Consider the following 41,857-nt stretch of genomic DNA (forward strand, 5'->3'; position numbering starts at 1 on the left):
AATTTACGTTTTGCCCTTACCACTTGTACCCCTCTTTATTTCTTTAATTTTTTCAGTTGTTCACCAATAATATCACTTAATTGGAAAGTAGCAGAATCTGCATTTGGCTCATACTGACTGTAATCTTCAATTACATTATTTTCCTCAAGCGCTTCTTTTATACTTAAAGAAATACGTTTCTCTGCCACATGGACTTCAAGCACTTTCACTTTTACTTCTTGTCCCATTTCCAATACTTCATTTGGATTTTTCACGTGACGATTTGCAATTTGAGATACGTGCACAAGACCTTCAACGCCAGGTAAAACTTCAACGAATGCGCCGAATGTAACAAGACGTTTTACGACTCCATCACGAATATCTCCAGCTTTTAGTTCGCCAGCAACATTTTCCCAAGGTCCTGGTTGAGCTGCTTTAATTGATAAAGAAATACGTTGTGTATCAGCATCAACAGATAATACCTTCACCTTTACCTTTTGACCTTGCTCTAATACTTCAGAAGGTTGCTCTACACGTTCGTGTGAAATTTGTGAAATATGAACTAAACCGTCCACACCACCAACATTAACGAAAGCACCAAAATCAGTTAATCGTTGTACTGTTCCTTCAACAACGTCTCCTTCTTTTAATGAAGAGATTGCTTCTTTTTTCTTAGAGTCTAGTTCTAATTCTACTACTGCTTTATGTGAAAGAATCACACGATTTTTTTCGCGGTCTAATTCAACAATTTTCACAGCTAATGTTTTGCCTTTATAGTCAGTAAAATCTTCTACATAATGTACTTCTACAAGTGAAGCTGGGATAAAACCACGAACACCAAGGTCCACAACTAATCCACCATTCACAATATCTTTTACAGTAACATCAAACACATGACCAGAAGTGAATTTTTCTTGTAATTCTACCCATGCTTTTTCTGCATCAACAGCACGTTTAGATAAGACAAGATCTTCTTCTTCTAATTTAATAATCTTTAATTCTAGTGTTTGATTTAATTCTACAACATCGCTTGCTTTTTCAATATGAACGTTAGCTAATTCACTAATTGGAATTACGCCATCTGTTTTGTATCCAACATTTACAAGCACTTGTTTCTCTTCAACTTTCGTTACAGAACCTGTAACAACGTCACCAACTTGTAATTCTTTTGAATCCATAACTTCTTCATTCATTTTCTCTACCATGGAAATACCTCCCTACAGAATTGACAAAGCATTTTTTATGTATATACGAAATGAAAACAATTGTTTTCATTTGCATGTTTAAGAATTTATCATCACATACTCAAGTTCCATACATTTCACTAGAAAATATATTAAACCTATATAAATAGTATACAGCAAAATCATCTTGAAGAAAGTATGTTTTGAAATATAATAGCGAATATATTCTGAAAGTTTTATCTCTCTTTTACTAACTTCTTACAAATCCAATCATTTGTCAAGGAAAGAGACTCACAATTCACGTATCCTTTACATTTCTATACAAACAAACAAATAAAGAAAGAGGATATCCCCTTTCTTTATTTCGCAAACACTCCTGAAACAATACTCATAATTTTTTGGACAACTTCTTCAATTGATAAAGAAGTTGTATCTAATTCCAATGCATCATCAGCCTTTTTGAGAGGAGAAACTTCGCGTTCTGAATCTAATTTATCACGCTGAGCAATCTCTTCTTTTAACTGCTCTAAATTAGAATCAAAACCTTTATTCATATTTTCTAAATGTCTTCTTTCTGCTCTTTCTTCTACAGAAGCAAGCATAAAGATCTTCACTTCAGCATCTGGTAACACATGTGTACCGATATCACGACCATCCATTACAACGCCGCCTTTTTCCGCTAACTCTTGTTGACGACGTACCATTTCTTCACGAACAAGACGATGTTTGGCCACAATCGATACTCGATTCGTCACCTCAGGTGTACGAATTACTTCCGAAACATCTTGTCCATTTAAAAATACAAGTTGTGTATTTTCTCCTTGCTGAAACTCAATTTTTACATTTTTTACAACTTCCATTAACTGCTCTTCATTTTCAATATCCACTTTTTGCTCAAGGGCTGCATATGTAATCGCACGATACATTGCGCCTGTATCAATATAAACGTAAGAAAGCTTCTTCGCTACAACTTTCGCAACTGTACTTTTTCCAGCAGCTGCTGGACCATCTATAGCAATTGAAATTTGTTTATCCATTGTAACACCTCATTTTTTCACTTATAAAACAAAACGAAAAGCAGGTATTCTCCTGCTTCTTCTCATTTGCTTCACGTCATTAAATCCTCAATTATTGTAGCATAATCCTTCATAGAAGAAAATGAAAACTACCTATTCACCTGTAAGATTTCTGCTTTGTTTTTTACCATGACACCTTCATAATAAACAATTTTAGATAAATATTTAACTGACGACTTATGTATAAATAACAGTTGCACAACAGAAAGACAAATGAATTGTATTACTAATATACGAACAATAATTCGCTCCACTTTTTTCAACGTAATTGCTCCCTCCTATCCTATATTTACACATCGTACATATAGCAGTTAATTTTATTGTCATTTTCGAGGCATACTTTTATACATTTCCATTGTCGAATTTACTCAAAACATGTTATGTTCTAAATGTATTTTTTTACTTGAAAGGGGTATAAGCATTGAAAAGAATCCTAGTTTTACACACAGGTGGAACAATTGCAATGGAGGAAGACAAAGAAACTGGGGTCGTACAACCAGGTGAAAAAAATCCTCTTTTAAAATTTATTCCTGATTTAGAAGGCGATGTTGATTTAATCGTTGAAGATGTGTTCCATCTACCATCTCCTCATATGACACCGAGCGAAATGTTACAGTTACAAGTCATCATTGATGAAAGAGTAAAACAAGACAACATTCATGGCGTAGTCATTACGCATGGTACGGATACATTAGAAGAAACTGCCTATTTCTTAGATTTAACAGTACAAGCAACTATTCCGATCGTTGTGACAGGCGCAATGCGCTCTAGCAATGAATTAGGTGCTGACGGTCTATATAACTTCTTATCAGCTGTAAAAGTCGCAAGCAGTAATGAAGCCGCAGAAAAAGGCGTTTTAGTCGTATTAAACGACGAAATTCATTGCGCTACAAATGTAACGAAAACACATACAAGTAATGTAGCAACATTCCAAAGTCCACAATATGGACCAATTGGTATGGTAACAAAACGTGGTGTTGTATTCCACCATGCTTTAGTACATCACGAAACATATTCAGTAAAACAGGTTTCTAAAAATGTAGTCGTTCTAAAAGCGTACGCTGGTATGGACGATACATTGTTAGCAGCAATTGAAAATCTTCCAGTAGACGGGATTGTTATTGAAGCACTTGGACAAGGTAATTTACCCCCAAGAACACTTCCTAGTCTAGAACGATTAATAAATAAAGGAATTCCTGTCGTATTAGTTTCTCGCTGTTTTAACGGCATCGTTCAAGATGTATATTCCTATGAAGGTGGCGGCAAACAATTAAAAGATATGGGGATTGTATTCACATACGGTTTAAATGCTCAAAAAGCACGTATTAAATTATTAGTTGCACTAGAGAATACGACTTCACATGAAACAATCCAAAATATGTTTATGCACGATTAAAAAAGAAGCTGTCGAAGTTTATTTCGACAGCTTCTTTTTACATTTCTCTTGTTGAAATGGTTTGCGCAATCGCATCCCCATGAAATCGACCATTCTCAATAAATATTTCATTTGCATTATTTCCAGCAGCAATTACACCTGCAATGAAAATATTTTCAGCGTTTGTTTCCATCGTATCCTCTGCAAAAATCGGACGTCCTGTCTCTTCATCAATTCGAACACCCATCTTCGTTAAGAAGCTATGGTCAGGATGGTAACCAGTCATCGCAAATACAAAATCATTTTTGATTGTATTTGCCTCACCGTCCACTGTATACGTTAACGTATGTTCAGTAATTTCTTTCACATGAGCCCCAAAATGCATGTGAATTGTACCATTTCGTACTAATGCCTCAAACTCTGGCAAAATCCACGGCTTTATACTTGGTGAATACTCACTTCCGCGATATAGTACCGTTACACGCGCACCTGCTTTAACAAGCTCTAACGCGGCATCTACACTCGAGTTTTTTCCACCTATAACCACTACATCTCGATCAAAATAAGGATGTCCCTCTTTAAAATAGTGAGCTACTTTCTTCAATTCCTCACCTGGAACATTCATATAATTTGGATTGTCATAATATCCAGTTGCTACAACAACATACTTTGCTATATATATTTCTTTACTTCCGTCACGCTTTGTTGTCTCAACATGAAAAACTTCTCCATCTTTTTGAACTTTCTCCACTCGCTCAAAAGCATTTACACGTACAGATTTACGCTTTACTACTTCACGATAATACGCAAGCGCTTGATTTCGAACTGGCTTACGGTTTTCCGTAATAAAAGCTACATCACCAATTTCCAATTTTTCACTAGAAGAGAAAAATGTTTGATGAGTTGGATAATTGTAAATCGCATTTACAATGTTTCCTTTTTCAATTACTAACGGATTTATCCCTACCTTTTGCAACGAAATTGCTGCTGCTAATCCGCACGGACCGCCTCCAATTATGATAGCTGTTTCTTTCTGCATACCCGGCTCACTCCTAGTCTTCTACCAATACACTATTTATAAAAACAAGAAAAAACCTACTTACAGCAGTAGGCACCTATCTTTATTGTATTCATTTTTCATATATTTGTCATCTAAACGAAACGTACATCCGATAGACATCTGCTAAAAACTGCTGAAATTTAATACCTTGTTTCCCTAATACATTTTCAGGATCAATCTTTCTAGCTGGGTCAAGTGTTTTATGTGATACGATAGCTTTTTTCGGATTCAAGCCGAAATTTTGACATAAATACGCATGATACCACGTAAAACGGGTATACGCTTCCCAAAAGTTAACATCACCGCCATAACAAAGTTCCACTCCAATGGCCGCCTTATTCGCATCATAACCATATAAGTCATTATCGGTCGACACACCATACCGAACATGGTAGGCCACTTCATTTATAGGAATAATTTCTAATATTGTTTTGTCATCTATAAATGTATGTGCCGAAGCTTTCGGTTGTATTTCATTAAAATAATCTCGATTCCCTATCGCATTGCTACCAGGATTCCCCGTATCATGACTTACAATAAACCTGACTTTAGAAAGAGGGATTCCCGGTCGTGAACTTCCATATCCAATATAATTACGTTCTATAGGAAACATCGCCATTACTACCAACTCCCGCTTCAGAAGATTACCTTACTTCTTTATATATGTATTCGGTAGCAATGCCCTTATAGCATATTTCTTACGCGAAGAGAAAATCGAAAATATTTGATGTGAACACCATAAATAATAAAATACTTACAGCAACGCCATAAAAACCGTAAAACCAAACACAATCTTCTTTCGTATCTAAACCGAAAAATTTATTTACTGATTGTAATAATGTGCCGCGCTTACTTTGTTTGTTTCTTAATACTTCCACTCGCTCTACAACATCTGCTGGCATCATAAATCTTTGGTCTACTGTCATTTTCATCATTTATCTCTCCTTAAAATCATTTCCGTTTTGTTTATCTAAGGAAAGTATAGCACGTTTGTTCGTATAGAACAAGCGTTCTTTTGTTTTTCTTTTTATTTTTATTTTTCAGCAAACGATGTAAGAATCGTGATTACAAAGGCGATAATCGGCCCTACTACAACCGCACCAAATATTAAAAACAGCAGTCCTTCCCCGAACACCCGAACGATACTTGTTTTTTCGGGTTTCGTCGTTCTTGCGAGTTCTCCCTCTAACCTCTTAACCTTTTCTTCTAGTTGTTCTACTCGTTCCATCATTTCATTTTCCATATACAACACCTCACTCTAATACTTCAACAAAAAAAACGTGATTCCCTCGAAAGGAATCACGTTTTTTCACATTATAATATTATACCCAACCTCTGAAGCGACTTGCTTCAGCCATTTTACGAACACCGACCATGTACGCAGCTAAGCGCATGTTCACTTTACGAACTTGTGCTGTTTCATAAATAGAATCAAATGATCTTACCATTACTTTTTCTAAACGTTGTTCTACTTCTTCTTCAGTCCAGTAGTAACCTTGGTTATTTTGTACCCACTCAAAGTAAGATACCGTTACACCACCAGCACTTGCTAATACATCTGGAACAAGTAAAATGCCGCGATCAGTTAAAATTTTAGTTGCTTCTAATGTTGTTGGACCATTTGCAGCTTCAACAACGATTTTCGCTTTAATATTATTAGCATTTTCTTCTGTGATTTGGTTCTCAATTGCAGCTGGAACTAAAATATCACAATCAAGTTCTAACAATTCTTTATTTGAAATTGTATTATTAAATAATTTGGTTACTGTACCGAAGCTATCACGACGGTCTAATAAATAATCAATATCTAATCCGTTTGGATCATGCAATGCACCGTAAGCATCTGAGATTGCAATAACTTTCGCACCTGCATCATGCATAAATTTAGCTAAGAAGCTACCAGCATTACCGAATCCTTGAACAACAACGCGTGCACCTTTAATATCAATGTCGCGTTTTTTTGCAGCTTCGCGAATACAAATTGTTACACCTTTCGCTGTTGCTGTTTCACGTCCATGTGATCCACCTAATACAAGTGGTTTACCTGTAATAAATCCTGGTGAGTTAAATTCATCAATACGGCTATACTCATCCATCATCCACGCCATAATTTGAGAGTTTGTGAATACATCTGGAGCTGGAATATCTTTCGTCGGTCCTACGATTTGGCTAATTGCTCGTACATAACCGCGGCTTAATCTTTCTAACTCACGAAATGACATTTCACGTGGATCACAGATAATTCCACCTTTACCTCCACCATATGGTAAATCAACGATACCACATTTTAAACTCATCCAGATTGAAAGTGCTTTCACTTCATTTTCTGTTACATTCGGATGGAAGCGAATTCCACCTTTCGTTGGACCAACAGCATCATTATGTTGTGCACGATATCCTGTAAATATTTTAACAGTCCCGTCATCCATACGAACTGGTATTTTCACTGTCATCATACGAACTGGTTCTTTTAATAATTCATATACTTCGTTTGGATAACCCAATTTTTCTAACGCTTCACTGATAACAATTTGTGTTGAATTCAATAGTTCAAAATGTTGTTCCCTTTGTTGTTGTGTTTTTGTTTGAGTTCCCTTTTCGGCTACCATAGTAAGTAAACCCCCTGTAATTTCACTTGTTTAGTAAACCTTCATTGCCTAGTATACACCGTTAAATTTGGAATGCAATAGAAAACGCTAACAAATATATACAAACTATTTTCTTTTGCAAGCGTTTTCACTATCATTATAGTCCTTTTATCGCTTTTAGAAAAGTAAAATACTTAAATATTTAAATATTTTTTATTTTACTTACATACAGCAATTTGAAAAGATTCATTTAAGTAAATGAAAAAAGAAAACCTTAGCTATATTTTATTAGCTAAGGTTTTCTTTTTTCACAAAGTAATTGTGTATTTGTTCAATTGCTTGAGAATCCATTAATTCTTTGCCATATTCCATTAGGCGATAAATAGTTGCCGTCGACGGATTACCATATTCCGCTAAAATAGCTATAAAATCAGCCTTCAGTAATTGAATTTGCTCCTCTTCTTCCATCCAAAGATAGAAGCGTCCATCCCACGTATATAATTTTCCGCCAGTTACATCAAGGTTATATAAACGATTCGACAGGTTAATTACGTCATCTAGTGTAGCAAACTCATAAAGTATATGCTCGCTTTCATCTAGAGTCACTTGCATTTCAATAAACTCGTCACGGAACTCATCATCTGTATCAACTTCTTGATGTTCTTTCGTTACAATTACGACCATTCCTTGCGCTTGTAGAGAAAATACTTCAACTGCAATCGGACCATCCGCTTCAAATCCTAATTCCTTATTTGCTTCTTGCATCATATCACGAAATAATTGCTGTACTTTCGGTGCATTTCTCCACAAATCTTCTTTCGTTAATCCTCGTTCAGATAAATCATCAAATGTTAAGAAAATTTTTATTTTATTGTAATTTAATCGTTCCAGCCTCATCTCATACCCTCCCTACGTAACCAATGAATATAATTTTTATTATATGAAATAGAAAATAGATGGTTCTTTTCGAACAACTATTCTAACATTTTTAACCAATCATCCCATTCTTCTTTCGTATCACCAATTAGGTTTGTTTGAATGTTCAACTGATTTCGAGCACTTATTTCTCCTATAACCCCAACAGAAAAGGTCTCATTTTTTTCTTGTAATACATTTACGTTCTTAAGTTCTCGTTCATCATCAAAAGAGACTACTACATATGTAGGTTGTATTTGCTCAACAGCTAATAAAATACGATCTTCTGCTAAGCTTGACCTAATATATATCACCTCATATCCTTTTAATCGTAAATACGTTGAGAAAACAAACCCTTTCAACATATTATTTTCTAACACAACAACTTTGTGTATAGAAGAAAACGATGATGCATTATGGTACACCATCCCTAGACGAGTTTGTAAAAATGATACGATATATTGGAACTGCACCATTGTAACTTCATTATTATTTTTTAACGTTAACAATTTATTTGACACTTGAAGAACAATACTTGCTATAACTTTTTCTGTTGCATAAATACTAAAAGCCTCGTTTAACAATGCAGAAGTTGTAATTTCATCAAATTTTAACAAAGCTTGTAGTAAATCGTCCACTAAAACAACTTCTTTATCGTAATGTATTTCTTTTTGAACATCACTCTGCAAACGATTCCCTTCTAATAATTGAACTGCTTGTCCAATCATCATGCCGGAAGAAACCTTGTCCATTAACCATTTCAAAATTTGAACATGCTCTTCTGTATATAATCGATGCCCCGCATGATTCCGCTTTGGGGCAATAATTTGATATCGTCTTTCCCACGCACGAAGCGTACTCGGCTGAATTCCAATTATATTCGAAACAGCTTTTATGTTATATTTTCCGTTTAGAGTTGGCATTATTTCCCTCCCTGTAACGTAATAATATGTGTTTGAGCAGGTGCTCGGAAACGAAATGGAATCAACGTTGTTCCATAGCCATTACTAACAAAAAGGGTCACACTTGAACGCTTATATACGCCACCTTTTAAATATTTTTTAGATGGGAATAATCGGATTTGCCCTCCATGTGTATGTCCACTTAACACAAGGGAAATTTGTTCTTTTCCAGACATTTTGTTTATTATATCAGGGTTGTGGCTAATTAATATGCGAAAACCATCTTCTTTACAATCAGCCAACGCTAAATCTAAACGATCACGTTTCATCCCAACATCATCTACACCGAGTAAACAAATTTTCTCTCCAAATTCAGATTCAAATACAACTCTTGTATTATCTAAAACTTTCACATTATTTTCTAATAACAAAGCATCTAATTCATGATATTCAATCTCATAATCATTATTTCCCCATACAAAGTATACAGGAGCTATCGCTCTTAACTTTTGTATATTTGCAGAGATTTGCGATAAAGGGACACCTTTTTCCGCTAAATCACCACCAATAATTACAATGTCTACTTTTCCTTTTACTTGTTCAATTAAAGAATTCGAAATGATCCTTCTATGAATATCTGATATAAAAAATACATTTACTTTTTGAAAACTTTTCGGAAACTCTTCAAATATTAAAGTATGTTCTAGCACCGTATCACGCATTGCTTCTTTATACATAACAAGAAGAAATATAATACCAATACATATGAGAGTACTTAATAAGATAATCCATATCATATATTTTTACTCCCCTCCTCATAAAGATAATCCTCAGTTTTTATAGTAAGTATTTTACTAACTCTCTTGTTTTGTGGACTTATCTTTTATCGGAATTTTTAATTCTTGACCTACATTCACTTCATCTTCTTGTAAGTCATTATACTTTTTAATTACTTCGATCCCAGTTTCATCTGAAAAATATTGCTTCGCTATACTTTCTAAAGTTTCTCCCTCTTTCACCGTATGCGTTACGATCTTCTCAGAAGATGCTTCGGAATCAGATTTAGCTGAATCAAAGAAAATGACCTCAAAGGCACTTTTCCCAGCGTTATTACCATCACTTTTCACCTGAATATATTTATCTGTATACCATAAAATACTAATTGGTAGTAATATGAATAGAAATGTTAAAACTCGGACGAAAATATGATTCATTTTAAACTTTTGTTTGTTCTCTTTATTTCTATGAATTTCACTACGCGGCGGTAAACCTTCTTTTTCTTCCACTCGCTCAACTTCTAATTCCTCTTCAAAGTCAGGAATTCGTTTCCTCATGTTGTTCACCACCACCTTCCATTTATTTTCTTAATTGGAGTCCCATTATAAAATCTACAAGAAAGTGTGCAAAGATTGTTATAAACAAATTTCCTGTCCATTCAAATACGTAACCAAAGACAAAACTAATGAAACAGACGAAACAAAACAAAAACGGCTTTTTTATATATCGAATATGTAACACTGCAAATACTAAACTCGCTATTACAATTCCAAAGTGCGTCTGCACTACACCTCTAAATAAAAATTCTTCTGCAAAGCCGATAATGAACGTAATAACGAATAGATGCATAATTGACATTCCTTGAAACATCCTATCGTTAATACCCCCATCATCAAACCAAGACTCCGGAAATACTCGCATTGCAACATAATCTAATAACACAATACCAATCGCTAACAAGCCACCTATTATAAGTATAGACATCGGTTCCCATTTCCACAGATTATACACCGATTTTATATCTCGGAATAATATATATGCTAGTAAACAACCGATACCGATAATAATGAACTGTGTGATATACAGATTTAGCCTTATTTCTTTCGGACTCATATCTTCAATATTATGCCTTTGAATGTTCATCATTCCCCCATCTTTTCTAGACCGAAAAGCTTTTGTAACTCTGTTTCCCAATTATAGTCGAAATCCGATTGTTGCGCTTGTCTTTTTTTATAATCTGTTTTTGTAATATGACAATAGTCACAGCAATTCTGCAACTCGTCCTCTTTTCTATAACCGAACTGTTGCAGCAAATATTCACGTCTACATCCTTTTACTTGTATCCATGATTTCATGTTTTCTAGCTCACTATATTTATTACGTAGTCTTATTTCTACTTCAGCTATTAATCTGTTCATAATTTCATCTGACAAGCTCTCTAATATTAATTTTCGCTGTTGTATGATTCCAAGCCGCTCCAGATGATAGCGGATGAAACGCCAATATTGTTCATTAAATCTTGCTGCATTATAACAAATTTCTTCTACCTCTTCTATTGGTAATTCTTTCGTTTGAAACATTCTTTCTTGTAGTAAAGAGAATAAAAATTGTATTTGTGACGGACTCGGCAATTCGTCTTCAATGATTGAAATTGGTAAATCGTGATCTAACGGACTACATAGTAAGATAGCTATACTCGGTTCACCATCTCTTCCAGCTCTTCCGATTTCTTGCAAATAAGAAGCTATATTAGTCGGATAATGGAAATGAATAATATATCTTGTATTCGACTTATTTACTCCCATACCAAAAGCGCTTGTACATATTACTAGCTGTAACTGGTCATTCATAAACTGCTGTTGAATTAACATACGCTCTTCATGTTCCATACCACCATGATAGAAAGCGACACCAATCACGCCTTTTCCTCTTAAATATTCCGTTAAACGTTCTGTCCACGCTCTGCTTGAACAATATACAATTCCTGGCCCTTGCAAATACATAACCTGGTCCAAAAGCGCTTCTTTCTTCTCTTCTATCGTCTCCACAAATTGTACTTCCATTGCAATGTTTGGACGATCAATAGAGTATACATGCTGCGTCACATTCTTCAAATCTAGACTTTCTGCTATATCCTGGAGTACATCTTTCGTCGCTGTAGCCGTTAATGCTAGCACCGTAGGAGACCCGATATTCTCAATGACTACATTTAGTTTTTTATAATCTGGCCTAAAATCATAACCCCATTGCGAAATACAATGGGCCTCATCGACAACAAATAATGAAATATGAACTTTCTTCAATTCTCTTATTAACAATTCCGACTGTAACATCTCTGGCGAAACAAAAATAAATTTATATGAAGCTAATTTTTTCATCGCTTCTCTTTTTTCATGTAATGTCCGAAAACTATTAAATGCTATCACTCGGTTTTTCACAACATATTTTAATTGTGTAACTTGATCTTCCATCAAAGATAATAATGGCGATACTACAAGTACCGTTCCTTCTTGCATTAACCCTGGAAGTTGATAACACATAGACTTCCCTCTTCCGGTCGGAAGCATTGCTATAACATCTTTTCCTTCTAATAAATCTGTAATTACTTCTTTTTGACCTGGACGAAATTCAGAATATCCAAACCACCTATATAAATATTCCTCAAGTTTCATTTATACCCTCCATCCGCGCCAATACAAGACGAACTTCAAAATAAGAGATATCCTCTCCGACCGCTTGTTTCAACTCACGCAACTTACGTGTTTGTAATGTATCAATTACTCTCGTTACTTTATCTATTTTGTCTTTTTCCATAAACATCTCGATAGAAAAGTCTCTCTCTCGCAAAGCAATTTCAACAAAATGGTCTTCTATCGTTGCAACCTTTAAATTTCTAATTGTAGCTATTTCTTCTAAAGAGCGCCCTTGCCTCCAAAAATTATATGTTTTTTTCGTTGATAAACTAAATAATTCAGCTCTCTCATTTGGATAAGAAATAATCTCAGCTAATAATGGAAATTCTTTTTCTTTATCTCGAACTTCTTGTATAAGGAAATGAATTGTACCCCAAAATAAAAAGTACACCCTGAATATATCTTGTTTCGTAATTTCCGCTAACTGCTGTAATGTACAACCGATACGTTCATATCCTGTTAATCTATATGTTACAATCGTCGCTTCTACCACATCACATTTCCCTAAAAGGTTATGTATTTCTTCCCATAATCTTTTCGCTAATTCACTTCGCCTATACGGCATACCTGTTAAAAAGCGTTTCACCCACACCATTATTTCTGTATCTTGTTGAATAGGAATAAACTTCGTATTATTCTGTTGTAAATTAGATATAGTTTGAATAGTTAAAGATAATCTTTTCCAAAATGTTTCACCTAATTCGCCATAGTGCAAACCATGTAAATGCGCTGGAAAAGCATACCCTTCCTCCCATGTATGTAACTGCATTTTACCTTTAGGTGTTAACAAATATGTATTTTCATGTATCTCTTGAATCCAATCCGCTTGCAATAACTTTGCAACTTCACGATCATATTCAGTTCTATTTAACGATTTATATATTCCAAACAAAAAAGAGATTCGGAACATATTTCCATCTTGTAACGTTTGCGAAGAACGTTTTCCCTTTAATAAATAATAAATAGAAGAAACGGTTCTTTCACCATTCAATTGTTTTAAACAATACAATAAAGTATATTGTAGTTGCATTACCGCTTCCACCCTTCAATCTAACTTAATTGCTTTTCGTATGATACCCATCTACCTTCACTCATTAAACTTATCATATCGGCAATATATACTTGTATATATTCTATTGTACCAAACGAAATAACATTTACGTATTTTGAAAATCTTATGACATAATGCAAAAATTAGTTGACACTCTAATTGATAAGGATTATCATTATAATTTTATGTTGAAAAGTTTTAAAAACCGTTTTACAATAAGGTTATAATTTTTATGGCGAGCTTTTCACATACATATTATCAGGAGGGAAAAAAGATGGCAAAATATACAATCGTTGATAAAGATACTTGTATCGCATGTGGTGCTTGTGGCGCTGCTGCACCAGACATTTATGACTATGATGATGAAGGTATTGCATTCGTAACATTAGACGATAACCAAGGTATCGTTGAAATTCCAGATGTATTACTTGAAGATATGATGGATGCATTCGAAGGTTGTCCAACTGACTCAATCAAAGTTGCTGACGAATCATTCGACGGCGATGCTTTAAAATTCGAATAGTCTTTTATTAACTTCAAAAAATCCCCCTCATTCATTTGAGGGGGATTTTTTGTTTTCCATTTTCATTATATTTAATAAAAAACCATTAGTAGTTCCATACTACTAATGGTTTTATTTTATATTTATGCATTTTTCATTTTTGCAAACACCCATACTTTCAGGCGTGAGAATAACGCTACAAATACAATTGTCACAACAATTCCTTTAATTAAATTAAATGGTAAGATTGCCGTTACAACCGTCGTTCTTATAGCTTCGCTAGACATAGCTGGTGAATTTAAAAACCAAGTGTAAGCTGGGAATATGATGATGTAATTTAATACACTCATAATAAGCGCCATTGTAATTGTCCCTAGCATTAATCCTGTCGTTAAACTTTTAACAGTACGATACTTTCTAAATAAGAAAGCTGCTGGTCCAATAAATAAACATCCTGCAATAAAGTTAGCAATTTCTCCAACTGGTACTCCCGTTAAACTCCCTTGAATCCCGTAATGTAAAATGTTCTTTATCGCCTCTACAATTATCCCCGCAACTGGTCCGAAAATAATCGCAGCAATTAAAGCTGGCACATCACTAAAATCAATTTTTAAAAATGGCGGAAGCCCTGGGAACGGGAAGTCCAACATCATCAGTAAATATGCAATACTACTTAGCATCGCTACACTCACCATCTGCACTACACTGTTTTTTTGTTTCATCTTTCTCTCTCCTTTTCCATCGATCATCTCATGGAAAGTGGAAAGGTTCTGCTATGCCTACTTTTTCATAGAACGAAAAAACCCTTTGTGTTTTACACAAAGGGAGAATTTAAGGCACATCAAACAGACGTTCAAATCCATATCTTTTTTGAACGCTTGAACCTCCATCTTCTCCCATCCAGACTATACTGTCGGCTTTGGAATCACACCAAATCCTGCCTTAACGGCTCGCGGGCTTAGAACAAAATCACATATAGTTCATCACCGCCGGTCGGGATTTTCACCCTGCCCCGAAGATAGACCGATATTCTATTTTCCATTTCATTATACAACAACATGATCGTATTGTGAACAAAAAAAGCGTAACTTATTAAAAATAAGTTATTAATTTTATACAATCGGAACGATTCATTATATTTTACAATACACTCCATATTTTTTAGTATTCGGCATTTCTCCTATGAATCCCCTAGTCATATATAATTAAAAGTGATAAGATGTTGAATTGTTAAGATAAGAACATTTTCTGGATTATGGAGGAAATGTCATGAAGAAAGAAAAAAGACACTCTATTCGAGAAGCAATGAAAAAAAACTTACGAAAAGAATACTTTTACTTAAAAAAAGAATTACTTTTCTACTGTCCGATTGATTTAGGCACATTCTCAAGCGAGACATACTATGCTGCTTTCGATGAGGATGGCATCAGTATTTATCAGTATGATAAAAAAACAGAAAGTAAATTAAAATTATGTGAGCGTCATCCGTGGAAGAGTTGGAATAAAGTGAAGGTGGATCATTATTTAACAACTTCTCAATTTATTTTCCAAGGGGAGCGAAACTGGATATTATCCCTTTTCCAAAAAGGAAAAGAAGCTCAAAAAATAATCGAAGAGCATACCTCTTTACAAACTGAAGTTGTTTCCCGCTCTTTCTTAAAAAAACTTCCAGGTTTTCGTTCTAATACACCATTGAATAAATACATCGGCAGCATTTGTTACACTGCACTTATTGCATTTTTATTAAAATGGATGATTCCATTTCAAGGACCACAAATCGCCCTGTATTCCATTTCAATCGGTTGTATGCTTCTTGGTTTACTTTGTTTGACAATCGGTTTAATTGAACCGACTATTGTACTGTTTCGAACAAATGAAAAAACAAGAACGAAAGTATTTTACTTATATAGCTACTTAGCTATTTCTGGATTTATATGTGTCTTTATTTTTTGGTAAAAAAAGAGCTAGTTGTGAACTAGCTCTTTTTTACTTTACATATAATTGTTGATTTGGATAAATAAGCTCTTGCCGCAGTCCGTTTTTTTCTTTAATTTCCTTAACTGACATACTAAATTTCCGTGCAATACTAACTAAAGTGTCCCCTTTTTGGACGACATATAACGATGAAGAAACGACTTCATTTCTTTGTTCATTTAAAACAAGCAACGGATTCATCGCATTCTTTTTCGCCATCGTCCATCTTCCTTGATGAACTTCTAAATGTAAGTGCGCACCTCGCGATTCTCCTGTATTTCCTACTTCTCCAATTATTTTTCCTTTTGAAATATAATCCCCTTGAACTACATATCTCTTATTTAAATGTGCATATACAGCCTCATATTCTCCATGTTTAATAAACACAACGTTTCCGTAACTACTGGAATAATAAGACTTTGTTACCCTACCTTCTTGAATAGCTGCCACAGGTGCGCCGATGGGTGCCGCTATATCTATACCGTAGTGTTTTCCATGCCTTGTCCCAAAATAATCACTTATCTTTCCCTCAACAGGCCATGTCCATTGATTTTCCTCTGCGTACACATGTAATTGAGATAAAAACAATACTGTCAATAACATGACTCCACATTTTAACACTTTCATATACATCCTCCGTTTTCTAATTACCACCATACCTTCTCTATTTTGGTATATTACAGAAAAAAGTATACAAAAAAGAAAGTGGATCACTCCACTTCCTTCTCATTTTTATCACGGAAAACGATTGCACTGCGATTATACTCTACATCTTTTACTTGTAATCGAGCATTTATCACTCTAGCTACTGCAAATAAATAATCAGATAATCTATTTACATACTTTAGAACAACTTTATTGATTTCCCCTTCTTTTTGTAAAGTCACTATACACCGCTCCGCTCGCCTTACAACCGTACGTGCCATATGAATAGCAGCAGCAGGCTCGCTTCCACCTGGTAAAATAAAGCGCTCTAGCGGCGGTGCTTCTTCTATATACAAATCAATCCTTCTTTCTAAACTTTCGACCATTTCAATCGTCACTTTATAAGGGATTTTCCCTGTTACTATCGCCAAGTCTCCTCCGCAATCAAATAGTTCATGTTGAATATTTTCAAGTTCATTGTAAATATCTCCCAGAGACCCACCTTGTAGCTTCGTCATCGCATATCCAATATGAGAATTTGCCTCATCTATCGTGCCATATGCTTCAACTCGGATATCATCTTTATCCACTCTGCCACCTATTACACTTGTTTTCCCTTTATCTCCTGTTTTTGTGTATAATTTCATCGCTTTACAACACCCCTCTTATTATTCTTCATTAGACTAAGATAGAAAAAAGTTCTACTATTATTTATTTAATTGATTTACAAAAAAATAAAAACAGTAGAACTTTATTCATTATCAACTTTAAAAACACATATCTAAATTATACGATTCGGTAAATATACAGAGAATGTAGTTCCCTCTCCAACAACACTTGAAACAGCAATTTTTCCCTCATGACCTTGCACAATATTTTTCGCAATCGCAAGCCCGAGTCCTGTTCCACCTTTTTTCCCACGTGTTCTTGCTTTATCAGCTTTATAGAAACGATCAAATAAAAACGGAATATCTTCCTCGGGAATACCAGCACCCGAATCTTGCACTTCAAAAATAAGCCCATTATTTTTCGTATCAATTACAAGCGTTACATGACCGCCTGCATTCGTATGACGAATTGCGTTATCAATTAAATTCGTCAATACTTGTTCCATACGATCTGCATCAAACGGGTATTGCTCAATTGGATTTTGGAAATCAACCGTTAATTCGACTTCTTTATCCTTTGCAATCCCTTGGAATTTTCGGCCTATTTTTTCAACGAAAGGATGAATATCTACTCCACCGATATGTAACTCTACATTACCACTTTCCATACGCGCTAAATCTAACAATTCATTTACAAGTTTACCTAAACGGACGGATTCATCATAAATAATTTGAACAAACTCATTAATTTCTTCTTTCGTTTGCACAATATCATCTAAGATTGCTTCACTGTATCCTTGAAGCATTACCATCGGTGTACGAAGTTCATGTGATACGTTCGCAATAAAGTCTTGACGCATCTTCTCAAGACGACGTTCTTCCGTCATATCACGCAATACTGCTACAGCCCCGCGAATTTTCGTTTGGTTGTAAAGCGGCGTCATAAGAACTACGTAGTTACCTTTTTGTAAATTAATTTCAACTACTTGTTGTTGTTCGCTTTCTACAACGAGATGGAATAGTTCAACAAGTTCAGAAGGTAGCTTTTTACTTAATTCTACTTCTTTTTCTTCTTGCCAAACTTGTAAGAAATGTTCCGCCGGCGGATTGATTACAACAACTTCGCCTTCTTGATTTAACGTAATAACCCCATCTGCCATACTACTTAAAATACTAGCTAACTGTTCTTTCTCTTGTTGCAGGGCATTCATATTAAACTTCAACTGTTTCCCCATTTGATTTAAGGCCGTTGCAAGCTCACCAATCTCATCCTGAGATACCATAGGAGCTTTCGCATCAAACTTCCCACGTGACACCTCAAAAGCAACCTCACGCATTTTACGAAGTGGTGCTGTAATCCGAGTAGATAAGAAGAATGCAAAGAAAGTTGTTAATATAATCGCAATCCCTGCTGATAAGAATATAAAATCAGTCGTTCTTTCCATACCTTGTATCGGTACTTGTAACGATTCGTATACGAACACTGCACTTTTATTTTTTGACTGTACTGGTTTTCCGACAATCATAATATCATTTTCAGTGTTTTTATTCTTTCTACTATTAGAGGCTTTTCTAATGTTATTCTTAATTTCTTTTTTGTCTGTAAAAACAGCCGCTAATTCTTTATCTTCTTTCAAATCATCCATTGTAAGAGTGACTAAACCTTCTTGTTTCGGCGAAGAAGATATTTCTTTACCATCTTCTACAATAATGATCCTTGAAAGTGGATCAGAGAATTTGTACGCGATATTCTCAATCGTTTTTACATCGGCACCTTCTTCAATTAATTCTGAAACACTTGTTGCAACTTTTTGAAGTCTAGTTTCACTCATATCAACATAATATGTTCTAAAAAACTGTGAAAGTAAAATTGCAACAAATCCAAGCACAAACGAAACGAGAAGTAATATGGTCATCCATAACTTCCCTACTACACTTCTCCAAAGCATCAGTCGTTCACAACCTCAAATTTGTAACCTACGCCCCAAACGGTAACAATCATCTTCGCAGCGTCTGGTGATTTTTTGCTTAACTTCTCACGTAAACGCTTTACATGCGTATCAACTGTACGTAAATCTCCGAAGAATTCATATTGCCATACTTCTTTTAACAATTGCTCACGATCAAACACTTTATCAGGCGCTTTCGCTAAGAATAATAGTAATTCGTACTCTTTCGGTGTTAAGTTCACCTCATTACCATCTGCTGTAACACGGTGTGCATCATTATCAATTGTTAAATGAGGGAACACAGTAACATCTTTTGTCGTTGTATCTTGTGTAAAGAATGTTGTTGGTACAGAACGGCGTAAGACCGCTTTCACACGAAGCACTACTTCACGTGGGCTAAATGGTTTCACAATATAATCATCTGTGCCTACCTCAAACCCTTGTACTCGGTTTACTTCTTCACCCTTTGCTGTCAACATAATAATTGGTGTCGCCTTCTTCTCACGAACCCCTTTACACACTTCAATACCATCTTTACCAGGCATCATAAGATCTAATAAGATTAAATCATAATCATTTTGCAGTGCCATTTCTAAAGCTGTATCACCATTATCCGCTTCTTCAATTGTGTATTGTTCTCTCTCTAAATACATTTTCAACAAACGACGAATACGATCCTCATCGTCTACAATTAAAATTCTTGATTCATTTTCCATTTTTACCCGTTGCGTACTTTTACCACAACGGTTCACACCTACCCTTCTACACTATTATGTTGCGCTATTCTCGTTTATTTAAGCAATCTTCTAAATGTTTCACTTCCCATATTATGCTTCACAAGAATAATAAAGTTTGTTCAATTTTTTTCCAAAACTATGTATTTTTTTTGAACAGTATATAATGTCCTCGACATCATTTTACAAAATCAACCGCTACTTTGTCATGTTTTTCTCAAAAAAGAAGAAAAGTTGACAAAAATAAAATAGGAAAGTGACATACACTCTCCTATTTTATTTCTCTATGCGTATGAATGTAAACCCGCGATAATTAAGTTTACTACAATAAAGTTAAACATAATGATTGCAAAACCAATTACCGCTAACCATGCCGACTTCTCTCCGTGCCACCCTTTTGATAAGCGTAAATGTAATACCGCCGCATAAAAGAGCCAAGTAATAAGCGCCCAAACCTCTTTCGGATCCCAGCCCCAAAAACGTGTCCACGCTATTTGAGCCCAAATCATCGCAAAAATCAATGCACCTAATGTGAAAACAGGGAATCCAATTGCAATAGATCGGTATCCAATTTCATCTAGTAAATCACTATTCGTATTCTTTACTAACGGCTGAAGCGCCGCTGATACTCGTTTCCGTAAAACAAGTCTTAATACAAGATAAAGTAACGTCCCAACTAACACTGACCAAATTACAGTATTTAATTTTTTCGCATTTACAATCGCTGGGACTTCAGCTTTTGGTTCTAATTTATTCTCTGTCAATAACTTCCCTTCATGCGGTCCAACTAAAGCCGGAAGGTTGTACTTCATCTCCACTTGTTGTTCATTTTTATCAATCCATTGAAACTTCGCTTCATATTTCATACTAGAAAATACCGTGGTTACTCCAATAAATCCAACTGTACAAACAAGCGTGAACACAACCGTTTCCAACCAAAATGTACGTTTGCTTCTCGTTGATTGATCTACATTCTTTAATAAATACATAACGCCCGTTATAAAACTAATTGCTAAGATCGCTTGTCCTGCTGCTGCAGTCGTCACGTGAATATGTAACCAATTACTTTTTAAAGATGGAATAAGCGGAGATATTTCCCTTGGAAACATACTCGCATATGCAATTAATAAAAGCGCAACTGGTAATGCAAAAAGTCCAATTATACTTACGCGGTACATAAAATACATGACAATAAATGCTCCGACAAGCATCATGCCGAAAAACGTACCGAATTCAAAAAAGTTACTAACTGGTGCATGTCCTGATGCAATCCATCTTGTAACAAAATATACTGTTTGTGCAATAAATCCTAAAATTGTAATCGTTATTCCTACATTTGCCCATTTGTGACCTTTTTCTTTAATCGCTCCCCCGAAAAATAGAGTGGCAATTAAATATAAAATAAATGCGGTAAAGAGAAAGTTACTACTTATTTGCACCATATCGTTTCCCCACCTTAACTAATTTTTTTATCCACTACTTTATCATTTGGCTGCGGAATTGCTGTACCTTCTAGTACTCTTTCAATATCTTTCTTTAAACCGAACCAATTTTTATTCGTATGTCCTGCAATCCACCATTCATCATTAACGCGTTGTATCCAAATACGACGATGATTCCAATACATTCCTTGAATAACACCAACCATAAATATAAATCCTCCAATACCGAGAATCCAAAGCGTTAAATCTTTCCTTACAGTAAGTGCTGTTGCATTTTGCATTTCCACACCTGCGAAAGACATTTTATACTTATTATTTCCATCAGGTTCTATATTTTGCTGAATACCAACAAAACTCACTTCACCATCCGGTGTTTCAGGCGTAAACATTTTAAATACAAATGCAGGGTTGTTTGGTAATTTCGTTTTTGTATTTGGTCTTCCATTCTCATCAAAATAAAAATCAGGGAAATAGCTTAATAGTTCTAAAGAATAACCATTTCCTAAATCAAATTTTTCTGTAGGATTCGTTAAATTTACTTTAATTGGTCCCCACTTTTGATTATTTTCTTTGTTTTGTAAGTTAAAAGACATGCTTTTAAATTCACTTTCTTTATAATCCACTTGATAAACAGCGAACTGATCAAATTTCATTGGCTCATTTACTCGAATTTCCGCTTCTTTTACTTTTTCTAACTTCGGTTTTTGTCCAGCTATATTTTCACCGACCGCTTTATACAATACGGCATTCGTTTGGAAGTTTTTCGCAATCATTTTATCACCTACACGATCAATCGCTTCATCAAAAACTTCCTTGTCCTTACTCTTATCATAAACTTCCTTTATAAACTTCTCGTTTTTTAAATAGTATTGCCCATCCGTTCCTGGTATTTCTTTCGTTTCACCATCACGTAACCAAAGTGCTTCATCTACGTACATACTCGGTAAAAAACGGAGCATTGCACCGAATAAAAAGATAATGAGACCGATATGATTCACATATGGACCCCAGCGTGAAAACCGTCCTTTTTCAGCTAAAATGTTCCCATCTTCCACTTTCACATTATAGTTCTTTTTCTTTAAATTCATTTGCACTCTTTCCAAATCACCATCTTGCGGTGTACCAGTGCCATATACCCTTTGTCTCTTTAAAAAGCTAGGATGCCTTTTCACCCCTTGCTTCTTTAATGCTTTATATAGCGGAATGACACGATCTAAACTACATATCACAAGTGAAATACCAATTGAAGCAATTAAAATCATATACCACCATGAACCGTATAAATTATTAAACCCTAATTGATAGTATAATTGCCCTAAAAATCCGTATTCTTGCTTATAATATTCAGCGGGTGCAACCCCTGGAGTTATGTACATTTCTTGCGGAAAAATAGTTCCGATCGCCGATGCAGCTAAAGTAATTACAATGAGCCATACACCCACTTTTACAGAAGAGAAAAAGCTCCAAATTTTATCGACTATCGTTTTTGTTTGCGTGAGAGATCTTCGAGCACTCCCCTCATAGCGCATATCCAATAGTTTTATATTTTCATTGCTTTCAAACGGTTTCCCGCAAGCTTCACAAAAAACAGTTCCTATTGGATTCACATGTCCACATTCACACTTAATTTCTTTCAACACTCTCACCGCCCTTTTATCTATATGCACTATTGTATATTCTAACCTTAAGTTACCGCAATACTCAGAATTTTTAAACCGAAGGCGCTATAGGTAAGCACCTCCTATGTAAAGGCTTTCTTTATTACGGAGTAATTTTCTTTAAATATCCTTCTAACTGTTCTTTCGTTTGTTCACCTATAATTTGTTCCACTACTATTCCATTTTTATCAATCAGGAAGCTTGTCGGTAATGGTCCTACCCCATATGTGCTTATGATTTTTGTTCCTTTATCAATGGCAACCGGGAATTTCAAATCATATTGTTTCACAAAGTTCTTAACAGCAATCTCTGTTTCATCTGCATCTAACGCAATAATTTCAACGCCTTTTTCTTTATACTTTGGATATAATTCGTTCATATAAGGCATTTCTTTCTCACAAGGTTTACACCAAGTGCCCCAAAAGTTTAAAAATACACCTTTTCCCTTTAAATCTTTTAGTTCAATTTTCTTTCCTTCTAAATCTGTCACAACGAAGTTAGGTGCTTCTTTTCCGATTTGCATTTTCTCTTTATCAGCAAAGAATCCTTGATAAAGTGTAAATCCTACAGCACCGCTTAAAATGAGCAGAATAATAACGCGAAATAATAAGCGATTTTTTTTCATATTGTCTCCCCTCTCTTCGACGAGTGATGAATATATGTATTTTTTAATAAATCACCAGCGGAGCATTCCACTGGTGAAATTTTCACAATATCGATTAGCGAGGCTTTGTAGAAGCCAATGCACGTAATTGTTTCACCTCATGTGGTGTCAATTCTCTCGCATCACCAGGTCGCAAGCTTCCTACTTCTAAGAAAGCATAGCGTTCACGCTTTAGTTTCACTACTTTACAATCTAACGCTTCAAACATACGACGTACTTGACGGTTACGCCCTTCATGAATTGTTAATTGTACAATCGCCATTTCTTTACGCTTGTCCCAAGAAATAATCTTCACACGCGCTGGTGCTGTTTTTCCATCTTCTAGTGCAACACCACGTTCTAACATGCGAATTTTCTCACCTGTTAGTGGACCTTTTATTTTTGCAACATATGTTTTTTCAACTTTATATCTAGGGTGCATTAATACGTTTGCGAAGTCCCCATCATTTGTCATTAATAATACGCCAGACGTATCATAATCTAAGCGTCCGATTGGGAATAAACGTTGTGTAATTTCAGGGAAAAAGTCTGTTACAACATTTCTTCCTTTATCATCTGATACACTTGAAATTACGCCAGTTGGTTTATATAGTAAAAAATAAACAGGTTCTTCTTTTTCAAGAGGAATGTTATTTACTTCTACTTTATCTTGAGGAGTGACTTTCGTTCCTAACTCCTTCACTATTTTTCCGTTAACTTTCACTTTTCCTTGCTGAATTAATTCCTCAGCCTTTCTTCTCGATGCAATACCTGCTTGCGCAATCACTTTTTGTAATCGTTCCATTTCTTTTTTTCACCTCGAATTTATCTTACCTTACATTAGAAAGACTTGGCAACCGCATACACTTGACGGCTTTTCGCTTCATCTCACTTAAACAACATAGCGATGATAATAAACATATAAAGGTCAAATCATGTTTTTACCTTTTATTATTGTCCATCTTTTTCATATTTCTCACAATAAAAGTTCATCATTTTGTCAAAATTACCGCATAAAAAAACCACTATTAAGCAACAACTTAATAGTGGTCGTATACGTATTATAAGCGAAATAGCATAAAAAATGAATAGTATTACTTAAACATTAAAGAAACAAACACAATGGAACAAATAATTCCGATTAAATCGGCAAAAAGTCCTACTTTTAATGCATCTCCCATTTTTCTAATTCCAACGGCTCCGAAGTATACTGTTAAAATATAAAAAGTTGTATCTGTACTTCCTTGCATCGTAGAAGCTAGCCTTCCAATAAACGAGTCTGGCCCATATGTGGCAATTAAATCGGTCGTAATACTTAAACCAGCAGAGCCTGAAATAGGGCGTATAAGTGCTAGCGGAACAATTTCTGCTGGGACATGAATTAAATCTAACATTGGCTTCATTACCGATATCATTGCATCTAATGCACCTGAAGCTCGAAATATAGAAATAGATACGAGCATCCCAACCATAAACGGTAAAATGGAGATTGCAATTTGAATTCCTTCTTTTCCTCCCTCAACGAATGATTCATAGGTTGGCACTTTCTTGATCGTACCATATAAAAGAATAAAACCAATTACACAAGGGATTACCCATAATGAAATTGTATTTACAATGCTCATTTTTTCCGCCCCTTCCTACTCCTTCTTCGGTAAAAATAGCGGTCAATCCAGATCGCTCCGATCATAGAGAGTACTTGTGCAATGAATGTTACCCCAACAATTTCAGTAGGATTCGCTGATTCATACGTCATTCGAATCGAAATGACAGTTGTAGGAATTAAAGTAATCGCTGATGTATTTAATGCGAGAAACGTCACCATCGAACGGCTCGCCGAATCCTTTCCTCCATTTAACTCTTTCAATTGTTCCATCGCTTTAATACCAAGAGGGGTCGCTGCATTACCTAATCCAAAAAAGTTCGCCATCATATTTGATAAAATAAATCCCATTGACGGATGATCTTTCGGTATTTCTGGAAACAACCTTTTTACAATCGGCATAAAAAGTGACACTAACTTTTTTAACAACCCTGCTTCCTCTGCAATTTTCATTAAACCGAGCCAAAATACTAAAACACTAATGAGTCCTATACAAATTGTTACTGCATCTTTTGCCCCGTCAAATACAGCTTTATTTATTTCTTCCATCGTTCCGTTTATCATGGCATAAACAATCCCAATCACCGCCATCGCAACCCATACGAGATTAACCATCGCTCCCAACACCTATCATATGAGAAAAAATTTCTTTCACATTATTCCAATACATTCCCGTTGTAGCTACTAACTTTCGTTTACTATAAAATAAATTCCGTTCTCCAACTTTCTCATTACCAACATAAATTTCTGTCTTCCCAACCTTTACCCCATCCTTAAGTTTTGCACTTTTATCGAGTTCAACTTTTAATACGACATTCTTTCTTTCCTGCTCAGTTAATGGCACCGCAAAACTATTTTTCGTATAAACATGATTGGCATATTTCTTTTCAGTTATTTCAGCAAGGGCTCCTTGCCCTAAAACATTCGTTTGCTTAAAACGCTCAAAACCTTTATCAAATAAATTCATATGATCATCCCAATCACTAGAAGCGCTCAACGTTACGACAATTAGATCTAGTCCATCTTTTGATGCTGTTGTAACAAGCGTCCGTCCTGCTTTCTTCGTAAAACCTGTTTTCCCTCCTGTTGCAAATTCATAATACGACGTCACGAGTTTATGTTTGTTTTTCCACGGATAATCCCATGAATCTGATTTATACGTTTTTGTCCCAAAAATCTTCTTAAAGGTTTCGTTCCCCATTGCATACTTCGTTAAAAGCGCCATATCATAAGCCGACGAATAATGAGAGCCATCTCCATCCAATCCATGTGGGTTTGAAAAGTGCGTATCTTTCATTCCAATTTGTTTTGCCTTTTCATTCATTAAATATACGAACCCTTCTATACTTCCTCCTACATTTTCAGCAATTACTTGTGCTGCATCATTACCAGATCTAAGCATGAGTCCGTATACTAAATCCACTAACTTCACTTTCTGTCCAGGTTTTAAATAAATCGCTGAGCCTTCTACTCTCACCGCTTCATTACTAACCGGTACCATTTCTTTCATTTTTCCTGATTCAGCAGCTAACAAGGCAGTCATAATTTTTGTTATACTAGCAATCTTTTGTGGCTCATGTTCTGCTTTTCCGTATAATACACGACCTGACTGTTGCTCCATTAATACTGCATTTCGAGCACTAACATTACTGTTCATCTTTGCATATGTAGGAATTGGCATAACGCTTGCGTACATAATAAGAAGCGTGATTATTACACAAATTCGTCTCATATTTCCCCCCACGTCCTTTTGGCACTTTTTGTACAAGTGTATGCTTGGCCTTTTAAAATATGAACGAAATCTCCCTCCCCCTTCCAATAAAAAAGACGCAGAGAGCCTGCGTCTAATACGGTGTCCATTCAATTTGTTTCGCACTTTCAAATCTTTTTTCCACATCAGGCCAATTGACGACATTCCACCAGTTTTTTATATATTCATCTTTTCGATTTTGGTATTGTAAATAATACGCATGTTCCCACACGTCTAGTACAAGGAGCGGTATCGTATCCCATTGTGTAAATAATTGATGAAGTGTACTCTGCAAAATTTCCAACCGTCCAGATCGTGGCACCCAAACAAGAATCGCCCATCCTGACCCTTCCACTTTAGAAGCTGCTTCTGTGAAATGTTTTTGAAAACGTAAAAAACTCCCAAAATCTTGTTCAATTTGTTGTGAAAGAGCCCCTCTTGGACTTCCGCCACCATCTTTTTTCATGTTATTCCAAAATATCGTGTGTAAGTAATGACCTGATCCATGAAAAGCTGCTTCTCTCTCCCAATGCTTAATTAGATCAAATTGATTTGTTTTTCTCGCTTCTTCCATCATCTTTTCTGCTTTATTTAATCCTTCAACGTAACTACGATGATGTTTATCATGGTGTAACATCATAATTTCTCTAGAAATATACGGTTCTAACGCATTATACGGATAAGGTAATGGCGGGAGTGTGTGTCCTCCAATTGGAACAGCTCGTTCACTATCCCCTCTTTCATATAGTTCATATTCCTCTTCTCCCTGCACAAACACTTCCTGTAAATGATGCTGAATATGCTCCACATCATCACTTATTTCATACATAAACTCTGCATCTGTATCATACTCATGTTCTTTCATACGGTCTAATAACGTTTGAATTTTATAAGCAAGCATATGGACATCATACACTTCCATTGCACGACTATCTAAAACATGAAGAACACTTTCACACCAGCTTTCTACTTCATGAAAGTAATCTGTAAATACACCTTGCTGACTCATGTTACACCTCCTTAATGCTATCCCCTTAAATATATTCAAAGGAAATCCCTTATATAACTGTATAAAAGGAAAAGAAGCTAAGTCCCCTTAGCTCCTTTTTCGCCATTAATATTTGTGTAACATCTTTGTTTGATAATCCGTCTCATAATATTCTAGTTCTTCACGCATCAATTGAAATTTACCTTCTAAACTCTTCATCACTAGCTCTATAGATGCAGGTGGCGTTTGTTGAAAAACGATGGAATTTTTCCCTGTATAAGCAGACCGACTATTTTCGTACCAATGATCATTCTTTGGTGAAAAGAACTCTGCTATTACTTGATGATAAATTTTATATAGAATCTTTTCAGCTGCTGTTTTTCGAAATGGCTGGCTATTTAATAAAACAAAACATGCATCATGTCCCTCTTCACAAAAAACAAGAAGACGTCTTATTGACGCTAATAACCCTTTATAATATTGTTCATTCCCTGCTGGTGTTTCTTCTAATAAAGAAGGCAACGTATGATAATTCACATAATTGGTTATCAAAGTAATAACATCTTCTAAAAACATAGAAACTTGTTCTGTTTGATTTTCAACCATTAGATTAGACATTTTTTCCCTCTCCTTTGCCATTTCACGCTATTTCTACTCTTTTATTTTTATGTAATTCAGCCAATATTTCTTGTACTTTCACCACTGTTTCCACATCAAAATATTGTTGGAATTCTTCTATATTATTTAAATACAAACGTTTTTGCATGCGAAGCTCATTCTCTTTCAGTAAACAACATATCGCTACAATATCCCGCAAATATATGTCTTGTTCTTCTACTTTACATACTGGATTTCCTTCAAAAGGAGTAATTTCTCGTAAAACTTCTTCAAAATACCGAACGTATAAAACGGAAAAGGTTCTTTCTTTATCATTTAATATATATGTCACTTCAGATCTATTAAAAAAATCTTCTGATGTATTAGGTTTTGCTTTCTCTAGTTCATACCCCGCATAACCTATTATAATCATCTACTTCCCCTCTCTTCCTTCTTTCAACTCATTTTAACTTAATTTTCTGACAAACGAAATACTCTTTTAAATATAACCATCATAAAAAATAGCTTCCTTATACAGGAATTTACCTTTTTATTTTTCTTGAAGTTTGTCATAATAATATTATTGTCTCAGTTTTCTTATACAAGGAGAGTTGTATTTATGTCGTTTTCATGGAAACGTTTCTTACAAATCGGAAAAATTATCTTCCCATTTGTTGTATTAACAATTGTATTCTTTCAAGCAAAAAAAGAATTAGCAGGCATTTCTTTTTTAGAAGCGATCAATACAATTAAAAACATTCCAACCGGAGGAGTATTTTTAGCAATTACACTTGGTGCATTTGCTGTATCAACAATGTTCTTTTATGACTATGTTATGCTTCGTTATTTAAAAGCTGATATACCAGTCCAAAAGATTTTTCGCATCTCATGGATTGCTAATACTTTAAATGGATTTATTGGATTTGGTGGTCTCGTTGGAGCTGGTGTACGCACAATGCTTTATCGTCCATACATAAAAGAAAATGGCAAACTTATTAAAAGTATCGCCTGGATGACAACTGCGTTTATTAACGGACTCGCAATTCTTTCTTTCCTCGGTCTTATTGGAATATTAGACACAAGTTTTATTTTGCATGAAAAACCGTGGCTATGGCCTGTTCTTATCTTCTTCGCCCTTTTCGTCCCTATATACATTGGCTTTTCTAAACTAAAAAATAGAAAACCAAAGCAAACTGAAGGGCAAGAAGGAGAAGGAGAAGAAGAGAAAAATCCAACTGTTTTATACTCATTAGTTTCATTAGTTGAGTGGGTATCTGCCGGTATTGTTATGTACGTCATACTAATATTATTTGGCATCGATATCGAATTTCAAAAGTTTTTAGGTGTGTATGTAATTGCTGCTTTAGCCGGTGTTGTTAGTCTTGTGCCTGGTGGACTTGGTTCATTTGATCTCGTCTTCTTAACTGGACTCGGACAGTATGGCATTGATACAGGCGTATTACTACCTGCTATGTTATTATATCGCCTCGTCTATTACATTTTACCTTTCTGCCTTGGTCTTATTTTTGCAGCATTTGAAATGACAGGCGTGGCCATTAAAAAGTTTGAAGATAAACCTTTTATTGCGCCTGCATTAGAAACAACTGGTGTTATATGGACTTTGCAACGTGATTTTCTAGGAAAACTAGGTTCATGGGCCTCTGCTGCTTTAACAGTATTTGCTGGATTAATGGTTATTTTATCGACCATTCTACCGACAAGTATAAACAGAGCACACGCCTTACATATTCTAGCTCCAAAATATCTTATTCAATTTTCTTTTAGCTTATCACTAACATTCGGTATTCTCCTCCTGATCCTTTCACGAGGCATATATTATGGAACAAAGCGTTCTTACTATATGACGATTATTTCTTTAGTCGGAGCAGCCATCTTTAATACGTTAAAAGGGATTGATATTGAAGAGACGTTTATTTTATTAATCGTACTTGCTGTATTATATATGCTTCGTAAAAGATTTGTACGCGAGAAAATGGAAGTCTCCCTTTCTGATATGGTAAAAGTTTTTATATTCTTACTCATAACTTTATATTTATATAAAAACTTAGGTATTTTATTTGCAGGTGCAAAAGAAGCTTTTAAACCTGATTTTGTCGTTCGTAATATTACGCAAGTGAAACGAAGTGCATTAGCAGCTGCGTTTTTCGTTCCTACATTTTTACTGATTGGCTCACTCATTGCCAATCGTTATCGAAGTGAATTTCCCGGGCAACCAGCTAATGATAAAAGATTGCAAAAATTTTTAGATGAGCATGATGGAAATGTACTTAGTCATCTAGGATTTTTAGGAGATAAACAATTCTTCTTCAGTAGTGATGGGAAAGCGCTCCTTCTCTTCTCTATAACTGGAAAACGTCTCGTTGTGTTAGGCGATCCAATTGGGGATCCTTCCTCCTACCGTACTGTGTTACAAGAGTTTTTAGCTGAGGCTGATCGATTTGGGTACATTTGTGTATTCTACCAAATCGAAAGTAAATGGATGAGTTTATATCATGATTTTGGTTACAACTTCTTTAAGCTTGGCGAAGAAGCTGTCGTTGATTTGAATACATTTACAATAACGGGGAAAAAACGGGCCGGTATGCGAGCGACTTTCAATCGTTTTGAACGAGAAGGCTATACATTCTCTATTCACCAGCCACCGTTCTCAAACGAGTTATTTGAAGAGTTAAGAAAAGTTTCAGATGCGTGGCTCGGCGGAAAAAAAGAGAAAGGTTTTTCGCTCGGATACTTTGACCGTGAATATATTAGCCGCGCACCTATTGCTACATTATCTGATGCGGATGGAAAAATCATCGCATTTACAACTTTTATGCCCGTATATCAAGACGGATCGTTGTCTGTTGATTTAATGCGATATTATCCAGATGCACCTAGCGGCATTATGGATGCAATTTTCATCCACCTATTCCAGTGGGCAAAAGAAAATGAATACCATTCCTTTAATATTGGTATGGCACCACTTTCAAATGTAGGTTTATCGACACAGTCTTTCTGGTCTGAACGAGTTGCTGCTGCCATCTTTAATAATGTTCGTTATACGTATAGTTTCAGTGGTTTACGACATTTTAAAGAAAAATATAAACCAGCCTGGAGCGGTAAATATTTAGCATTTAGAAAGAATCATTCTTTACCAATTACAATGCTCTCTGTAACAAAATTAATAGGAAAAAGAAAAAACAGCTAAATATTTAGCTGTTTTTTCTTTTTTGAACTTGTACAATAAATTCTTTTTCATATTTCTTACCATTTATATAGAAATCTCCCCATATTTTATACGTTCCTTCAGCAGGAAATGTAATACGATATTGCAATTGCTCATCTGTATCAACAGGTATTGCATATAAAAAGTTTTCTCTCGTTTCGTCCACGATATAGAGCTCCTCCACTTCTCCTCTCTCTGAATGTAATTTCAATTTCTCACCCTTTTTTGCTTGGAATTGAAATGTTAACGTCGCTGGTTCATTTGGATGCAATGCACCAAATAAAAGAGAAACTTCATACTCCCCTATTTTTTTTGTAAGTACACTATCGATTGGGAATTTTACTTTTTTCTTATTTTTCTCCTCTACTTCTCTCCCAAAATCTTTCTTTGCAAATGATTTCACCGACTTATTTTTGTCTTCATATAAAAATATTGTATATCTTTCATCTTTCGCTATTTTGGAAGACACTTTATATGATCCATTCCCTGCAAATGTAGGTTTCATTTGTTGTACATGCTTTAATTGTCCATCCACAATAACTGCCCGAATTTGATCATTTACACCACGAACTTCGTTATTTTTATTATTTAGTAATTGAAACGAAATATCTACTTTCTCATTTCCTTTTGCGTATGACACATCCCAGTTTACTTCCTGAATAGCACCTACAGTCTCTGTAGTTTCTTGATACTTTTTTATGTAAAATCCTCCTACTACAATAAATAACAAAGCAACAAATCCAATGACAAGATTTTTCAAGACATCACCTACCATTTTTATTGTCTCTGTTCATACAAAACTTCTTACTTATATATTCTAGATTGTGATTTATGAAATCCTCCTGTTTTGCACATATTACAAATAATAAAAAGATTTTAATTGAAAGGATTCGTAGTGTATAATGCAAATGATATTGATTTCTATCAATACAATATAAGGAGGACTTTTCATGAGTGTACATATTGAAGCAAAACAAGGCGAAATCGCTGAATCTATTCTATTACCTGGTGATCCATTACGTGCAAAATATATCGCTGAAACATTTCTAGAGGACGTTACATGCTATAATAACGTGCGTGGCATGTTAGGCTTCACTGGAACTTATAAAGGAAAACGTGTATCTGTTCAAGGTACAGGTATGGGTGTTCCTTCTATTTCTATTTATGTAAACGAATTAATCCAAAGCTACGGAGTTAAAAATTTAATTCGCGTTGGAACTTGCGGTGCGATTCAAAAAGACGTAAAAGTACGTGACGTTATTATTGCAATGACAGCTTGTACAGATTCTAATATGAACCGTTTAACATTCCCAGGTTTCGATTTTGCACCAGCTGCAAACTTTGATCTTTTAAAGAAAGCTTACGATGCTGGAACTGAAAAAGGCTTACATGTTCGTGTTGGTAATGTTTTAACAGCAGATGTATTTTACCGCGAAAGCATGGACATGGTTAAAAAACTTGGAGATTACGGTGTACTAGCAGTAGAAATGGAAACAACTGCTCTTTACACTTTAGCAGCGAAATACGGTGTAAATGCGTTATCTGTATTAACAGTAAGCGATCACATCTTCACTGGTGAAGAAACAACATCTGAAGAGCGTCAAACTACATTTAACGAAATGATTGAAATCGCTTTAGATGCAGCAATTCAACAATAATACATTAAAGAACTCGTCATACGTCTGTCGAGTTCTTTTTATGTGACTTTTTATTAAAAACTACTTTCGGAAGAGACAGATTTTCTCCTCTACTTTTGTGTACCATTTGTTATAATAAAGAAATCATTTACAGTATTTCTCACAAGAGGTGACGCAGTGAAAAACAGAAGTATCGTCTTTAAACTATTTTTATTAACATCGACATTATTTACAATCATATTCCTCCTTTTTTTCTTAGGACAATCTCTATTTTTAGAAAAATTTTATATTAATAAAAAAGTAAAAACAGTTCAAACTGCTTTTGAAAAATTCGTAGCTAATTATGAAAAAAGCGAAAAAGATCCTGAGGAAATTAGAAAACTAAAACAAGAATTTCATGATAAAACAAATGCTGATATGCAATTTTTAAATTCTGAGGGCATTATTAAAAGTGACAGCAATTACTACATTGATGTAATTAATCCTAAAAATAATGAAACATATTTCATTCCACTCAATAATCTTTTAACGCCTGAAGAATATAAGAAATTCGAAAACTTAGGATTGAAAAAAGATGGCATGATAAATGTCGTCGGTTTGTTACGAGGGAGAACAATAACACCACTAGAATTGACAACAAATTATAATAGATGGCAAAACGAACGTGTCACTTCAGATTTTCAATCCATTAATGGAAACTCTTCCAAAAATAGACTTACAAACCGCTCTAAAACTGTAACTCAAATTGAGTTTACTGGTATTATATCTAAATTACAGCTCCCATCAAAAGCCGAGGTTCGGCTTGCAAATGATTTTGAAACATTACAAGCCGTTCAATATTTTGCAGACATTATTAGAAATGGCACTGCTAACTCGCACCAATTAAACACTTATATAATAGATGGCGGAGAGAATATAAAGAATAGTATCTTTGTAAAACCTATTATGGAAGACGGAAACATTACAGAATACGCTTTTGCGATAGCATCTTTACAGCCTGTTAATGAAGCAATGCTCGTTTTAAAGGATTATTATGTCTATGCCTTAATCATCGTATTTCTCGTCATTATTTTGTTATCCTTCTACTACTCAAAAATCATTGTGAAACCATTAATTAAAATTAATCGCGTTACAAAAAAAATGGCCAATTTTGATTTTAGCGAGAAATTACCTGTGACAGCAGACGATGAGATTGGTGGACTTTCCGGTAGTATTAATACGTTATCGGTAAACTTAAAAGACCGAATTGATCGATTAAATGTTGCCAATACAAAATTACAACAAGATATTGAACGTGAACGTCAATTAGAGAAAACGCGAAAAGAATTCATTTCTGGCGTATCACACGAATTAAAAACACCACTTAGTGTAATTAGAAGTTTCGCAGAAGGAATTAAAGATGGGGTTAGTAAAGATACGACGTATTACACAGATGTTATTTTAGAAGAAACCGAAAACATGAATAGACTTATTGTTGAAATGTTAGAATTAGCAAAATTAGAATCAGGTACGTACAAGCTAGATATGACGACATTCTCAATCGGTGAATTAATTCAACAAGTCTATACAAAGTTATTATTTAGCATGGAAGAAAAGCATTTACAAGTGAATATAGATGTAGACTCTTCTATATTTGTTCAAGCGAATCGTAGTCGTATTGAGCAAGTGGTTGTGAACTTACTTAGCAATGCCATTCGCTATACGCCAGAAGGAGAAAAAATACAAGTTTCCGTTATAGCAATGGAAGATACAGTAAAAATACAAATCGAAAACACAGGAAACCCTATCCCAGAAGAAAGTCTTGAAAAAATTTGGGATCGTTTCTACCGTTTAGATGCATCTCGTAGCCGTCATACTGGTGGTACTGGTCTTGGATTATCAATTGTAAAAAACATTTTAGACCTTCACCATGCGGAGTACGGTGTATATAACACAACTAATAGTGTTGTATTCTACTTTAATTTACAAAAAGTAAAAGAAGTCAAATAATTTGTCTTAATTTCACTAGGAGTTCACATGAAATTCACACTCTCCCTTTATAGTAAAAAACAAGTTAATCCTTTCCTTTACACATATAAAAGAGGAGAGTGCGTGAAATGAAACAAGCAGGACAACCTATTCAAAATGAAAAACAATTAGAAACTATCAAAAATATACTTTTACAATCTTCGAAACGTGATGGCTTATTATTCGTATTAGCTGTAAATTCTGGCTTAAAAGTAAGTGAAATCTTACAATTAAAAGTTAGTGATGTAATCGATGAAAATGAAAATGTTCGCCATTCCATTTTATTTTACAATGAAAAAGTAAAGAAACATAAATGGTTTGCTGTAAATGAAGACTTACAGCACGCAATCGAAGACTACATGAAAGAACGTAAAACTTGGAAACGTAATGAACCATTATTAAAGTCTCAAAAAGGAACAAAATCTATTACGAGACAACATGCATGGTACATTTTAAACAAAGCTGCAAAAGAAGTTGGATTAGAAGGGATTAGCTCACATACACTTCGAAAAACTTGGGGATATTGTGCATACAAATCAGGTGTTGACATCGCATTTTTACAACACTTCTTTGATCATAGTACTCCATCAAAAACTTTAAAGTATATCGGTATTGCTTAATAACTCTTATACATAAAAAAGGTTACCATTTTATAAATGGTAACCTTTTTTATGTTTCACATTCTCTTCCCTTGTCTCTCCTATATTGTAGTGGTACTCTAATAGTAAGGGGGAGAAATTATGAACACATTAACAATTGAATTACCGAAAGAAACGGCTGAAAAACTTGATTTATTAAAACAAGCTTATGAAAAGAAAACAGGTGCTTCCATTTCTGAGAGTACTCTAGTTCAAACACTTATCTCAAAAGAGTTTATCCAAGCGATAACTCCTTTTGATTTACAACAATTCGTCACTGGAAAAGAACAGCATTAATTGCTGTTCTTTTTTTGTACTTTATCAAGAGATCTCTTAATCAGCCCTCACCAATCGGACTTTTACGAGCAGCCCGATCCCCACCTAACTTCTTTGCTTCATCCAAACCTTTTATCCTTTTCGGCAAGAAGACTTCATCTGATTTGTGTTACGGGTGAAACCCAACAATTCAGATGGAGATGAATTGTCGTCAGTCAATAAGGATGAACTCTTTTGTTTCGCTTATAACAATTTTCTCGGGGGGAAAGTTTGTTTCTTTTTGTCTTACGATATGTCGGAAATAAGGAGAGAATATATCTTAAGATAACGAAATTGGATAATCATAATCATTTTGTTACTTGCACCAAAAGGAATTAATAAGTTAATTCTTTAAGAAAGGTGGTGAAAACAATGGCTAAAAAGAAAGCAGTGAAAGTATTACGGAAACAAAAGAAAAGAGAAACGCTGCGACATTTCACGCAGAAGCAAAATATCGGACGAGCTTGTTTCACGGCTAAAGAATTTCGTTTACTTCAGCGCATGTCACATAGTTCAAAAGCATTGCGAAATGTTGGGTTGTATACCATGAAACAAAGTTATTTGAATCATAATAAAATAGCTACTGTAAAAGAAGTGGATACCGCCATGCAAGCCGATATGAATTACTGGGGCGTGCAATCAAACTCTGTCCAAGCGATTCGTAGAGCCTTATATGCAGAAGTGAAGAGCTTTTTTAAGGCATTGGAACAGTGGAAGAAAAATCCTGAGAAGTTCACAGGTCGTCCTAAGTTTCCGAATTATTCTCGTTCCACTGACAAAAGAATTATTGAAATCTATCAAGTTCCAAAAGTAGATGAGAACGGGTATTGGACCATTCCAATGAGTGTTGCGTTCAGGCAAAAATTCGGTTCCATTCAAATACGTATACCTAAAAATATAAGAAATAAAAAAAGCTCCTACATTGAGATTGTACCAAAGCAAAAAGGTCGGTTCTTTGAGGTGCATTTGTTCAAATCCCGTTTCATAAACTGATTGCAGCAATTGAGAATAAATGTATAAAAGAAGGTATGCGATTTTTCAAACAAGAAGAAAGCTATACTTCAAAAGCTAGTTTTCTGGATAAAGATCCGGTTCCAGTTTGGTGGTCTAAGGATGATAAGACCCATTATTACTTTAGTGGCAAACGAATCATGCGCGGTCTGTACCAAAGTAAATCAGGGAAATGTATTCACGCTGATATTAATGGTGCATTAAATACATTGCAAAAATCAAGAGTGGTAGAATGGGATGACAATCTCAAAGTGAAAACGCCGATTCTATTAGAAGTGCAAAAACGTAAGGTTGTTGCTTCGCGCATAGCTTAGTGGGTGCGTCAACCATCCATGTGTACTCGACTTGTCGGGGCTTGTAGCACACGCCGGATTCATCTGAGTGGTGGCTTCTTTCATAAGGAAGAACTGCTCTTTTTCGAAAGGGTGGTGCACGTGGGAAAGCAATCGTTCGTTGCCAGTACCAACCAAAAACATACTTGGGGTGTTACCATATGGTGGCATGAATGCTAGAGCGTCAACTGTCTAGCGATAGATGAAAAGACCTAGTGTTCTAACTCAAGCCCCCACTGAAATGTTTTATCTCAGTGGGGGTAGTTGACTTGGAATCTCCCTACCATTAATGTCTCATAAAAAGTTTTTTATTTATTTTTCGGAAAACTATTGACAATGATAATGATAACCATTATCATTTATTACGAAGCCAACAATTGATGAATCAACCAAACGCTCAGTAACATTGTTACCCCTCTTTTTCATATAGAAAGGCACTGTACATTCCCCCTGTTTGTACAGTGCCTTTCTTGTTTATTATCATTCAAACAAATTTAATTGCTCGGGCTTCGGCTCACCATATGTAATGTTCATCATTTTCATAAGCTGTTTCGCATTATCCGCTGCATCTCCGCCTGAATTGTTGTTAAATAGTACATATATGTTCTTTGTCTTCTTTTTTAATTGCTCTAATCTTTCTACCCATTCTTCTAATTCTTTATTGTTGTAGCGATATAAGCAACGAACCGCTCTCCAATTTTCTCCTTTATCAAGCCACCCATGAACATTTCGACCATGAAAACGTATTAACACCAGCTCTGCATTCGTTACTTCTAGTACGAGCGGTACTGAACCTATTCCGGCCTGTGGCTCATCACAAATGGTATGAATCCATTTCTCTTGTTCCAAAAACTGTAGCGTCTTATCTCTCATTTCCGGATAAAACCATGTTTGATTCCGAAATTCTATGGCACATGGCAAATCTCCCATTTTTTCTTTCGTATATCGAAGAAAATCTACATTTTTCTTTTTGCAATCAAACCATGGTGGATATTGAAATAAAATCGTTTTTAATTTACCAGCTTCTATTAAAGGAAGAATGGATTGTTTATACACATCAAACATTTCATCAAACGTAGAAAAAGGAATTTCACCTTTCATATGTCCCGTCATCCCTTGATACGCTTTTACGACAAACGAAAAATCATTCGGTGTCTCCATTGCCCATTTTGTATAATTTCGTGCAGGTTGCATCGCATAAAATGAACTATCCACTTCTACAATAGGAAAATGCTCACTATATGTTCGTAATTTATTTCTATTTTCATAGGGATCTATATATAAAGAATCGTGGTCTCCCCATCCTGTTACTCCAATGAAAAGCAAATATATCCCTCCCTTTTTCACTTCACTTTCTATTCATTCTACTCACTTCCTGAACACTTCGACTAATCAATTTCATTAAGTAGCCCCTTCTTTCAGAGTATCCGTATAAAAATATGATATACTAGATGGAAGAATTTTTAAATTGAGGGGTTATTTATTTATGCTTCCAAACGATGATATTGTATCTCATGAAAAACGAATAGAAGAACTAGAAAACAAAGTACGTTTTTATGAAGAACTTGTGAATCAATTACCACATCATTTCACATACAAAAATCCACATATTGGTTTACAAATAAAGAAAACGAGAACGACTCATTCCATTCAAAACATACAAAAAGAAAATAAAGAGGCTCATTTTCAACTTACTTGCGATTCATTATTTTTATTTGAACAACTTGAAACATACTTTGTTCATATTTTTGATGCTTTTTCACATCATGTAACCTTTGTTGATAATAAAGGAAATATTACATTATGTAATCAAATTGCAGCAGATGATTTTGGTGTAGTACGAAATGATATTATCGGAAAACCAATTCAACAATTACTACAATTACCAGAAGAAAAAATTAAAGCCCTTGAAACATTAAGAACAGGCACAGAAATATATAATGAAGAAGTTTTAGACAAAAACTATGGCATTTTAAATAACCGAATTATTCGTGATTATAACGGAGAGATTTTTAGAGTTATTAGTGTCTTTCATTATTTAAACTCAGAACGTGATGCTGAAAAATTTTCGTTAGCAGGAAGAATCGCAGCTGGTATTGCACATGAAGTACGTAATCCTCTTACAACCGTACGAGGTTATTTACAATTTTTACAAGAAAGTGTTTCTCCATCTAATAAAGAACTATTTAAAAACTTACTTATTCCTGAATTAGATCGCGCGAATAGTATTATTACAAAATTTTTATCTATTTCAAAAACACGCGAATTTACAAGAGAACCCTTTCCAATTAATACGTTTTTACGTGAATATATTCAACAATTACTAGCTAGTGAAGTCTTTTTACACAACATTTCAATTGATTATAATTTCTCTACCGAATTAGATGATATATTAGTCCATATTGATCGTCACGAGCTTGTACAAGTTTTTTTAAACCTATTTCAGAACGCTGTCGATGCGCAAGGTGAAAAAAAACTTTCTATCCAAATCACTAGTTATCGCCTAGATAATTTTGTTCGTATTACATTCACTGATAATGGGATTGGTATTCCTCCAGCCATTCAAGAATATATCTTTGATCCATTCTTCTCAACAAAAGATTCAGGTACAGGGCTGGGCTTGTCAGTAACGAAGAAAATCATTCAAAATCATAACGGTACATTAAAAATGACTAGTAATGAAAACGGGACAACTTTCACTATTTCAATTCCAATCTTACCTAAAACAGCCCTTGAAAAATTAACTCAATGTGACTAAAGGACTAACCCACGAACTGCATGCCAATTGTTCAACATTCTCAGCAATTGGCATGTAGTTTTTTATGTTGCACTTTTCTTCTTTACAGTATATAAAACCTTCTCTATATCTTACTTATTTTTTGCTAGGTGGGCCAATTTCTTATTTTTTTAGAAATGGTAGTTTGTCCATCACGAATTTAATATAAATTTCATTTTAATATATAGTAATGACTATTGATTCTATGAAAGAAAGGAATGAACAGATGAACAATAAAAATAAAGGAAAAGTATTTTATGGGAATGATTGTTGCGAAGTCAGAGCTTGTAGTCATATTAACATTTCTAAGTCCGAACTTACAGAATTCGTTAAACTTCTTCAAGCTCTTGGCCTAGCTATTCAAGCTGTCTTTCAAAACCCATCTCAAAATAATATCGATAACTTAATTGCCGTCCTCAACAACCTACAAAAATTCCTCAATTGCTTAGATCTATCTCCAGCACAAAAACAAATTGGAAATTCTATTATTGCTAATCTATTAACTATTTTAACGACAAATCCATTCTCATGCGGAGCATTGTACGTTGAGCTACAAAGCCTGCTTAATTATTTATTGTATATTGCTAAGTTATTCAAAGTAGATTGTTGTACGATCGACAAACTAGTTAAACTCATAACAGAAATCCAAACTATCCTTGTTCAATATGGATCAGGATGCCTTGGTGGTGGAGGAGCAACAGGTGCTACTGGTGCTACTGGACCTCAAGGTGCTACCGGTCCTCAAGGACCAGCGGGTGCTCAAGGTGCTACTGGACCTCAAGGACCAGCGGGTGCTCAAGGCGCTACTGGTGCTCAAGGGCCTCAAGGTGCACAGGGACCAGCGGGTGTTCAAGGTGCTACTGGACCTCAAGGTATTCAAGGACCAGCGGGTGCTCAAGGTGCTACTGGTGCTCAAGGACCGGCGGGCGCTCAAGGTGCTACTGGACCTCAAGGACCGGCGGGCGCTCAAGGTGCTACTGGTGCTCAAGGACCGGCGGGCGCTCAAGGTGCTACTGGTGCTCAAGGACCAGCGGGCGCTCAAGGTGCTACTGGTGCTCAAGGACCAGCGGGCGCTCAAGGTGCTACTGGACCTCAAGGACCAGCGGGTGCTCAAGGTGCTACTGGTGCTCAAGGACCAGCGGGTGCTCAAGGTGCTACTGGTGCTCAAGGACCGGCGGGTGCTCAAGGTGCTACTGGTGCTCAAGGACCAGCGGGCGCTCAA

The 41,857-nt window shown here is 35.2% G+C and carries 43 protein-coding genes, 1 pseudogene and 1 riboswitch (1 of these 45 only partly in view); of the genes and pseudogenes, 11 read left to right on the forward strand and 33 right to left on the reverse strand.

Annotation, left to right across the window (positions count from 1 at the left end; translation table 11 throughout):
• The 4 genes from AC3WTI_RS10485 to AC3WTI_RS10500 all read right to left on the reverse strand — a co-directional run.
• Positions 1 to 23, reverse strand: partial view of a type 2 isopentenyl-diphosphate Delta-isomerase gene (locus tag AC3WTI_RS10485; protein ID WP_087958119.1) — the 5' portion only. It extends 1,027 nt beyond the left edge of the window; 23 of the gene's 1,050 nt are visible here — the first part of the coding sequence; the start codon lies at positions 21 to 23; the stop codon falls past the left edge of the window.
• A 12-nt stretch (positions 24 to 35) separates the two neighbouring features.
• Complete coding sequence (gene rpsA / locus AC3WTI_RS10490; RefSeq protein WP_087958118.1) at positions 36 to 1,184, reverse strand: 30S ribosomal protein S1; 1,149 nt, start codon at positions 1,182 to 1,184, stop codon at positions 36 to 38.
• A 338-nt stretch (positions 1,185 to 1,522) separates the two neighbouring features.
• The gene (cmk, locus tag AC3WTI_RS10495) at positions 1,523 to 2,200 is read right to left on the reverse strand and encodes a (d)CMP kinase (protein ID WP_087958117.1); all 678 of its coding nucleotides are present in this window, start codon (positions 2,198 to 2,200) and stop codon (positions 1,523 to 1,525) included.
• Positions 2,201 to 2,328: 128 nt separating this feature from the next.
• A complete protein-coding gene (locus AC3WTI_RS10500; protein WP_087958116.1) occupies positions 2,329 to 2,502 on the reverse strand; it encodes a YpfB family protein in 174 nt (57 codons plus the stop codon).
• A gap of 158 nt (positions 2,503 to 2,660) precedes the next feature.
• Here AC3WTI_RS10500 and ansA point away from each other — a divergent pair, with 158 nt between their 5' ends.
• Positions 2,661 to 3,635 carry an asparaginase gene (gene ansA / locus AC3WTI_RS10505; protein WP_087958115.1) on the forward strand — a complete coding sequence of 325 codons (975 nt, stop codon included), beginning with the start codon at positions 2,661 to 2,663 and terminating at the stop codon, positions 3,633 to 3,635.
• Between the two features lie 37 nt (positions 3,636 to 3,672).
• On the opposite strand, the gene AC3WTI_RS10510 is transcribed toward ansA, so the two are convergent.
• The 12 genes from AC3WTI_RS10510 to AC3WTI_RS10565 form a co-directional block, all read right to left on the reverse strand.
• Positions 3,673 to 4,653, reverse strand: coding sequence for a YpdA family putative bacillithiol disulfide reductase (locus AC3WTI_RS10510; RefSeq protein ID WP_097840388.1), 981 nt, complete (start codon positions 4,651 to 4,653; stop codon positions 3,673 to 3,675).
• Between the two features lie 109 nt (positions 4,654 to 4,762).
• A complete protein-coding gene (locus AC3WTI_RS10515; protein WP_048527012.1) occupies positions 4,763 to 5,293 on the reverse strand; it encodes a peptidoglycan recognition protein family protein in 531 nt (176 codons plus the stop codon).
• Between the two features lie 79 nt (positions 5,294 to 5,372).
• The gene (locus tag AC3WTI_RS10520) at positions 5,373 to 5,609 is read right to left on the reverse strand and encodes a DUF3961 domain-containing protein (RefSeq protein WP_001983018.1); all 237 of its coding nucleotides are present in this window, start codon (positions 5,607 to 5,609) and stop codon (positions 5,373 to 5,375) included.
• A gap of 98 nt (positions 5,610 to 5,707) precedes the next feature.
• Positions 5,708 to 5,917, reverse strand: a complete 210-nt coding sequence (locus AC3WTI_RS10525; RefSeq protein ID WP_087958113.1) for a hypothetical protein — start codon at positions 5,915 to 5,917, stop codon at positions 5,708 to 5,710.
• Positions 5,918 to 5,996: 79 nt separating this feature from the next.
• Positions 5,997 to 7,283 carry an NAD-specific glutamate dehydrogenase gene (gene gudB, locus AC3WTI_RS10530; protein WP_048527007.1) on the reverse strand — a complete coding sequence of 429 codons (1,287 nt, stop codon included), beginning with the start codon at positions 7,281 to 7,283 and terminating at the stop codon, positions 5,997 to 5,999.
• A gap of 267 nt (positions 7,284 to 7,550) precedes the next feature.
• Positions 7,551 to 8,159 carry a genetic competence negative regulator gene (locus AC3WTI_RS10535; protein WP_048527005.1) on the reverse strand — a complete coding sequence of 203 codons (609 nt, stop codon included), beginning with the start codon at positions 8,157 to 8,159 and terminating at the stop codon, positions 7,551 to 7,553.
• A gap of 77 nt (positions 8,160 to 8,236) precedes the next feature.
• Entirely contained in the window at positions 8,237 to 9,100 is an 864-nt protein-coding gene (locus AC3WTI_RS10540) for a MerR family transcriptional regulator (RefSeq protein ID WP_142286633.1), read from the reverse strand.
• A complete protein-coding gene (locus tag AC3WTI_RS10545) occupies positions 9,100 to 9,876 on the reverse strand; it encodes a metallophosphoesterase (protein ID WP_087958111.1) in 777 nt (258 codons plus the stop codon). The genes AC3WTI_RS10540 and AC3WTI_RS10545 overlap by 1 nt, the downstream gene beginning before the upstream one ends.
• A gap of 57 nt (positions 9,877 to 9,933) precedes the next feature.
• The gene (locus AC3WTI_RS10550) at positions 9,934 to 10,413 is read right to left on the reverse strand and encodes a LysM peptidoglycan-binding domain-containing protein (protein ID WP_048526998.1); all 480 of its coding nucleotides are present in this window, start codon (positions 10,411 to 10,413) and stop codon (positions 9,934 to 9,936) included.
• 22 nt (positions 10,414 to 10,435) lie between these two features.
• Entirely contained in the window at positions 10,436 to 10,999 is a 564-nt protein-coding gene (locus tag AC3WTI_RS10555; RefSeq protein WP_087958110.1) for a CPBP family intramembrane glutamic endopeptidase, read from the reverse strand.
• Positions 10,999 to 12,528 (reverse strand): RecQ family ATP-dependent DNA helicase, encoded by a 1,530-nt coding sequence (locus AC3WTI_RS10560; protein ID WP_087958109.1) that lies wholly within the window; start codon positions 12,526 to 12,528, stop codon positions 10,999 to 11,001. The genes AC3WTI_RS10555 and AC3WTI_RS10560 overlap by 1 nt, the downstream gene beginning before the upstream one ends.
• Positions 12,518 to 13,579 carry a YpbB family protein gene (locus AC3WTI_RS10565; RefSeq protein WP_087958108.1) on the reverse strand — a complete coding sequence of 354 codons (1,062 nt, stop codon included), beginning with the start codon at positions 13,577 to 13,579 and terminating at the stop codon, positions 12,518 to 12,520. The genes AC3WTI_RS10560 and AC3WTI_RS10565 overlap by 11 nt, the downstream gene beginning before the upstream one ends.
• Before the next feature lie 295 nt (positions 13,580 to 13,874).
• Between AC3WTI_RS10565 and AC3WTI_RS10570 the strand changes: the two genes are divergently transcribed.
• The gene (locus tag AC3WTI_RS10570; RefSeq protein ID WP_001151996.1) at positions 13,875 to 14,123 is read left to right on the forward strand and encodes a ferredoxin; all 249 of its coding nucleotides are present in this window, start codon (positions 13,875 to 13,877) and stop codon (positions 14,121 to 14,123) included.
• A 122-nt stretch (positions 14,124 to 14,245) separates the two neighbouring features.
• On the opposite strand, the gene AC3WTI_RS10575 is transcribed toward AC3WTI_RS10570, so the two are convergent.
• Entirely contained in the window at positions 14,246 to 14,824 is a 579-nt protein-coding gene (locus AC3WTI_RS10575) for an ECF transporter S component (RefSeq protein ID WP_000810851.1), read from the reverse strand.
• Positions 14,825 to 14,986: 162 nt separating this feature from the next.
• Positions 14,987 to 15,126, reverse strand: a riboswitch (FMN riboswitch).
• 245 nt (positions 15,127 to 15,371) lie between these two features.
• Here AC3WTI_RS10575 and AC3WTI_RS10580 point away from each other — a divergent pair.
• Positions 15,372 to 16,058, forward strand: coding sequence for a hypothetical protein (locus tag AC3WTI_RS10580; protein ID WP_087958107.1), 687 nt, complete (start codon positions 15,372 to 15,374; stop codon positions 16,056 to 16,058).
• Between the two features lie 30 nt (positions 16,059 to 16,088).
• Here the strand turns inward: AC3WTI_RS10580 and AC3WTI_RS10585 are convergent, their stop codons facing one another.
• The 14 genes from AC3WTI_RS10585 to AC3WTI_RS10650 form a co-directional block, all read right to left on the reverse strand.
• Positions 16,089 to 16,703: a peptidoglycan DD-metalloendopeptidase family protein gene (locus AC3WTI_RS10585; protein ID WP_087958106.1), complete on the reverse strand. Its 615-nt coding sequence runs from the start codon at positions 16,701 to 16,703 to the stop codon at positions 16,089 to 16,091.
• Between the two features lie 83 nt (positions 16,704 to 16,786).
• The gene (locus AC3WTI_RS10590; RefSeq protein ID WP_087958105.1) at positions 16,787 to 17,368 is read right to left on the reverse strand and encodes a cob(I)yrinic acid a,c-diamide adenosyltransferase; all 582 of its coding nucleotides are present in this window, start codon (positions 17,366 to 17,368) and stop codon (positions 16,787 to 16,789) included.
• Between the two features lie 134 nt (positions 17,369 to 17,502).
• Entirely contained in the window at positions 17,503 to 19,278 is a 1,776-nt protein-coding gene (gene resE / locus AC3WTI_RS10595) for a sensor histidine kinase ResE (RefSeq protein ID WP_087958104.1), read from the reverse strand.
• On the reverse strand, positions 19,278 to 19,994 hold the full coding sequence (resD, locus tag AC3WTI_RS10600) for a DNA-binding response regulator ResD (protein ID WP_000426862.1): 717 nt from the start codon (positions 19,992 to 19,994) through the stop codon (positions 19,278 to 19,280). The genes resE and resD overlap by 1 nt, the downstream gene beginning before the upstream one ends.
• A gap of 302 nt (positions 19,995 to 20,296) precedes the next feature.
• On the reverse strand, positions 20,297 to 21,454 hold the full coding sequence (gene resC / locus AC3WTI_RS10605; protein ID WP_087958103.1) for a cytochrome c biogenesis protein ResC: 1,158 nt from the start codon (positions 21,452 to 21,454) through the stop codon (positions 20,297 to 20,299).
• Positions 21,455 to 21,468: 14 nt separating this feature from the next.
• On the reverse strand, positions 21,469 to 23,094 hold the full coding sequence (resB, locus tag AC3WTI_RS10610; RefSeq protein ID WP_087958102.1) for a cytochrome c biogenesis protein ResB: 1,626 nt from the start codon (positions 23,092 to 23,094) through the stop codon (positions 21,469 to 21,471).
• Between the two features lie 121 nt (positions 23,095 to 23,215).
• Positions 23,216 to 23,737 carry a thiol-disulfide oxidoreductase ResA gene (gene resA / locus AC3WTI_RS10615; protein WP_087958101.1) on the reverse strand — a complete coding sequence of 174 codons (522 nt, stop codon included), beginning with the start codon at positions 23,735 to 23,737 and terminating at the stop codon, positions 23,216 to 23,218.
• 94 nt (positions 23,738 to 23,831) lie between these two features.
• Entirely contained in the window at positions 23,832 to 24,560 is a 729-nt protein-coding gene (gene rluB, locus AC3WTI_RS10620; RefSeq protein ID WP_063224409.1) for a 23S rRNA pseudouridine(2605) synthase RluB, read from the reverse strand.
• Between the two features lie 289 nt (positions 24,561 to 24,849).
• Complete coding sequence (gene spmB / locus AC3WTI_RS10625) at positions 24,850 to 25,380, reverse strand: spore maturation protein SpmB (protein WP_000029511.1); 531 nt, start codon at positions 25,378 to 25,380, stop codon at positions 24,850 to 24,852.
• The gene (spmA, locus tag AC3WTI_RS10630; protein WP_087958100.1) at positions 25,377 to 25,973 is read right to left on the reverse strand and encodes a spore maturation protein SpmA; all 597 of its coding nucleotides are present in this window, start codon (positions 25,971 to 25,973) and stop codon (positions 25,377 to 25,379) included. The genes spmB and spmA overlap by 4 nt, the downstream gene beginning before the upstream one ends.
• Positions 25,966 to 27,090 carry a D-alanyl-D-alanine carboxypeptidase DacB gene (gene dacB / locus AC3WTI_RS10635; RefSeq protein WP_087958099.1) on the reverse strand — a complete coding sequence of 375 codons (1,125 nt, stop codon included), beginning with the start codon at positions 27,088 to 27,090 and terminating at the stop codon, positions 25,966 to 25,968. The genes spmA and dacB overlap by 8 nt, the downstream gene beginning before the upstream one ends.
• Positions 27,091 to 27,202: 112 nt before the next feature.
• The gene (locus tag AC3WTI_RS10640) at positions 27,203 to 28,117 is read right to left on the reverse strand and encodes a superoxide dismutase (RefSeq protein ID WP_000082672.1); all 915 of its coding nucleotides are present in this window, start codon (positions 28,115 to 28,117) and stop codon (positions 27,203 to 27,205) included.
• Between the two features lie 105 nt (positions 28,118 to 28,222).
• Positions 28,223 to 28,714 (reverse strand): YpuI family protein, encoded by a 492-nt coding sequence (locus AC3WTI_RS10645; RefSeq protein ID WP_048526967.1) that lies wholly within the window; start codon positions 28,712 to 28,714, stop codon positions 28,223 to 28,225.
• Positions 28,715 to 28,736: 22 nt separating this feature from the next.
• On the reverse strand, positions 28,737 to 29,126 hold the full coding sequence (locus AC3WTI_RS10650) for a hypothetical protein (RefSeq protein WP_087958098.1): 390 nt from the start codon (positions 29,124 to 29,126) through the stop codon (positions 28,737 to 28,739).
• A 186-nt stretch (positions 29,127 to 29,312) separates the two neighbouring features.
• Here AC3WTI_RS10650 and mprF point away from each other — a divergent pair, with 186 nt between their 5' ends.
• Positions 29,313 to 31,901, forward strand: a complete 2,589-nt coding sequence (mprF, locus tag AC3WTI_RS10655; RefSeq protein ID WP_087958097.1) for a bifunctional lysylphosphatidylglycerol flippase/synthetase MprF — start codon at positions 29,313 to 29,315, stop codon at positions 31,899 to 31,901.
• A gap of 4 nt (positions 31,902 to 31,905) precedes the next feature.
• On the opposite strand, the gene AC3WTI_RS10660 is transcribed toward mprF, so the two are convergent.
• A complete protein-coding gene (locus tag AC3WTI_RS10660) occupies positions 31,906 to 32,694 on the reverse strand; it encodes a DUF8832 domain-containing protein (protein WP_142286632.1) in 789 nt (262 codons plus the stop codon).
• Between the two features lie 175 nt (positions 32,695 to 32,869).
• Here AC3WTI_RS10660 and deoD point away from each other — a divergent pair, with 175 nt between their 5' ends.
• The 5 genes and pseudogenes from deoD to AC3WTI_RS10685 all read left to right on the forward strand — a co-directional run bounded on the left by deoD (position 32,870) and on the right by AC3WTI_RS10685 (position 37,841).
• Positions 32,870 to 33,577 (forward strand): purine-nucleoside phosphorylase, encoded by a 708-nt coding sequence (gene deoD / locus AC3WTI_RS10665; protein WP_000110707.1) that lies wholly within the window; start codon positions 32,870 to 32,872, stop codon positions 33,575 to 33,577.
• 156 nt (positions 33,578 to 33,733) lie between these two features.
• On the forward strand, positions 33,734 to 35,545 hold the full coding sequence (locus tag AC3WTI_RS10670) for a sensor histidine kinase (protein WP_087958096.1): 1,812 nt from the start codon (positions 33,734 to 33,736) through the stop codon (positions 35,543 to 35,545).
• 107 nt (positions 35,546 to 35,652) lie between these two features.
• The gene (locus tag AC3WTI_RS10675; protein WP_000806236.1) at positions 35,653 to 36,183 is read left to right on the forward strand and encodes a tyrosine-type recombinase/integrase; all 531 of its coding nucleotides are present in this window, start codon (positions 35,653 to 35,655) and stop codon (positions 36,181 to 36,183) included.
• Between the two features lie 120 nt (positions 36,184 to 36,303).
• Positions 36,304 to 36,498, forward strand: coding sequence for a DUF3924 domain-containing protein (locus tag AC3WTI_RS10680; RefSeq protein ID WP_001094861.1), 195 nt, complete (start codon positions 36,304 to 36,306; stop codon positions 36,496 to 36,498).
• Between the two features lie 390 nt (positions 36,499 to 36,888).
• Positions 36,889 to 37,841, forward strand: a pseudogene (locus AC3WTI_RS10685) (zinc ribbon domain-containing protein).
• Positions 37,842 to 38,339: 498 nt separating this feature from the next.
• Here the strand turns inward: AC3WTI_RS10685 and AC3WTI_RS10690 are convergent.
• The gene (locus AC3WTI_RS10690) at positions 38,340 to 39,185 is read right to left on the reverse strand and encodes a DUF72 domain-containing protein (RefSeq protein WP_087958095.1); all 846 of its coding nucleotides are present in this window, start codon (positions 39,183 to 39,185) and stop codon (positions 38,340 to 38,342) included.
• 160 nt (positions 39,186 to 39,345) lie between these two features.
• On the opposite strand from AC3WTI_RS10690, the gene AC3WTI_RS10695 reads away from it, so the two are divergent.
• Together AC3WTI_RS10695 and AC3WTI_RS10700 are read left to right on the forward strand one after the other, a co-directional pair.
• The gene (locus tag AC3WTI_RS10695) at positions 39,346 to 40,617 is read left to right on the forward strand and encodes an ATP-binding protein (RefSeq protein WP_087958094.1); all 1,272 of its coding nucleotides are present in this window, start codon (positions 39,346 to 39,348) and stop codon (positions 40,615 to 40,617) included.
• Positions 40,618 to 40,861: 244 nt separating this feature from the next.
• On the forward strand, positions 40,862 to 41,857 hold a 996-nt coding region (locus tag AC3WTI_RS10700), incomplete at its 3' end, for a collagen-like repeat preface domain-containing protein (protein ID WP_492304362.1).

It is taken from the genome of Bacillus sp. EB106-02-03-XG38 (genome assembly GCF_058792175.1).

What these genes read in the sequence shown, in the direction of transcription:
- rpsA (WP_087958118.1), bottom strand. Translation starts at nt 1,184, where the DNA reads ATGGTAGAGAAAATGAATGAAGAAGTTATGGATTCAAAAGAATTACAA.
- cmk (WP_087958117.1), bottom strand. Translation starts at nt 2,200, where the DNA reads ATGGATAAACAAATTTCAATTGCTATAGATGGTCCAGCAGCTGCTGGA.
- AC3WTI_RS10510 (WP_097840388.1), bottom strand. Translation starts at nt 4,653, where the DNA reads ATGCAGAAAGAAACAGCTATCATAATTGGAGGCGGTCCGTGCGGATTA.
- AC3WTI_RS10515 (WP_048527012.1), bottom strand. Translation starts at nt 5,293, where the DNA reads ATGGCGATGTTTCCTATAGAACGTAATTATATTGGATATGGAAGTTCA.
- AC3WTI_RS10520 (WP_001983018.1), bottom strand. Translation starts at nt 5,609, where the DNA reads ATGATGAAAATGACAGTAGACCAAAGATTTATGATGCCAGCAGATGTT.
- AC3WTI_RS10525 (WP_087958113.1), bottom strand. Translation starts at nt 5,917, where the DNA reads ATGGAAAATGAAATGATGGAACGAGTAGAACAACTAGAAGAAAAGGTT.
- gudB (WP_048527007.1), bottom strand. Translation starts at nt 7,283, where the DNA reads ATGGTAGCCGAAAAGGGAACTCAAACAAAAACACAACAACAAAGGGAA.
- AC3WTI_RS10535 (WP_048527005.1), bottom strand. Translation starts at nt 8,159, where the DNA reads ATGAGGCTGGAACGATTAAATTACAATAAAATAAAAATTTTCTTAACA.
- AC3WTI_RS10540 (WP_142286633.1), bottom strand. Translation starts at nt 9,100, where the DNA reads ATGCCAACTCTAAACGGAAAATATAACATAAAAGCTGTTTCGAATATA.
- AC3WTI_RS10545 (WP_087958111.1), bottom strand. Translation starts at nt 9,876, where the DNA reads ATGATATGGATTATCTTATTAAGTACTCTCATATGTATTGGTATTATA.
- AC3WTI_RS10550 (WP_048526998.1), bottom strand. Translation starts at nt 10,413, where the DNA reads ATGAGGAAACGAATTCCTGACTTTGAAGAGGAATTAGAAGTTGAGCGA.
- AC3WTI_RS10555 (WP_087958110.1), bottom strand. Translation starts at nt 10,999, where the DNA reads ATGAACATTCAAAGGCATAATATTGAAGATATGAGTCCGAAAGAAATA.
- AC3WTI_RS10560 (WP_087958109.1), bottom strand. Translation starts at nt 12,528, where the DNA reads ATGAAACTTGAGGAATATTTATATAGGTGGTTTGGATATTCTGAATTT.
- AC3WTI_RS10565 (WP_087958108.1), bottom strand. Translation starts at nt 13,579, where the DNA reads ATGCAACTACAATATACTTTATTGTATTGTTTAAAACAATTGAATGGT.
- AC3WTI_RS10570 (WP_001151996.1), top strand. Translation starts at nt 13,875, where the DNA reads ATGGCAAAATATACAATCGTTGATAAAGATACTTGTATCGCATGTGGT.
- AC3WTI_RS10575 (WP_000810851.1), bottom strand. Translation starts at nt 14,824, where the DNA reads ATGAAACAAAAAAACAGTGTAGTGCAGATGGTGAGTGTAGCGATGCTA.
- AC3WTI_RS10580 (WP_087958107.1), top strand. Translation starts at nt 15,372, where the DNA reads ATGAAGAAAGAAAAAAGACACTCTATTCGAGAAGCAATGAAAAAAAAC.
- AC3WTI_RS10585 (WP_087958106.1), bottom strand. Translation starts at nt 16,703, where the DNA reads ATGAAAGTGTTAAAATGTGGAGTCATGTTATTGACAGTATTGTTTTTA.
- AC3WTI_RS10590 (WP_087958105.1), bottom strand. Translation starts at nt 17,368, where the DNA reads ATGAAATTATACACAAAAACAGGAGATAAAGGGAAAACAAGTGTAATA.
- resE (WP_087958104.1), bottom strand. Translation starts at nt 19,278, where the DNA reads ATGCTTTGGAGAAGTGTAGTAGGGAAGTTATGGATGACCATATTACTT.
- resD (WP_000426862.1), bottom strand. Translation starts at nt 19,994, where the DNA reads ATGGAAAATGAATCAAGAATTTTAATTGTAGACGATGAGGATCGTATT.
- resC (WP_087958103.1), bottom strand. Translation starts at nt 21,454, where the DNA reads ATGGTGCAAATAAGTAGTAACTTTCTCTTTACCGCATTTATTTTATAT.
- resA (WP_087958101.1), bottom strand. Translation starts at nt 23,737, where the DNA reads ATGAAAAAAAATCGCTTATTATTTCGCGTTATTATTCTGCTCATTTTA.
- rluB (WP_063224409.1), bottom strand. Translation starts at nt 24,560, where the DNA reads ATGGAACGATTACAAAAAGTGATTGCGCAAGCAGGTATTGCATCGAGA.
- spmB (WP_000029511.1), bottom strand. Translation starts at nt 25,380, where the DNA reads ATGAGCATTGTAAATACAATTTCATTATGGGTAATCCCTTGTGTAATT.
- spmA (WP_087958100.1), bottom strand. Translation starts at nt 25,973, where the DNA reads ATGGTTAATCTCGTATGGGTTGCGATGGCGGTGATTGGGATTGTTTAT.
- dacB (WP_087958099.1), bottom strand. Translation starts at nt 27,090, where the DNA reads ATGAGACGAATTTGTGTAATAATCACGCTTCTTATTATGTACGCAAGC.
- AC3WTI_RS10640 (WP_000082672.1), bottom strand. Translation starts at nt 28,117, where the DNA reads ATGAGTCAGCAAGGTGTATTTACAGATTACTTTCATGAAGTAGAAAGC.
- AC3WTI_RS10645 (WP_048526967.1), bottom strand. Translation starts at nt 28,714, where the DNA reads ATGTCTAATCTAATGGTTGAAAATCAAACAGAACAAGTTTCTATGTTT.
- AC3WTI_RS10650 (WP_087958098.1), bottom strand. Translation starts at nt 29,126, where the DNA reads ATGATTATAATAGGTTATGCGGGGTATGAACTAGAGAAAGCAAAACCT.
- mprF (WP_087958097.1), top strand. Translation starts at nt 29,313, where the DNA reads ATGTCGTTTTCATGGAAACGTTTCTTACAAATCGGAAAAATTATCTTC.
- AC3WTI_RS10660 (WP_142286632.1), bottom strand. Translation starts at nt 32,694, where the DNA reads ATGGTAGGTGATGTCTTGAAAAATCTTGTCATTGGATTTGTTGCTTTG.
- deoD (WP_000110707.1), top strand. Translation starts at nt 32,870, where the DNA reads ATGAGTGTACATATTGAAGCAAAACAAGGCGAAATCGCTGAATCTATT.
- AC3WTI_RS10675 (WP_000806236.1), top strand. Translation starts at nt 35,653, where the DNA reads ATGAAACAAGCAGGACAACCTATTCAAAATGAAAAACAATTAGAAACT.
- AC3WTI_RS10680 (WP_001094861.1), top strand. Translation starts at nt 36,304, where the DNA reads ATGAACACATTAACAATTGAATTACCGAAAGAAACGGCTGAAAAACTT.
- AC3WTI_RS10695 (WP_087958094.1), top strand. Translation starts at nt 39,346, where the DNA reads ATGCTTCCAAACGATGATATTGTATCTCATGAAAAACGAATAGAAGAA.